Origin of the sequence: Kitasatospora sp. NPDC004669 (assembly GCF_040609455.1) — a bacterium.
GTDB lineage: Bacteria > Actinomycetota > Actinomycetes > Streptomycetales > Streptomycetaceae > Kitasatospora.
This window is the reverse complement of the sequence record NZ_JBEXKB010000046.1, coordinates 1-57,671: the sequence shown is the minus strand read 5'-3', so window position 1 is coordinate 57,671 and position 57,671 is coordinate 1. Positions and strand designations below refer to the sequence as shown.

At 72.7% G+C, this 57,671-nt stretch carries 41 protein-coding genes and 1 pseudogene (1 of these 42 running past the window's edge); 33 read left to right on the top strand and 9 right to left on the bottom strand.

The window, feature by feature from the left end; translation table 11 throughout:
• On the bottom strand, positions 1-1,326 hold the 5' portion of the coding sequence (gene gabT / locus ABZW30_RS31340; protein WP_355674595.1) for a 4-aminobutyrate--2-oxoglutarate transaminase. The gene continues 30 nt to the left of window position 1, outside the view; the window shows 1,326 of its 1,356 coding nt (coding positions 1-1,326); it begins with the start codon at positions 1,324-1,326; its stop codon lies off the left edge, out of view.
• Between the two features lie 240 nt (positions 1,327-1,566).
• Between gabT and ABZW30_RS31335 the strand changes: the two genes are divergently transcribed.
• From ABZW30_RS31335 to ABZW30_RS31325, 3 genes are all read left to right on the top strand, one after another.
• Positions 1,567-3,630 (top strand): ATP-binding protein, encoded by a 2,064-nt coding sequence (locus ABZW30_RS31335; RefSeq protein WP_355674594.1) that lies wholly within the window; start codon positions 1,567-1,569, stop codon positions 3,628-3,630.
• A 165-nt stretch (positions 3,631-3,795) separates the two neighbouring features.
• A complete protein-coding gene (locus tag ABZW30_RS31330; protein WP_355674593.1) occupies positions 3,796-5,361 on the top strand; it encodes a PucR family transcriptional regulator in 1,566 nt (521 codons plus the stop codon).
• A 144-nt stretch (positions 5,362-5,505) separates the two neighbouring features.
• Complete coding sequence (locus ABZW30_RS31325) at positions 5,506-6,948, top strand: aldehyde dehydrogenase family protein (protein ID WP_355674592.1); 1,443 nt, start codon at positions 5,506-5,508, stop codon at positions 6,946-6,948.
• An 84-nt stretch (positions 6,949-7,032) separates the two neighbouring features.
• Here ABZW30_RS31325 and ABZW30_RS31320 read toward each other — a convergent pair whose 3' ends face one another.
• Positions 7,033-7,701, bottom strand: a complete 669-nt coding sequence (locus ABZW30_RS31320) for an NAD(P)-binding oxidoreductase (protein WP_355674591.1) — start codon at positions 7,699-7,701, stop codon at positions 7,033-7,035.
• 69 nt (positions 7,702-7,770) lie between these two features.
• Here ABZW30_RS31320 and dxr point away from each other — a divergent pair, with 69 nt between their 5' ends.
• The 5 genes from dxr (at position 7,771) to ABZW30_RS31295 (ending at position 13,439) form a co-directional block, all read left to right on the top strand.
• Positions 7,771-9,000 (top strand): 1-deoxy-D-xylulose-5-phosphate reductoisomerase, encoded by a 1,230-nt coding sequence (dxr, locus tag ABZW30_RS31315; RefSeq protein WP_355674590.1) that lies wholly within the window; start codon positions 7,771-7,773, stop codon positions 8,998-9,000.
• 93 nt (positions 9,001-9,093) lie between these two features.
• Positions 9,094-10,398, top strand: coding sequence for a site-2 protease family protein (locus tag ABZW30_RS31310; protein WP_355674589.1), 1,305 nt, complete (start codon positions 9,094-9,096; stop codon positions 10,396-10,398).
• A 144-nt stretch (positions 10,399-10,542) separates the two neighbouring features.
• Positions 10,543-11,703, top strand: coding sequence for a flavodoxin-dependent (E)-4-hydroxy-3-methylbut-2-enyl-diphosphate synthase (ispG, locus tag ABZW30_RS31305; RefSeq protein WP_355674588.1), 1,161 nt, complete (start codon positions 10,543-10,545; stop codon positions 11,701-11,703).
• 151 nt (positions 11,704-11,854) lie between these two features.
• A complete protein-coding gene (locus tag ABZW30_RS31300) occupies positions 11,855-12,748 on the top strand; it encodes a GNAT family N-acetyltransferase (RefSeq protein ID WP_355674587.1) in 894 nt (297 codons plus the stop codon).
• Between the two features lie 133 nt (positions 12,749-12,881).
• Positions 12,882-13,439: a GNAT family N-acetyltransferase gene (locus tag ABZW30_RS31295; RefSeq protein ID WP_355674586.1), complete on the top strand. Its 558-nt coding sequence runs from the start codon at positions 12,882-12,884 to the stop codon at positions 13,437-13,439.
• Positions 13,440-13,537: 98 nt separating this feature from the next.
• Here ABZW30_RS31295 and ABZW30_RS31290 read toward each other — a convergent pair whose 3' ends face one another.
• Both ABZW30_RS31290 and ABZW30_RS31285 read right to left on the bottom strand, forming a co-directional pair.
• Positions 13,538-14,464 carry an aminoglycoside phosphotransferase family protein gene (locus ABZW30_RS31290; protein ID WP_355674585.1) on the bottom strand — a complete coding sequence of 309 codons (927 nt, stop codon included), beginning with the start codon at positions 14,462-14,464 and terminating at the stop codon, positions 13,538-13,540.
• A gap of 209 nt (positions 14,465-14,673) precedes the next feature.
• Entirely contained in the window at positions 14,674-15,675 is a 1,002-nt protein-coding gene (locus tag ABZW30_RS31285; RefSeq protein WP_355674609.1) for a ferritin-like domain-containing protein, read from the bottom strand.
• A 303-nt stretch (positions 15,676-15,978) separates the two neighbouring features.
• Here ABZW30_RS31285 and rimP point away from each other — a divergent pair, with 303 nt between their 5' ends.
• From rimP to ABZW30_RS31235, 10 genes are all read left to right on the top strand, one after another.
• On the top strand, positions 15,979-16,518 hold the full coding sequence (gene rimP, locus ABZW30_RS31280) for a ribosome maturation factor RimP (RefSeq protein ID WP_355674584.1): 540 nt from the start codon (positions 15,979-15,981) through the stop codon (positions 16,516-16,518).
• Between the two features lie 53 nt (positions 16,519-16,571).
• Positions 16,572-17,576, top strand: a complete 1,005-nt coding sequence (nusA, locus tag ABZW30_RS31275; RefSeq protein WP_355674583.1) for a transcription termination factor NusA — start codon at positions 16,572-16,574, stop codon at positions 17,574-17,576.
• 101 nt (positions 17,577-17,677) lie between these two features.
• The gene (locus tag ABZW30_RS31270) at positions 17,678-17,989 is read left to right on the top strand and encodes a YlxR family protein (protein WP_355674582.1); all 312 of its coding nucleotides are present in this window, start codon (positions 17,678-17,680) and stop codon (positions 17,987-17,989) included.
• Between the two features lie 213 nt (positions 17,990-18,202).
• Positions 18,203-21,370 (top strand): translation initiation factor IF-2, encoded by a 3,168-nt coding sequence (gene infB / locus ABZW30_RS31265; RefSeq protein ID WP_355674581.1) that lies wholly within the window; start codon positions 18,203-18,205, stop codon positions 21,368-21,370.
• Between the two features lie 153 nt (positions 21,371-21,523).
• The gene (locus ABZW30_RS31260) at positions 21,524-21,820 is read left to right on the top strand and encodes a DUF503 domain-containing protein (protein ID WP_196949803.1); all 297 of its coding nucleotides are present in this window, start codon (positions 21,524-21,526) and stop codon (positions 21,818-21,820) included.
• A gap of 153 nt (positions 21,821-21,973) precedes the next feature.
• Positions 21,974-22,417 carry a 30S ribosome-binding factor RbfA gene (rbfA, locus tag ABZW30_RS31255; protein ID WP_355674580.1) on the top strand — a complete coding sequence of 148 codons (444 nt, stop codon included), beginning with the start codon at positions 21,974-21,976 and terminating at the stop codon, positions 22,415-22,417.
• Positions 22,418-22,503: 86 nt separating this feature from the next.
• Positions 22,504-23,523, top strand: coding sequence for a bifunctional oligoribonuclease/PAP phosphatase NrnA (locus tag ABZW30_RS31250; protein WP_355674579.1), 1,020 nt, complete (start codon positions 22,504-22,506; stop codon positions 23,521-23,523).
• A 77-nt stretch (positions 23,524-23,600) separates the two neighbouring features.
• Positions 23,601-24,530 carry a tRNA pseudouridine(55) synthase TruB gene (gene truB / locus ABZW30_RS31245; RefSeq protein ID WP_355674578.1) on the top strand — a complete coding sequence of 310 codons (930 nt, stop codon included), beginning with the start codon at positions 23,601-23,603 and terminating at the stop codon, positions 24,528-24,530.
• A gap of 217 nt (positions 24,531-24,747) precedes the next feature.
• Entirely contained in the window at positions 24,748-28,323 is a 3,576-nt protein-coding gene (locus ABZW30_RS31240) for a serine protease (protein WP_355674577.1), read from the top strand.
• A gap of 65 nt (positions 28,324-28,388) precedes the next feature.
• On the top strand, positions 28,389-29,333 hold the full coding sequence (locus ABZW30_RS31235) for a bifunctional riboflavin kinase/FAD synthetase (protein ID WP_355674576.1): 945 nt from the start codon (positions 28,389-28,391) through the stop codon (positions 29,331-29,333).
• A 60-nt stretch (positions 29,334-29,393) separates the two neighbouring features.
• Here the strand turns inward: ABZW30_RS31235 and ABZW30_RS31230 are convergent.
• From ABZW30_RS31230 to eccE, 3 genes and pseudogenes are all read right to left on the bottom strand, one after another.
• Positions 29,394-31,433 (bottom strand): annotated as a pseudogene (locus ABZW30_RS31230) (MinD/ParA family protein); the annotation flags it as partial.
• Between the two features lie 286 nt (positions 31,434-31,719).
• Positions 31,720-32,487, bottom strand: a complete 768-nt coding sequence (locus ABZW30_RS31225; protein ID WP_355674575.1) for a hypothetical protein — start codon at positions 32,485-32,487, stop codon at positions 31,720-31,722.
• Positions 32,487-33,746, bottom strand: coding sequence for a type VII secretion protein EccE (gene eccE, locus ABZW30_RS31220; protein ID WP_355674574.1), 1,260 nt, complete (start codon positions 33,744-33,746; stop codon positions 32,487-32,489). The genes ABZW30_RS31225 and eccE overlap by 1 nt, the downstream gene beginning before the upstream one ends.
• A gap of 343 nt (positions 33,747-34,089) precedes the next feature.
• On the opposite strand from eccE, the gene ABZW30_RS31215 reads away from it, so the two are divergent.
• From ABZW30_RS31215 to ABZW30_RS31190, 6 genes are all read left to right on the top strand, one after another.
• Entirely contained in the window at positions 34,090-35,793 is a 1,704-nt protein-coding gene (locus tag ABZW30_RS31215) for a type VII secretion protein EccB (protein WP_355674573.1), read from the top strand.
• Positions 35,794-35,971: 178 nt separating this feature from the next.
• Positions 35,972-36,274, top strand: coding sequence for a WXG100 family type VII secretion target (locus ABZW30_RS31210; RefSeq protein ID WP_355674572.1), 303 nt, complete (start codon positions 35,972-35,974; stop codon positions 36,272-36,274).
• A gap of 102 nt (positions 36,275-36,376) precedes the next feature.
• Positions 36,377-36,673: a WXG100 family type VII secretion target gene (locus ABZW30_RS31205; protein WP_355674571.1), complete on the top strand. Its 297-nt coding sequence runs from the start codon at positions 36,377-36,379 to the stop codon at positions 36,671-36,673.
• Positions 36,674-36,772: 99 nt separating this feature from the next.
• Complete coding sequence (gene mycP, locus ABZW30_RS31200) at positions 36,773-38,026, top strand: type VII secretion-associated serine protease mycosin (protein ID WP_355674570.1); 1,254 nt, start codon at positions 36,773-36,775, stop codon at positions 38,024-38,026.
• 110 nt (positions 38,027-38,136) lie between these two features.
• Complete coding sequence (locus tag ABZW30_RS31195; RefSeq protein ID WP_355674569.1) at positions 38,137-38,679, top strand: SigE family RNA polymerase sigma factor; 543 nt, start codon at positions 38,137-38,139, stop codon at positions 38,677-38,679.
• A 56-nt stretch (positions 38,680-38,735) separates the two neighbouring features.
• The gene (locus ABZW30_RS31190) at positions 38,736-40,034 is read left to right on the top strand and encodes a hypothetical protein (RefSeq protein WP_355674568.1); all 1,299 of its coding nucleotides are present in this window, start codon (positions 38,736-38,738) and stop codon (positions 40,032-40,034) included.
• Between the two features lie 86 nt (positions 40,035-40,120).
• Here the strand turns inward: ABZW30_RS31190 and ABZW30_RS31185 are convergent, their stop codons facing one another.
• Both ABZW30_RS31185 and eccCa read right to left on the bottom strand, forming a co-directional pair.
• A complete protein-coding gene (locus ABZW30_RS31185) occupies positions 40,121-41,524 on the bottom strand; it encodes an APC family permease (protein ID WP_355674567.1) in 1,404 nt (467 codons plus the stop codon).
• Between the two features lie 469 nt (positions 41,525-41,993).
• A complete protein-coding gene (gene eccCa, locus ABZW30_RS31180) occupies positions 41,994-45,935 on the bottom strand; it encodes a type VII secretion protein EccCa (RefSeq protein WP_355674566.1) in 3,942 nt (1,313 codons plus the stop codon).
• 343 nt (positions 45,936-46,278) lie between these two features.
• Here eccCa and eccD point away from each other — a divergent pair, with 343 nt between their 5' ends.
• From eccD to ABZW30_RS31135, 9 genes are all read left to right on the top strand, one after another.
• Positions 46,279-47,739 (top strand): type VII secretion integral membrane protein EccD, encoded by a 1,461-nt coding sequence (gene eccD, locus ABZW30_RS31175; RefSeq protein ID WP_355674565.1) that lies wholly within the window; start codon positions 46,279-46,281, stop codon positions 47,737-47,739.
• Positions 47,740-47,949: 210 nt separating this feature from the next.
• Positions 47,950-48,240, top strand: coding sequence for a 30S ribosomal protein S15 (gene rpsO, locus ABZW30_RS31170; protein ID WP_030062424.1), 291 nt, complete (start codon positions 47,950-47,952; stop codon positions 48,238-48,240).
• A 468-nt stretch (positions 48,241-48,708) separates the two neighbouring features.
• On the top strand, positions 48,709-50,916 hold the full coding sequence (locus tag ABZW30_RS31165) for a polyribonucleotide nucleotidyltransferase (RefSeq protein WP_355674564.1): 2,208 nt from the start codon (positions 48,709-48,711) through the stop codon (positions 50,914-50,916).
• A 119-nt stretch (positions 50,917-51,035) separates the two neighbouring features.
• Complete coding sequence (locus ABZW30_RS31160; RefSeq protein ID WP_355674563.1) at positions 51,036-52,388, top strand: pitrilysin family protein; 1,353 nt, start codon at positions 51,036-51,038, stop codon at positions 52,386-52,388.
• A gap of 40 nt (positions 52,389-52,428) precedes the next feature.
• Positions 52,429-53,175 (top strand): 4-hydroxy-tetrahydrodipicolinate reductase, encoded by a 747-nt coding sequence (gene dapB / locus ABZW30_RS31155; protein ID WP_355674562.1) that lies wholly within the window; start codon positions 52,429-52,431, stop codon positions 53,173-53,175.
• A gap of 7 nt (positions 53,176-53,182) precedes the next feature.
• On the top strand, positions 53,183-53,641 hold the full coding sequence (locus ABZW30_RS31150; RefSeq protein WP_355674561.1) for a tetratricopeptide repeat protein: 459 nt from the start codon (positions 53,183-53,185) through the stop codon (positions 53,639-53,641).
• Positions 53,638-54,369: an FAD-dependent thymidylate synthase gene (gene thyX, locus ABZW30_RS31145; protein ID WP_355674560.1), complete on the top strand. Its 732-nt coding sequence runs from the start codon at positions 53,638-53,640 to the stop codon at positions 54,367-54,369. The genes ABZW30_RS31150 and thyX overlap by 4 nt, the downstream gene beginning before the upstream one ends.
• A 215-nt stretch (positions 54,370-54,584) precedes the next feature.
• Positions 54,585-55,484: a 4-hydroxy-tetrahydrodipicolinate synthase gene (gene dapA / locus ABZW30_RS31140; RefSeq protein ID WP_355674559.1), complete on the top strand. Its 900-nt coding sequence runs from the start codon at positions 54,585-54,587 to the stop codon at positions 55,482-55,484.
• 170 nt (positions 55,485-55,654) lie between these two features.
• Positions 55,655-57,340: a ribonuclease J gene (locus tag ABZW30_RS31135; RefSeq protein ID WP_355674558.1), complete on the top strand. Its 1,686-nt coding sequence runs from the start codon at positions 55,655-55,657 to the stop codon at positions 57,338-57,340.
• Positions 57,341-57,671: the final 331 nt, after the last annotated feature.

Genomic DNA, 57,671 nt, shown 5'->3' with positions numbered 1-57,671 from the left:
CGCGCCCTCGATGATGTCCAGGCCCTCGTTCAGCAGGTGCTCCGGCATCACCAGCGGCGGCAGGAAACGCAGCACGTTGCCGTAGGTGCCGGCGGTCAGCACGACCAGGCCCTCGGCGTGGCAGGCCTTGGCGATGGCCGCGGTGGCCTCCGCGTTCGGCTCCTTGCCGCCCGGCTTCACCAGCTCGACGGCGATCATCGCGCCGCGGCCGCGGACGTCCCCGATGATGTCGAACTTCTCCTGCATCGAGCGCAGGCGGCCCAGCATGACCTCGCCGATCCGCTGCGCCTTGCCGACGAGGTCCTGCTCCTTCATGGTCTCGATGGAGCCCAGCGCGGCGGCGCAGGCCACCGGGTTGCCGCCGTAGGTGCCGCCCAGGCCGCCCGCGTGCGCGGCGTCCATGATCTCGGCGCGGCCGGTCACCGCGGCCAGCGGCAGACCGCCGGCGATGCCCTTGGCGGTGGTGATCAGGTCCGGGACGATGCCCTCGTCCTCGCAGGCGAACCACTGGCCGGTGCGGCAGAAGCCGGTCTGGATCTCGTCGGCGACGAACACGATGCCGTTCGCCTTCGCGTACTCCACGACGGCCGGCAGGAAGCCCTTGGCCGGCTCGATGAAGCCGCCCTCGCCCTGGATCGGCTCGATGATGATCGCCGCGACGTTCTCGGCGCCGATCTGCTTGTCGATGATGTCGATCGCCTGCGCGGCGGCCTCGGCGGCGCAGTTCTCCGCACCGGTCAGCCAGCGGTACGGGTAGGCCACCGGCACCCGGTAGATCTCCGGGGCGAACGGACCGAAGCCCTGCTTGTACGGCATGTTCTTCGCCGTCAGGCCCATGGTCAGGTTGGTGCGGCCGTGGTAGCCGTGGTCGAACACCACGACGGCGGTGCGCTTGGTGTAGGCGCGGGCGATCTTCACCGCGTTCTCGACCGCCTCGGCACCCGAGTTGAACAGCGCCGTGCGCTTCTCGTGGTCGCCCGGGGTCAGCTCGTTCAGCTGCTCGGCGACGGCCACGTAACCCTCGTACGGGGTCACCATGAAGCAGGTGTGGGTGAAGGCGGCCAGCTGCTCGCTCGCCTTGGCCACCACGGCCTCGGCGCTGTTGCCGACGTTGGTCACGGCGATGCCGGAGCCGAAGTCGATCAGCGAGTTGCCGTCCACGTCCTCCAGCACACCGCCGTTGGCACGGGTGACGTACACCGGCAGCGTGGTGCCGACGCCGGCCGCCACCGCACCCAGCTTGCGGGCCTGCAGCTCCTGCGACTTCGGACCGGGGATCGCGGTGACCAGGCGGCGCTCCTGCGGGAGCGGCGTTACGGCGCTCATGGGTATCTCCAGACTTCTCGGCTCGGTGCTTGGCAGGCTACGGCCGCCCTCCCCGACCAGGCATGCGCCACTCGGTAGCACTGCGCCGTCCGACTTGTCCGGCGCGGCCAGCGCGGGTGGCGCGACTACTCGCAGGCCCCGCTCCACTACCCTGAGCGCGGGCGTGTCGCCGGTACGGCGGCATGGGTATGGCGGCACCGACGGCGGTCGGGCCGGGCGGGCGAGGGAGCGGGGCCGTACATGGCACAGGACGGGTCACACCACCACGGCGAGCGCACCACCACCAGACCCCCCACCCCCCTTCCCCACCAGCGGCCCGGCGCGCCCGCCTTCGACCTCGCCGACTGGGCCACCGCCCCGCGCCCCGACGCCGGACCCGGCGTCTACCGGCTCGGCTACCGCCGCATCGACCCGGAGCGCGCCGAGGCGGCCAAGGTCCCGACCTGGCCGCTGCTGCTGCGGGCGGGGCTCAACGCGGTGGTGGGGTGGTTGGCCTTTGTCTACGGCACCCAGCTGGTACTCCGCCTGATCGTGATGACCGTCTGGGTCGAGCACCCCACCGAGACGCAGGTGACCGTCGTCGGGTTGTCGGTGAATCTCGTCGTGGCCGTGGCCGTCATCAAGGTCTTCGGCCGGATGGGCCGCTGGCCCGAGGTGTGGCGCCGCTACGTCGCCCCGCTGCTGTCCCGCACGGTGACCCAGGAGGCGCCCGGCGAGGAGGACGGGGCGGCGGCGGAGGCCACCGGCGGGCAGGACCCCTGGGACGGGCTGCGCCAGGGCGGGGCGACCGAGGCGGCGGCGCGGCTGGACGCCGAGGCGGTCGGCGACGTCGACTACGTGCGGATCCAGCGGGCCTGGGAGTCCGCGCAGGCGGATCCGGTGTTCGTGCCCGCCTTCACCGAGCAGGTGGCCGCCCGCGGTGCGGCGGCGTTCGCCCACCCCTCGGAGTCGCGTGAGCTGCCCGGCCGGGCCCGGCGGCATGATCTGCTGCTCGGTCAGGTCTGCCTCGGCGTCGCCCAGGACGTGCCGAAGAACCCGCTGAGCCACCGGGCGGCCGGCTTCGCGTTGGATCCGGCGGTGCTGGGTACCTCGCTGCTGGCGGTCGGCCCGGCTGGCACCGGGAAGACCGCGCGGCTGGCCCGGCCGGTGGCCGAGGCGCTGTGCCTGCAGGCGCTGGCCGGCACCGCGTGCGCGGTGGTGGTCGGGGCGGCGGACGCCGACCTCGGCCCGGACGCCTGGTACGACGTGGTGATCGCCCCCGGCGACCCGGCCTCCTTGTACGGGCTGGACCTCTACGGTGCGGCGCAGGACCCGGACGAGGCGGCCGCCCGATTGGCCGACGCCCTGCTGCCGGACGAGCTGACGGCCCGCGCCGAGAACGCCAGGACGGCGCTGCAGCAGGTGGTCGGCCCGTTCCACGCCGCGTTCCGCCGCTACCCGGGGGTGCGCGAGCTGCGGGCGCTGCTGAGCGGTGACCCGGACGCGCTGGCGGGGCTGGTGAAGGGGCTCGGTGTGGCCGGTCGGCTGACCGTGTACGAGCGGGACCTGGAGCACCGGGAGCGCCAGCGCGGCCGGGCGGACGACCCCGGGGCGCTGCTCGCGGACCGGCTGGCGCTGCTGGACCGGCCCGCCTTCGAGGGCGCCTTCGCGACCGACGGCGCCGGCCGCCCCCCGTTCGCGATGCGGGTGCTGGACCACCCGCTGCGGGTCCGGGTGAAGCTGCCGGAGCGCAGCCACCCGGAGGCGGCCCGGATGCTGTCCCGGCTGGTGGTGGGTCAGTTCGTGCAGGCGGCCGGTTCCCGCGAGGACCGCTCGCTGTTCGCCGGGCTGGTGGTGGACGACGCCTCCGCCGCGCTGGACGCCGGCTCCGTTCGCGGCCTGCAGCGGATGCGCGGTGCGAACGCGGGCACGGTGCTGTTGCTGCGGACGCTGGTGGAGCTGCCGGAGGCGCTGAGGGCGCCGCTGTTCGGTGCGGTCGGCTGCCGGATGGCCTTCCCGGGCATCGCGCCGTGGGACGGTCGGCTGTTCTCGGAGGCCTGGGGGACGCACCTGGTGCAGGAGACCGCGGTGACCCACACCCCCGACACCTCCGGCGGAGTGATAAGGCGCGCCGGTCGTTTCGGGCGGAGGGCCCTGTCGGGTACGACGGCGCAGACCGAGTCCGTGACGACGCGGGATGTGGAGCGGTTGCGGTGGTCGCCGTCGGATCTGGCGCACGCGTTGCCGGCGGGGCATGCGGTGGTGTCGCTGACGGCGGTGTCGGGGGAGCAGGTGCCGCCGTTGTTGGTGGACTTGCGGGGGTGAGTCGGGGGCCGCGGAGGGGGCGGGAGGGAAGTCGCCTTCGAGGTGGATTCGGCAGTGCTGGTTGTCCGGGGCGTCCATAATGAAGGGGAGAGACCCTCACCAGTCCCGCATCCCTCTCCTCGCCCGGCCGCAACGGCGCGGTCAGGTCGACCCCCCGAAGGTGCCATGCCCCCCACACTCGCCTCCGTCGTCCGCAACAGTTCGCTCCATCTGACGGTGCTCGCCGGCGCGGACCACCTGGAGCGGCCGGTCCGCTGGGTGCACACCAGTGAACTGGACGACCCGACGCCGTTCCTGGAGGGTGGCGAGCTGCTGCTCACCACCGGTATCAAGCTGGGCCGGACGGCGGCGCAGCTGCAGGCGTACGTGCACCGGCTGGCCGACGCCGGGGTGGTCGGGCTGGGGCTGGGGGTGGGGCTGTCGCACACCGAGGTGCCGCAGCCGCTGGTGGATGCGGCGGCGCAGCGGGGGCTGCCGCTGCTGCGGGTGCCGGAGCCGACGCCGTTCATCGCGATCAGCAAGGTGGTGTCGGCGGCGCTGGCCGCGGAGCAGTACGAGGCGGTGACGACGAGCTTCGAGGCGCAGGAGGAGCTGACCCGGGCGGCGCTCGGCAAGGACGGTACGACGGCCGTGGTGCGCCGCTTGGCGGCGCGGCTGGGGGGCTGGGCGGCGCTGTACGACGGGTCGGGGGCGCTGTCGGTGGTGGCGCCGGACTGGGCGGCCCGCCGGGCGGGGCGGCTGGCGGCGGAGGTGGACCGGCTGCGTCGGCGGCCGGCGCCGTCGAGTGCCGCGCTGCAGGGGCGTGCGCCGGGGATAGACACGGCGGACGAGGACTACGTGGTGGTCCAGTCGCTGGGGGCGGACCGGCGGGCCCGGGGTTTCCTGGCGGTCGGGACCGAGGACCGGATCACGCCGACCGAGCGGTACGTGCTGAACGCGGCGGTGGCGCTGCTGACCCTCACCCTGGAGCGCTCGCGCGAGCTGCGGCAGGCGGAGGAGCGGATGGGGGCGGCGCTGCTGCGGATGGTGCTGGCGGGCGAGGTGGCGACGGCCCGTCAGGTGGCGGTGGGGCTGTTCGGCGGCCTGCCGGAGGGGACGATACGGGTCCTGGTGGCCGGGGCCGGGCCGAACGCGGACGCCGCGGAGGCGCTCGCGGAGCTGGGTGACCGGGCCGAGCAGGCGGGGTCCCGGGTGGGCGAGAAGCTGCTGGCGGCGCGGGAGGACGGCGCGCACGGGCCGCGGTTGATGGTGCTGGCGCTGGACAACGGCGCGGTGCACCGGGCGTGCCTGGGCGCGGTGGAGGAGCACGAGGGCCTGTCGCTGGGCGTCTCGGCGCCGGCGTCCCTGGAGGAGGCCGGTACGGCGCACGCGCAGGCGGAGCGGGCGTTGGCGGTGGCGCTGCGCGGTGGTCGGCGGTCGGTGGACCACGAGGAGGTCGGCGCGGGTTCGCTGCTGCCGCTGCTCGGGGAGGACGCGGTGACGGCGTTCGCGGAGGGGCTGCTGCGGCCGCTGCGCGAGCACGACCGGACGGCCCGCGGTGACCTGGTGGCCTCGCTGCGGGCGTGGCTGTCCCGGCACGGTCAGTGGGACGCGGCGGCGGCCGACCTCGGGGTGCACCGGCACACGCTGCGCTACCGGATGCGCCGGGTCGAGGAGCTGCTGGGCCGGTCGCTGGACGACACCGATGTGCGGATGGAACTGTGGCTGGCGCTCCGCTCCGGGGAGGAATAGAACACCGGCCTGGACGTGGTGGAGTGGCCCCGGAGTCGAACGCTCCTAGTCGGCCAATCCGATCGGTGCGCCCTCGCACCTACCCTCGGGTTCGGGTCCCACGCCCGTGGGCCGTACGACGACGAGGAGAGGGCCGGTACCACGGTGACCACCACGTACGATTTCTGGCTCGCCGGCCGCCGGGCGAGCGGTGACGCCGACTTCGAGGTGCACAACAGCTGGGACGGACGTCTGGTCGGCAAGGTCAGCATCCCGACCGAGGCACAGGTCGAGGAGGCGCTGGACGCCGCCGTCGCCGCGCTGCCGGTGTTCGCCGCGACCCCGGCGCACCAGCGGGCCGCCGCCCTGGACCACGTGGCCAAGCGGCTGACCGAGCGCACCGAGGAGCTCGCCCAGCTGATCACCGCCGAGAACGGCAAGCCGATCAAGTGGGCCCGCGGCGAGGTCGGCCGCGCGGTGTCGGTCTTCCGCTGGGCCGCCGAGGAGGCGCGCCGCACCAACGGTGAGACGATGCGGCTGGACACCGACCCGGGCGGCGTGGGCCGTTTCGCGCTGGTGCGCCGCTTCCCACGCGGTGTGGTGCTGGGGATCGCCCCGTTCAACTTCCCGCTGAACCTGGTCGCCCACAAGGTCGCCCCGGCGATCGCGGTCGGTGCCCCGATCATCCTCAAGCCGGCCCCGGCGACCCCGCTGTCGGCGATGGTGCTGGGCGAGATCCTGGCCGAGACCGACCTGCCGGTCGGCTCCTGGTCGATCCTGACCGTGCCGAACGACCGGATGCCGGCCCTGGTGCAGGACAAGCGCCTGCCGGTGATCTCCTTCACCGGTTCGGACAAGGTCGGCTACCAGATCATGGACTCGGTGCCGCGCAAGCACACCACCCTGGAGCTGGGCGGCAACGCCGCGGCCGTGGTGCTCGCCGACTGGTCCTCGGAGGCGGACCTGGACTGGGCGGCCACCCGGATCGCGATGTTCGCCAACTACCAGGGCGGCCAGTCCTGCATCTCGGTGCAGCGGGTGATCGCCGACGCGTCGGTGTACGACGCGCTGGTGGAGAAGGTCGTGGCCAAGGTCAAGGCCCAGGTCACCGGCGACCCCAACGACGACGCGACGGACGTCGGCCCGCTGGTCGACGAGAACGCCGCCAAGCGGGTGGAGTCCTGGGTGGAGGACGCGGTCGCCAAGGGAGCCAAGGTGCTCACCGGCGGCGCCCGCGAGGGCGCGACCTACGCCCCGACCGTGCTGGCCGAGCTGCCCGCCGACGCGATCCTGGCCAAGGCCGAGGTGTTCGGCCCGGTGCTGTCGCTGCACAGGGTGGACGGCGTGGCCGAGGCCTTCGCGGCCGTCAACGACTCGCCGTTCGGCCTGCAGGCGGGCGTGTTCACGCACGACCTGCAGACCGCCTTCCGCGCCCACCGGGAGCTGGAGGTCGGCGGCGTGGTCATCGGCGACGCGCCGTCCTACCGCGCCGACCAGATGCCGTACGGCGGCGTCAAGGACTCCGGCGTCGGCCGTGAGGGCGTCAAGTACGCGATGGACGACTACACCGTCGAGAAGGTCATGGTCCTGACCGGCCTCGACCTCTGACCCGCCTCGGCCTCTGACAGGGCCGACCGACGCAGGGCCCGGTTCGTCTCGGACCGGGCCCCGCGTCGCGTTCAGCCGTGGTGGTCAGCCGTCGTGTCCGGCCGCGGCGGCGACCGCCTCGGCGATCGTGGCGTTCCCGGCGACCAGCTCCAGGGTCTGCCCGGCGGTGCCGGGCTCGCGCAGCAGCGCGGCCAGCACGGCGGCCACGTCGGCCCGGTCGACCGCGCCGCGGGCCACCGAGGGGGCGAGCCGGACCAGCCCGGCGCCGGGGCCGTCGGTGAGCCGCCCGGGGCGCAGCACCGTCCAGTCCAGGGTGGTGCGCGAGCGGACGGCGTCGTCGGCGGCGCCCTTGGCCCGCAGGTAGGTCTCGAAGACCGCGTCGGCGGGGTGGTGGGCGGCCGCGTCGGCGCCCATCGAGGAGACCATCAGGTACCGCCGTACGCCCGCGAGCTCGGCGGCGTCGGCGAGCAGGACGGCCGCGTCGCGGTCGACGGTGTTCTTGCGGGCGGCGCCGCTGCCCGGTCCGGCGCCGGCGGCGAAGACCACCGCGTCGGTGTCGGCGAGCAGGGCGGCGAGTTGCGGGGCGGTCGCGGACTCCAGGTCGAGCAGCAGCGGCTCGGCGCCGGCGTCGACGAGGTCCTGGGCCTGTTCGGGGCGGCGGATGATCCCGGCCGGGCGGTCGCCGCGGTCGGCGAGCAGCCGTTCCAGCTTCAGCGCGATCTGTCCGTGGCCCCCGGCGATGACGGTACGCATGGCCTCGACGGTAGTCCGAAGGATCGGCGGTCGTCCTGGGGAGTGCCGCGAACAGGACACAATGGGCGCATGACTTCGCTCGCCCACCCGCAGCTGCGTTTCACGCCCACCGTGGCGGACCCCTCCGGCCCCAGGGAGCTGGTGATCCTCGGTTCCACCGGTTCGATCGGCACCCAGGCCATCGACGTGGTGCTCCGCAACCCGGACCGCTTCCGGGTGGTCGCCCTGTCGGCGGCCGGCGGCCGGGTGGAGCTGCTCGCCGAGCAGGCGCTGCGGCTGGGCGTGCACACCGTGGCGGTGGCCGATCCGGCGGCCGAGTCGGCGCTGCGCGAGGCGCTGGCCGCGAAGGCGGCGGGCCGTGCGCTGCCGGCCGTGCTGGTGGGGCCGGACGCGGCGACGGAGCTGGCCGGGATGGAGTGCCACTCGGTGCTGAACGGCATCACCGGTTCGATCGGCCTGCGGCCGACGCTGGCCGCGCTGAAGGCGGGCCGGGTGCTGGTGCTGGCGAACAAGGAGTCGCTGATCGTCGGCGGCCCGCTGGTGAAGGCGGTGGCGAAGCCGGGCCAGATCGTGCCGGTGGACTCCGAGCACGCGGCGCTGTTCCAGGCGCTGGCCGGCGGCACCCGGGCCGAGGTCCGCAAGCTGGTGGTGACCGCGAGCGGCGGCCCGTTCCGCACCCGGACCCGGGAGCAGCTGGCCGGGGTGACCCCGCAGGACGCGCTGGCGCACCCGACCTGGGCGATGGGCCCGGTCGTCACGATCAACTCGGCCACCCTGGTCAACAAGGGCCTGGAGGTGATCGAGGCGCACCTGCTGTACGACGTGCCGTTCGACCGGATCGAGGTTGTGGTCCATCCGCAGTCGGTGGTGCACTCGATGGTGGAGTTCACCGACGGTTCGACCCTGGCGCAGGCCAGCCCGCCGGACATGCGGATGCCGATCGCGCTGGGGATCGGCTGGCCGGACCGGGTGCCGGACGCCGCCCCGGCCTGTGACTGGACCAAGGCCGCGACCTGGGAGTTCTTCCCGCTGGACAACGAGGCCTTCCCGGCGGTCGAGCTGGCCCGTGAGGTGGGCACGCTGGGCGGTACGGCGCCGGCGGTGTTCAACGCGGCCAATGAGGAGTGTGTGGAGGCCTTCCTGAAGGGCCGCCTCGCCTTCACCGGGATCGTGGACACTGTTGCCAAGGTCGTGGCGGAGCACGGTGCGCCGGCGGCGGGAACTTCCCTGACGGTGGAGGACGTCCTGCACGCGGAGGACTGGGCGCGCGCCCGGGCCCGCGAGCTGGCGGCGGGCTGACGGACCGGCCCGTGGCACCGGCGGCATTCCCGTCGCGGCACGAAACGCGGTACGACGAGACGATGAGCGGAGCGGCATGACGGAGGGCCAGCGGTGGCAACGGTTTTGACGGTGGTCGGCATCCTGGTCTTCGTGGTCGGGCTGCTCATCTCGATCGCCTGGCACGAGCTCGGCCACCTCTCCACGGCCAAGCTGTTCGGCATCCGGGTGCCGCAGTACATGGTCGGCTTCGGCCCGACCCTCTGGTCCCGCCGGAAGGGCGAGACCGAGTACGGCATCAAGGCGATCCCGTTCGGTGGGTACATCCGGATGATCGGGATGTTCCCGCCGGGCGAGGACGGCCGGATCACCAAACGCAGCAGTTCGCCCTGGCGGACCATGATCGAGGACGCCCGTGAGGCCTCCTACGAGGAGCTCCAGGAGGGTGACGAGAACCGGCTGTTCTACACCCGCAAGCCATGGAAGCGGATCATCGTCATGTTCGCCGGGCCGTTCATGAACCTGATCCTGGCGTTCGGGCTGTTCCTGACCGTCATGATGGGCTTCGGCGTCTCGATGCCGGTGCCGACCATCGGCTCGGTCGCCGCGTGCGTCGTCAAGGCCGGCCAGCCCACCGACGTGTGCCCCGCCGACGCGCCCAAGACCCCGGCCAACGAGGTGGGCCTGCGGCAGGGGGACAAGGTGCTCTCCTTCGACGGCGACCGGATCCGCGACTACGACCAGCTCCAGGCGGACATCCGGAAGTCGGCCGGCAAGAAGGTGGAGATCGTCGTTGAGCGCGGCGGCCAGCAGGTCACCTTCACGCCCACCATCGCCGTCAACGACGTGCAGAAGTACGACGGCAACGGCGTGCCGGTGAAGGGCCAGACCGTCCAGGCGGGGTTCCTCGGGTTCACCCCCAAGAGGGAAACCGTCCAGCAGACCTTCGGGCAGTCCGTGAACCGGATGGCCGACATGGCGGAGAACGGCGTGAAGTCGCTGGCCGCCCTGCCCGGCAAGATCCCCGGCCTGTGGAACGCCGTCGTGGGCGACGCCCCGCGTGACCCGGACTCGCCGATCGGCATGGTCGGCGCGGCCCGGGTCAGCGGTGAGGTCTTCTCCCTCGACGAGTCGGCCACCCAGCGGGTCGCGATCTTCGTGAACCTGCTGGCCGGCATCAACCTGTCGCTCTTCCTGTTCAACATGCTGCCGCTGCTCCCGCTGGACGGCGGCCACATCGCCGGCGCCGCCTGGGAGGCCGTCCGCCGCCGGTTCGCACGGATGTTCCGCCGACCCGACCCGGGCCCCTTCGACGTCGCCAAGCTGATGCCGGTCGCATACGTCGTGGCCAGCATCTTCATCGGCTTCACCCTGCTGGTGATGGTCGCCGACCTGGTGAACCCGGTGAAGATCGGCTAGGGCCTTCGGGTACGGCGGGTGTGCTGGGCGCCCGGACCGTGCCGTACCGTTGAGGCCGGGTGCGCGATCGTCAGCGCGCCCGGCCTCGGCCGTCCCAGCGGCCGGGCGGTCGACCACACCTCAACCCCGGGGAACCCTGCGCACATGACCGCGATCTCGCTCGGTATTCCGTCCCTGCCGCTCAAGCCGCTGGCCAAGCGCCGCTACTCCCGGCAGATCATGGTCGGCAACGTGCCGGTCGGCGGTGACGCCCCCGTCTCCGTGCAGTCGATGACCACCACCGTCACCTCGGACATCAACGCGACGCTGCAGCAGATCGCCCAGCTCACCGCGTCCGGCTGCCAGATCGTCCGGGTCGCCGTCCCCTCCCAGGACGACGCCGACGCGCTGCCGATCATCGCCAAGAAGTCGCAGATCCCGGTCATCGCCGACATCCACTTCCAGCCGAAGTACGTCTTCGCGGCGATCGACGCCGGCTGCGCGGCCGTGCGCGTCAACCCGGGCAACATCAAGGCCTTCGACGACAAGGTCGGCGAGATCGCCAAGGCCGCCAAGGACGCCGGGGTACCGATCCGGATCGGCGTCAACGCCGGCTCGCTCGACAAGCGCCTGCTGGAGAAGTACGGCAAGGCCACCCCGGAGGCGCTGGTCGAGTCCGCGCTGTGGGAGTGCTCGCTGTTCGAGGAGCACGACTTCCGCGACATCAAGATCTCGGTCAAGCACAACGACCCGGTCGTGATGATCCAGGCCTACCGGCAGCTCGCCGCCGCCTGCGACTACCCGCTGCACCTCGGTGTGACCGAGGCCGGGCCGGCCTTCCAGGGCACCATCAAGTCCGCGGTCGCCTTCGGCGCGCTGCTCGCCGAGGGCATCGGCGACACCATCCGGGTCTCGCTGTCGGCCCCGCCGGCCGAGGAGATCAAGGTCGGCACCCAGATCCTGGAGTCCCTCGGGCTGCGCCAGCGCGGGCTGGAGATCGTCTCCTGCCCGTCCTGCGGTCGCGCCCAGGTCGACGTCTACAAGCTCGCGGAGGAGGTCACCGCCGGGCTGGAGGGCATGGAGGTGCCGCTGCGGGTCGCCGTCATGGGCTGCGTCGTGAACGGCCCGGGCGAGGCGCGGGAGGCCGACCTCGGGGTCGCCTCCGGCAACGGCAAGGGCCAGATCTTCGTCAAGGGGCAGGTGATCAAGACCGTTCCCGAGTCGAAGATCGTCGAGACCCTGATCGAGGAGGCGCTCAAGCTCGCCGAGCAGATGCAGGAGGAGGGCGTCGAGGCCGGTTCGCCGACCGTCGTCGCCGCGGAGTGACCGTTCGGGCCGGACACGTCCGGCCCGAACGCAGCTGCAGCGCAGTTTTCCGGAAGCGGGGCCGTCCGTTCGCGGACGGCCCCGCAGCCGTAGCCGGGTGGGGCCACGGAGTAGGGTGCGGCCAGAGTCGTCTCAGTGAGGTGCGGTCTCGATGCTCGATCGAGGTGTGATTCTCCCCAGCTCCTTCCAGGCCGTCCGGGCCCTGGCCACCACCCGCGTGCTGGAGCCGTCGGATCTCGCGGACGCCCTGGAGATCCTCCACCGCGACCCGGTCGGCAACGCCTTCGTCGCCACCCGGGTCGAGGCCGTCGGGCTGGACCCGTGGCGGTTGGGCGGGGAGATGTGGGGCTGGTACGACGGGGGCGGCGTGCTGGACGCCATGTGCTACGCGGGGGCGAACCTCGTCCTGGTCAACGCCGGACCGGAGGCCGTCGCGGCCTTCGCCGAGCGGGCCCGGCGGCAGGGGCGGCGCTGCTCCTCGATCGTGGGGCCGGCCGAGGCGACCGCCGCCTTCTGGGCGCTGCTGGAGCGCAGTTGGGGGCCGGCCCGTGAAGTCCGGGGCCACCAGCCGCTGTTGGCGACCTCCTCGCCGTCGGCGGAGATCGCGCCCGACCCGCTGGTGCGGAGGGTGCGGCGCGACGAGGTCGAGACGCTGATGCCCGCGTGCGTGGCGATGTTCACCGAGGAGGTGGGGGTGTCGCCGCTGGCGGGGGACGGCGGGCTCCTCTACCAGGCCCGGGTGGCCGAACTCGTCTCCACCGGGCGGTCGTTCGCGCGGTTCACGGACGACGGCCAGGTGGTGTTCAAGGCGGAGATCGGGGCCGTGACGGAGGGAGCCTGCCAGATCCAGGGCGTCTGGGTGGCGCCGCAGTACCGGGGGCAGGGGCTGTCCGAGACCGGGATGGCGGCGGTGCTGGACGTCGCGCTGCGGGAGGTGGCGCCGGTGGTCTCGCTGTACGTCAACGACTTCAACCTGCGGGCGCGGGCTGCCTATCGGCGGGTGGGGTTCCAGGAGGTCGGGGCGTTCATGAGCGTGCTGTTCTGAATGCTTCTCCGAGCGCTCTGCGGGTGCTTCTCCGAGCGCTTCCGGTGGGGGGCACTGTTGTGGCGCGGTTCGCCGGGCGTCGGGTTCTGATCTTCGGCCGCGCCACGGGGCCGCTGGTAGTAACGTCCGGAGCATGGATCAGCTGACCGGGGTGACGATCGGGGCCATCGACCTTGCGGACTGGGCGCCGCAGGCGCTGGAGGTCCAGGCGGTGGCGTTCGGCCTCACGCCCGAGGAGGTCGCGGTACGGCTGCACATCGTGGGACGGCACGCCCGGCAGCCCGGGGTGATCGCGTTCGGGGCGATGAGCGGGGGACGGCTGGTCGGGTTCGGGTACGGGATGCCGAACCAGCGGGAGCACTGGTGGAGCACGGTCATCGAGCCCTATCTGACCGCCCGGGGGTACGGGGACTGGCTGGACGGGGTCTTCGCGGTCACCGAGCTGCACGTGCTGCCGGAGTTCCAGGGGCAGGGGGTCGGGACTCGGCTGATCCGGATGCTGTGCGAGGCGTCGGGGCTGGACCGGAGCATCCTGTCGGCGATCGACGCGGAGACGCCCGCCCGGCGGCTGTACCGGGCCTTGGGATACCAGGACTTGGCCCGGGCGGTGCGGTTTCCGGCGACGGACCGGTTGTACGCGGTGATGGGGGCGCGGCTGCCTCTGCGGGCGCTCGGGGACGGGTGGGTTTAGGGCCTGCCCGGCGGATCTTGCCGGGCCCGACAACATCCGCCGGACAGGCCCTGGCCCGGAGGGCTCTTACGGGGGGGGGTCTTCTACGGGGGCGCTTTCTAGAGGTGCCCGGCGAACTCCAGGTAGAGCTCGGCGTCAACGCGCCGGCCTGCGGTGAGGGCGCGGAGGGCCAGGTCGGCGGAGCGGAAGAGGGTCCAGCCGCGGAGGCGGTCCGGGTCGACGTCGAGGGCGTCGGCGAGTTGGTGGAGCCGGCGGCGGACGGCTGCGGGGGCGCCGGGGGAGCCGAGCAGGGTGTCGGCGCGGTCCAGGGCGAGGCGGGCCAGGTCGTAGGCGCGCTCGCCGGCCAGCGGGCGGGGGTCGATGGCCAACCAGGGGGCGCGGTCGGCGGCGAGGACGTTGCCGTGGTGGAAGTCGCCGTGCAGGAGGAAGGTCTCGGTGGCGGAGTCGGCCAGGGCTTCGGCGGTGGCCAGGGCCTCGGTGATCAGGGACTGCGCGGCGGTGGCGACGGGGTCGTCGCGGTGCCGGGTGAGGCGGGTGGCGGTGTCGGTGACCCGGTCGGCGGGGGTGGGGTACGGGGCCGGCCCGTCGGGGAGCTCCACCCAGAGGCGGTGGAGCAGGCTGGTGGCCTCCAGCATGGCCTTGGGCTCGGCGAGGGAGCGCAGCGGGATCTCGCCGTGGAGGCGCTCCAGGAGGAGGACGCCCTCGGCGGGGTCGGCGTCGAGGAGGAGGACGGCGCCTCGGCCGGCCCAGTGGGTGAGGGCGGTGTGCTCGTGGGCGGTCTCGGGGGTGACCAGGCCGGTCTTGAGGACGGCGGGGGAGAGGTCGTCGCGGTGGACGTAGCTGATCAGGCTGAGGCTGCCCCCGGGGTCCAGGGTGCGTTCGAGGGTGAGGTTCCAGCGGACCAGGTAGGTGGCCGCCGTCTCGGGGAGGGTGGCCAGCCAGTGGCGGCCTTCCTCGCCTTGGGCGGCGGTGACGCTGTTGGTCAGCCAGGTGGGGATGGTGATGTGTGGTGCGTTTCCCGACATGCCCGGCCTTCCGGTTGATGCTCCCTTGGGGGTGGCCTGTCCATTGTCGGGGATGGGGGTGAAATCGCAGGTCAGTGGCGCGGGGGTGTTTGCGTGGGGGTGTTTGTGCGGGGGTGGGCTCTCGGGAGGGTGGGTTCGGGGCGGTTCCGGGGGCGGGACGGTTTCGTCGCGGGCGCGCGGGCTTCGCCCTGCGCGCCCGTTCTCCCGTGTCAGCTCTGGCGCGTGACCGTCGGGGTGGGGACGGGTTCCGGGATGCCCGGGAAGGGGGTGTCGGGGGCGCCCCAGTGGTGGGCGCGGAGGGCGCAGTCGCGCAGGGCGGTGGCGGCGGCGGGGCGTTGGGGGGCGGGGAGGGCGGCGACGAGGTCGGCGTAGACGGTGGTGAGGCGGGTTTCCAGGTGGGCGGCGAGTTTGGTGGCCGTGGGGGCGTCGGTGACGGCGAAGGGGAGCTGGTAGCCGCCGGCGGCGGGGGTGGGGGTGGCGCCGAGGGTGATGAGGAGGCGCTGCCAGGCGTCGCGTTGGGACTGGTGGGCGGCGTAGAAGGTGCGGGCGTCGGCGCGCTGCTGGTCTTCGGGGAGGTGGGCGCCGACGACGCCGTAGCCGTAGACGGCGGCGTGTTCCGCGCTGAGGGCGTTCTGGAGGGCGGGGAGGGAGGTGCCGGGGGTGGAGGTGGCAGGGGCGGGGGTGGCGGAGGGGGGTGGGGGAGTGGTCGGGGTGGGCTGGTCGTCGAGGGGGGCGCCGAGGACGGCCGCGTGCAGGGTGTTGGAGGTGGCGACGGAGGCGAGCAGGCGGGCGAGGGGCGGCTGGACGGCGCCGAGGTCGGTGAGGTGGGCCTGGGCGGTCTGGCGTTCCAGGGCGGCCAGGGTGGCGGGGGTGTGGGTGGGGGTTGCCGCCGGGGTGGTGGGGGCCGGGGGGACGGAGGCGGCGGGTATGCCGTAGGCGAGGGCGGCGCGGTGCTGGGCGGTGTCGGCGCGGAGGGGTCGGAGCAGGGCGGTCTGGGCGCCGGCGGTGGCGAGGGCGGTGTCGTACGCGGCCAGCAGGGTGTCGGTGGCGGCGATGGCGCGCAGGCGGGCGGGGTCGTCCGGGTCGGGGCCGGGTCCCTTGTTGCCGGGCATCACGTCGCTGCGGGGGTCGGACTCCGGGGAGCTGGTGCAGGCGGTGGTGAGGGTGATCAGTCCGAGGGCCAGGAAGGTCCGTCGGCTGTGCGGCTGCATCGGGGTCACTCCGGGGCGTGTACGGGAGGACGGCCTCCCCGCCTGCCCTCGTTGGCCTGAATCTTCGCAGAACCCCCACGATTGCGGGTGGGGAACGGGGGTGGGGTGTGGCAGGTGGGGCGGTGTGAGCTTGCTCGCAGTGGGTGGCGTCCGGCTGGTCGGGGGAGGTCCGGAATCGGTGGTTCGCGGCTTCACCGGCTAGGCTTTGGGCCGAGCTGCCGTGACCCGGTGTGCGCCCGTGGGGCGCGGAGGGCGCGGGGCGACCTTCTGACAACAGCAGACGCGGCCGAGGAGTCCACCCGGATGAGCACCACCCACACCGACCGGCTGCGCGCGTTGCTCGAGCCGCTGGCCGTGCAGGCCGGACTGGACCTGGAGGACGTCAAGGTCACCAAGGCGGGCAGTCGTCGGCAGGTGCAGATCGACGTCGACACGGACGGCGGCGTGGACATGGACGCCATCGCCGAGTTCAGTCGGGTGGTCGGTGAGGCCCTGGACGCGTCGGATCTGATGGGCGAGGAGCCCTACCTGCTGGAGGTCGGCTCGCCGGGTGCGGAGCGTCCGCTGGTCCTGCCCCGGCACTGGCAGCGTGCCGAGGGCCGGCTCGCCAAGATCCACCTGGTCGACGGCGGGGAGATCGTCGCCCGGGTGCTGGAGGCGGACGAGGACGGCGCGCTGGTCGAGGTGCAGCCGGTGAAGGGGCGCGGCCGTCCGAAGGAGCGCCGGCTGGAGTACGGCGAGGTGGCCGGGGCGCGGGTCCAGGTGGAGTTCAACCGCAAGGACGACGAGAAGCTCCTGGACGAGGCCGCCGACTTCGACGAGGGGGACGACGGCGCCGAGTGAGCCGGCCGCCGTACGACCATGATGAACGTGACGAAAGACGAGGAGGCGTAGCCGTGGACATCGACATGAGTGCCCTGCGCACGCTGGTCAACGAGAAGAACATCCCCTTCGACCTGCTGGTCGAGTCCATCGAGTCCGCCCTCCTCACCGCGTACCACCGCACTGAGGGCTCGCGCCGCCGGGCCCGGGTGCACCTGGACCGCAAGAGCGGCCACGTGACCGTGTGGGCGATGGAGGACCCGGCGGAGCTGGACGAGGGCGTCGAGCCGAAGGAGTTCGACGACACCCCGAACGGCTTCGGCCGGATCGCGTCCAGCATCGGCATCCAGGTGATGATGCAGCGCCTGCGCGACGCCGCCGACGACCAGACCTTCGGTGAGTACGCGGGCAAGGAGGGCGACATCGTCACCGGTGTCGTCCAGCAGGGCAACGACCCGAAGAACGTGCTGGTCGACATCGGCAAGCTGGAGGCCATCCTGCCGCCGCAGGAGCAGGTCCCGGGCGAGGACTACCGGCACGGCACCCGGCTGAAGTGCTACGTGGTGGCGGTGCGCCGCGGCGTCCGCGGGCCGTCGGTGACGCTGTCGCGCACCCACCCGAGCCTGGTGAAGAAGCTGTTCGCGCTGGAGGTCCCGGAGATCGCGGACGGCAGCGTGGAGATCGCCGCGATCGCCCGTGAGGCCGGCCACCGGACCAAGATCGCGGTCTGGTCGCGCCGCGCCGGGCTGAACGCCAAGGGCGCCTGCATCGGTCCGATGGGTTCCCGGGTGCGCGCCGTGATGGGCGAGCTGCACGGCGAGAAGATCGACATCGTCGACTGGTCCGAGGACCCGCGCGAGATGGTCGCCGCGGCGCTGTCCCCCGCACGGGTGACCAGCGTGGAGATCGTGGACGCCGCCCAGCGCTCCGCACGGGTGATCGTGCCGGACTACCAGCTGTCGCTGGCGATCGGCAAGGAGGGGCAGAACGCCCGCCTGGCCGCGCGCCTCACCGGCTGGCGGATCGACATCCGGCCGGACACCGAGGGCCAGACCGAGGACAGCGGGCGCCCCGAATAGGAAAACGGGTGGCGTACGCCCAGTGGTTGGTGTTGTCGTAGCCGTCCCGTCGGTCCTCCGGGATCTGTGGGGCGGCGCCATGTCGCTTCGGAGGGGTAGACTTGCCTTCGTCTGGCCGGACGCACGTCCGTGCACGCCCGGAACGCACCTGCGTGGGCTGCCGCAAGCGCGCGGCCAAGCACCAGCTGTTGCGTGTCACGGCGGTCGAGGGCGTCTGCGTCCCTGATCCCCGTGGTGCACTGCCGGGCCGGGGCGCACACCTGCATCCCGATTCGGCCTGCCTCGACCTCGCGGTCCGCCGTCGGGCGTTTCCCCGGGCCTTCCGGCTCCAGGGAGCGCTCGACACGGAGCGGCTCCGCGAGTTCATCGAGGAGCGGGCAGGCGGAGCCTCTCAGGCGGGCCACCTTCCGTGACGGCCGCCGCTCACCCGCGGCGGGGAACCACCGCAACAAGCACAGCGTTCGGGCAGCCGCGCGCCGTGCCACCAGTCAGGTACCTCGCGATGTGGAAGTAGGTCGAGATTGCGATGAGCACTCGATGAGTACGCGATGAGTACGCGATGGGTACGCCCATGAAGTAGCGACAGTCCGGCGGACGAGACCCCCGGACTCATAGACAGGAGTGAAGTGGCTAAGGTCCGGGTTTACGAACTTGCCAAGGAGCTTGGCTTGGAGAGCAAGGCCGTCATGGCCAAGCTCACCGAGCTCGGTGAGTTCGTCCGTTCGGCGTCCTCGACGATCGAGGCGCCGGTCGTGCGCAAGCTGACTGACGCGCTTGGTGTGGCCCCCACCGGTGGTGGCGCTGCCAAGCCGGGCCCGCGGAAGCCCGCGGCGCCCCAGCCCGCGGCAGGTGCCGCGGGTGCACCCAAGCCGGGTGCCCCGACCCCGGGTCCGCGCCCTGGCGCGACCCCTGGTCCCCGTCCGACCCCTGCGGCTGCCGCGGCTCCCGCCGCCCCGGCCGCCCCCGCGGCTCCGGCCGCTCCCGCCGCCTCGCGCCCGGGTGCGCCGACTCCGGGCCCGCGCCCGGCCGCGCGTCCCGCCGCCCCGGCGGCTCCGGCCGCGCCCGCGGCCGAGTTCTCCTCGCCGGCTCCGGCCGGTGCCGACGCCCCGCGTCCGGCCGCCCAGGCCCCGCGTCCGAGCAGCCAGGCCGCCGGTGGCGGTGCCCGTCCGGGCCCGCGTCCGGCCGGCCCGCGTCCGGGTAACAACCCCTTCACCTCGGGTAGCGCGACCGGCATGGCCCGCCCCGGCGACCGCCGTGCGGGCGCGCCGGGCGCCCGTCCGGGTGCTCCGGGTGCTCCGGGTGCGCAGGGCGGCGACCGTCCGCGTCCCGGTGGCGACCGTCCGCGTCCGGGTGGTGCGCCGGGTGCCGACCGTGGCGCCCCGCGTCCCGGTGGCGACCGTCCGCGTCCGGGTGGTGCGCCGGGTGCCGACCGTGGCGCCCCGCGTCCCGGTGGCGACCGTCCGCGTCCCGCCGGTGCCCCGGGTGCCGGTGCGCCGCGTCCCGGTGGTGCTCCGCGCCCCGACGGCATGCCGCGTCCGGCCGGTCCGCGCCCCGGCGCCCCGTCCCCGTCCGGCATGCCGCGCCCGAACCCGGGCATGATGCCGCAGCGTCCGGCCGGCCCGCGTCCGGGTCCGGGTGGCCGTGGTCCGGGTGGCCCCGGTGGCCGTCCGGCCGGTCCCGGTGGCGGCGGCGCGCGTCCGGGCTTCCAGGGTCGTCCGGCCGGTCCGGGCTCGCGTCCGGCCGGTGGCGGCGGCTTCGGCGGTCCGCGTCCGGGTGGCGGTGCTCCCGGTGGCGGCGGCGGCTTCGGCGGCCCGCGTCCCGGTGGCTTCGGCGGTCGTCCCGGCGGCCCGGGTGCCCGTGGTGGCACGCAGGGTGCCTTCGGTCGTGGTCCGGGTGGTCGCCCGGCTCGCGGTCGCAAGTCGAAGCGGGCGAAGCGCCAGGAGTACGAGGCCATGCAGGCCCCGTCCGTCGGCGGTGTGATGCTGCCTCGCGGCAACGGCCAGACCGTTCGCCTGTCGAGCGGCGCCTCGCTGATGGACTTCGCGGAGAAGATCAACGCCAACCCGGCCGCGCTCGTCTCCGTCATGTTCAACCTCGGTGAGATGGTCACCGCGACCCAGTCGGTCTCCGACGCGACCCTTGAGCTGCTGGCCGGCGAGATGGGCTTCCAGCTGGAGATCGTCAGCCGGGACGACGAGGACCGCGAGCTGCTGGAGTCGTTCGACATCGACTTCGGTGCGAACGAGGGCGACGAGGACCAGCTGGCCCCGCGCCCGCCGGTCGTCACCGTCATGGGCCACGTCGACCACGGTAAGACCCGCCTGCTGGACGCGATCCGCAAGTCCAACGTGGTGGCCGGCGAGGCCGGTGGCATCACCCAGCACATCGGTGCCTACCAGGTGGCGACGATGGTGAACGGCGAAGAGCGCCCGATCACCTTCCTCGACACCCCGGGTCACGAGGCGTTCTCCGCCATGCGTGCCCGTGGTGCCAAGTCCACCGACATCGCGATCCTGGTGGTCGCGGCCAACGACGGTGTCATGCCGCAGACGGTCGAGGCGCTCAACCACGCCAAGGCCGCCGGTGTGCCGATCGTGGTCGCCGTCAACAAGATCGACGTCGAGGGCGCCGACCCGACCAAGGTCCGCGGTCAGCTGACCGAGTTCGGCCTGGTGGCCGAGGAGTACGGCGGCGACACCATGTTCGTCGACATCTCCGCGCGCCAGGGTCTGCACATCGACCAGCTGCTGGAGGCCGTGGTCCTGACCGCGGACGCCTCGCTGGACCTGCGGGCCAACCCCGAGCAGGACGCGCAGGGTATCGCCATCGAGGCGCACCTGGACAAGGGCCGCGGCGCCATGGCGACCGTGCTGGTGCAGCGCGGTACGCTCCGCGTCGGCGACTCGATCGTCGTGGGCGACGCCTACGGCCGCGTCCGCGCGATGCTGGACGAGAACGGCAACAACCTCACCGAGGCCGGCCCGTCCCGCCCGGTGCTGCTGCTCGGTCTGACCTCGGTGCCCCGCGCCGGCGACAGCTTCATCGTCGTCGACGAGGACCGCACCGCGCGCCAGATCGCCGAGAAGCGCTCGGCCCGCGACCGCAACGCCGCCTTCGCGCAGCGTCGGGTCCGGGTGTCCCTGGAGGACCTGGACAAGGCCATCGCCGCCGGCTCCATCGAGCAGCTCAACCTCATCATCAAGGGTGACGTCTCCGGTTCGGTCGAGGCCCTTGAGGACGCCCTGGTCAAGCTGGACGTGGGCGAGGAGGTCGAGCTCCGGGTCCTGCACCGCGGTGTGGGCGCCATCACCGAGTCCGACGTGGACCTGGCGATGGGCTCGGACGCCATCATCATCGGCTTCAACGTGCGCGCCGAAGGCCGTGCGCGTACCGCGGCCGACAAGGAAGGCGTGGACGTCCGGTACTACTCGGTCATCTACCAGGCGATCGAGGAGATCGAGAACGCCCTCAAGGGCATGCTCAAGCCGGAGTACGAGGAGGTGCGCCTCGGCGCCGCGGAGATCCGCGAGGTCTTCCGTTCCTCCAAGTTCGGCAACATCGCCGGTGTCCTGGTCCGCGACGGCATCATCCGCCGCAACGCCAAGGCCCGCCTGCTGCGCGACGGCAAGGTCGTGGCGGAGAGCCTCACCATCGAGGGTCTGCGCCGCTTCAAGGACGACGCGACCGAGGTCCGCGAGGGCTTCGAGGCCGGTGTGACCCTGGGGTCGTTCAACGACATCAAGGTCGAGGACATCATCGAGACCTACGAGATGCGCGAGAAGCCGCGCGCGTAGTCGCTGGTCACCGGGGCCGGTCGACGGGTGGTATTTCCGTCGACCGGCCCCGGTCTCGCTGTGTAGGGTCCGGGGTAGTCAGATGTCGCGGCGTCAGCCCGGTTCCGGGCCGTACGCCCCCGAGGCCTTCCAGGTCGGCGAGACCTGTCATACATGTTCGTGGGAACACTCACCTTCGACCTGCTCCTGGGCGACGTCCACTCGCTCAAGGAGAAGCGTTCGATCGTGCGGCCCATCGTGGCCGAACTGCAGCGCAAGTACAGCGTGTGCGCTGCCGAGACCGGGAACCAGGATCTGCACCGCCGGGCCGAGATCGGCCTCGCGGTGGTGTCCGGCGACGCCGGATACGTCACCGAGATCCTGGACAGCTGTGAGCGGTTGGTCGCCGGCCGCCCCGAGGTGCAGCTCCTCTCCGCGAGGAGGAGGTACCACAACGACGACGACGAATGACCGCTGTGGAGGCCGTCGACGGAAGTCGCCGTTCTCACACAGATCAGGACCCAGAGCGCCCGCAAGGCCGGGCGCGGGCCGGTACTTTGGGGCGTGGGCCCCGACGGGTGCGCAGCTCACCCGGGTGCCGGGCCCACTGCACGAGGAGGCAACGTGACCGACACCGCAAGGGCGCGCAAGCTCGCCGACCGCATCCAGGTGGTCGTCGCCCAGACCCTGGAGCGGCGGATCAAGGACCCGCGTCTGGGGTTCGTGACCATCACCGACACCCGGGTGACCGGCGACCTGCGCGAGGCCACCGTCTTCTACACCGTCTTCGGTGACGACACCGAGCGCCAGGCCACCGCGGCCGCGCTGGAGAGCGCCAAGGGTGTGCTCCGTTCCGAGGTCGGCAAGCAGACCGGGGTGCGCTTCACCCCGTCGCTGACCTTCGTCGCGGACGCGCTGCCGGAGAACGCTCGGAACATCGACGACCTGCTCGACCGGGCCCGGACCTCCGACGCCGCCGTGCGCACCCAGGCCGCGGGGGCGGCCTACGCCGGCGACGCGGACCCGTACCGGGTGCCGGCGTCCGAGCGTGACGACGAGGACGAGTAGTCATGGCGGGTGAGTCGGCTCAGGCCGCCTCGCGAGCCGGATCGACCACGGGGGCGTCCTCCACCAGCACGGTGGAGGGTGCCCCCGTGGCGCTCCCGGGGCCGCGCGCCGAGGAGAGCGGCTTCGAGCTGCTCTGGCAGCAGGTGGTCGCGGAGATCGGGCGGGCCCGTTCGATCGATCTGATCTGCCACATCTGCCCGGACGGCGACGCGCTGGGCTCCTCGCTGGCGGCGGCGCTGGCGCTGCGAGCGCTCGGCAAGCAGGTGCGGGTCTCCTTCGGCGACGACCCGCAGATCGTGCCCGAGTCGCTGGCGTTCCTGCCCGGCCAGGAGCTGATCGTGCCGGCCGCCGAGGTGCCGGACGTGCCCGAGCTGGTGCTCTGCTTCGACGTGGCCGCGCAGAGCCGACTGGGGCTGCTGCACGACAAGGCCTTCGCCGCGCCCGTCCTGGTGGTGTTCGACCACCACGCCTCCAACCCGGGCTTCGGCACCCACCAGCTGATCGACCCGACGGCGCCGGCCACCGCCGTGCTGGTCGACGAACTGCTGCGCCGGCTGGGCGTCGAGCTCGACCAGGACCTGGCCACCTGCCTGTACACCGGGGTCGCCACCGACACCGGCTCCTTCAAGTACCGGGCCACCACGCCCGCGACCCACGAGCTCGCCGGGCGGCTGCTGGCCACCGGCATCCGGCACGACCTGATCTCCCGGCAGCTGTGGGACACCTCCTCCTTCGGCTACCTCAAGGTGCTCGCGGCCGCGCTGGACCGGGCCGTCTACGAGCCGGACGCGGCCGACGGGCTGGGCCTGGTGTGGACCTGGGTGCCGTACCAGGACCTGGCGCTGTTCAGCGTCACGGTCGAGGAGATCGAGGGGCTGATCGACATCCTGCGTCGACCGGCCGAGGCCGAGGTGGCGCTGGTGCTCAAGCAGGACCCGGACGGCACCCTGCGCGGCTCCTCGCGCTCCAAGGGCGCGGTGGACGTCGCCGCGGCCTGCGCCGAACTGGGCGGCGGGGGGCACGTCTTCGCGGCCGGGTTCAGCGCCCGGGAGGACGTGGCCGCGGTGGTCGAGCGGTTCCGGAGCGCGCTGCGACCCCCTCGTTGATCATCCCGCGTTGATCTTTCTGCGCGTCGCCCACCAGAATCAATCGCCGGCAATCGCTGGTTTAGAGAAAGAACTCGATGAAGCGCAAAGGCACCGGCCCGGACGGCCTGGTGATCGTCGACAAGCCCGAGGGCATCACCTCCCACGGGGTCGTCGCCAAGCTGCGGTGGCTGGCCGGGACCCGGAAGGTCGGGCACGCCGGCACGCTGGACCCGATGGCCACCGGCGTCCTGGTGATCGGTGTCGAGCGGGCCACCCGGCTGCTCGGCCACCTGATGCTGACCGCCAAGACGTACGAGGCGACCATCCGGCTCGGCCAGACCACCATCACGGACGACCGGGAGGGCGAGGTCACCTCCTCGACCCCGGCCGACGCCGTCACCCGGGAGGCGATCGACGCCGGGATCGCGACGCTCACCGGCGAGATCATGCAGGTGCCGTCCAAGGTCAGCGCGATCAAGATCGACGGCAAGCGGTCGTACGCGCGGGTGCGCGAGGGCGAGGACTTCGAGCTGGAGGCCCGGCCGACCACGATCCACTCCTTCACCGTGCACGAGCAGCGTGCGGCGGTCGCCGAGGACGGCACCCCGGTGATCGACCTGGACGTGACCGTGGAGTGCTCCTCCGGCACCTACATCCGGGCGCTGGCCCGTGACCTGGGCGCCGACCTGGGTGTCGGCGGGCACCTCACCGCGCTGCGGCGCACCAGGGTCGGGCCGTACTCGGTGGAGTCGGCGCGCACCCTGGAGCAGCTCGAGGCCGCAGTCACCGGCGACTCCGCCGACGGGCTGGAGGTGCTGCCGATCGCGGCGGCCGCGGCGGCCGCCTTCCCGCGCTGGGACCTGGACGAGGCCTCGGCGGAGAAGCTCTCGCACGGCGCGCGGCTGAAGGCGCCCGGGCTGGGCGTGGACGGGCCTATCGCGGTGTTCGGACCGGACGGGCGCTTCCTCGCCCTGGTCGAGGAGAAGGGCGGGCAGGCGAAGCCGGTGGCGGTGTTCGTCGGCTGAGTCGACTTCAGGCCTCGTGAAACCCCCGTCCTCCCGGCGGGGGTTTCACCTTTGCGGGGGTTTCACCTTTGGGGGCACCTTCACTCGAACAGGGGGGTCACCCCTGCGGGGGAGCGCGCGAGGTGAAAGACCGTGGTGAGCGGCGCGGGAGCGGTCGGGCCGCCGCCTCGGCGGGCAGGCTCCCGGCGGCGAGCGAGCGACGGTCGAGGGGGCATTCATGCCGGGGTTTCTGGAGGGCGATCCGGGGCGGTACCTGCTGCGGATCCGGGACCTCAACGGCCGGCTGCACGGCTTAGGGTTCGTCGCCGACCCGCAGGGCGGCGTGCTGACCGCGCACGAGACCGTGGCGGGCCTGGACCGGGTCGTCCTGCACACCCCCGGCGGGCAGACCCGGGTGCTCGGCCCGGACGCCGTGCTGCCGCTGCCCGAGCACGGGCTCGCCCTGCTGCGCACCGACGCGGTCGGCGGACTGCCGGTGCCGCCGCTGCCGGTGGCCGCCGTGGGGGCCGGGCACGAGGTGCTGGTGCCCGCGCTCACCGGGGAGGAGGAACCGGCGGTCGCGCTGCGCTGCGGGCTGCTGGGAGTCGGCGGTGCGGGGTACGGAGGGCACCTGCCGGCCGGGGTGCTGCTGCTGGACGTGCCGGTGGTCGGCGGGGTCGCGGTGCCGGCCGGCTCGCCGGTGCTGGATGCCCGTAGCGGCGCCGTGGTCGCGGTGGCCGCACCCTGTCTGCGCGGCCCGCAGCACGGCGGGGCGCTGCCGGCCGTCCCCGCCGGGGGCGGGACGGTGGTCGCGGAGGCGCTGGCGGGGCTGCTGGTACGCAACGCGGCGGCGGTGCCCGCGTACGGTCCGGCGCTCAACCTGGCCGGGGTGCTGCGGCTGACCGGCGCCCAGCTGGCCGCCGCCGGGGCCGGGCCGGACCGGGTGGCCGGGCTCGCCGCGGACCGGGTGGACCGGTCGGACGGCCTGGCCGGGGACGAGCCGACGGCGACCGTCACCGCCCTGGTCGGCGCCCCGGGCAGTGGGCGCTCCACCGAACTGGCCGCGCTGGCCGCCCGTCGCCGTGGCGGCGCCCGGCCGCTGCCCACCCTCTGGCTGCGCGGCGCCGACCTGCGCGCCGAGGACCGCTCGCTGGCTGAAGCCGTGGAGCGGGCGCTCGCCGCCGCGGCGGCCGAACTCGGCACCCCGGCGCCCGCGCCCGAGCCGGTCGCGGCGCTCTGCGCGGCGGCCGGACGCCCACTGCTGGTGGTCCTGGACGGCCCCGAGGAGGCCCCGGCCGAGCTGGACCCGCGCTGGCTGCGCGGCGCCGGGCAGTGGCTGACCGGCTGCGGGGCGCGGCTGCTGACCGCCTGCGGCGAGGAACTCTGGGAGCGACTGGCCGCCGAGCCCTGGGGGAACGGCGCCGACGGCCCGCGGCACCTGGCGGAGCCCGGCCCGGACGGCGACCTGGCCAGCGCCCCCACCGTCCGGATGGACGGCGGCGGCCCCGGCGGGCCCAGCCTGGCCGGGCACCGGCTCGGCCCGCTGCCCGCCGAGGCGGCCGAGCGGGTGCGCCGCCGGTACGGGCTGCCGCCGGGCCGTCCGCCCGCCGCCGAGGACGCCCGGCACCCGCTGGCCGTCCGGCTGGCCGGGGAACTGTGGACGCAGGGCCTGCACGACGAACCGGCGCGCCGCAGCGAGCTGTTCGGCGCCTACCTGGACCTGCGCTGCCTGCGGGTGGCCCAGCGGCTGGCCGAGGACGGCCGACCGCGCCGCCCGGGCGCGCACCGCCGGGACGTCGCCCGGCCCGCGGGACCGCGTCAGGCGCGGGTGCGCCGACTCGCGGCGGCGGTGGCCGGGCGGGTGCACGAGGCGGCCCGGCGGATGCTCGGCGAGGAGCCGGGGGGCCTGGCCCGGGAGGCGTTCGAGGAGCTGTTCCCGGTCGACGGCGGCTGGGCCACGGCGGTGCTCGCCGAGGGGCTGTTCGTCCCCGCCGGGCCCGGCTTCCGCTTCGCGCACGGGGAGTTCGCCGACTGGCTGCAGGGCCTGCACCTGGACCTGGACGCGGCGCTGCGGCTGCTGCTCGGCGAGGCCGAGGACACCCCGGCCCCGCCCGCCGTGGTGAACTCCGTCCCCCGGCACCGGAGCGGCCCGGTCGCCGCCGCACTGCGCCGGGTCGCCGAGACCTGGGGCGCGCCCGCCCTGGACCCGTGGCTGCACCGGATCTGGCGCGCGCTGGACCTGCGCCCGTCGGGCAGCGAACCCGCCTGGTGGGCGGCCCGGTTGCTCGCCGCCGGACTGGCCGCCAGTCCCGACCCCGCCGAACACCTGGCGCTGCTGGACCAGTTGGCCGGCCGCATCGCCGAACGGGTCGCGGACGCGGGCGGCTGGGAGGCGCTGGACTGGGGAGCCCGCTTCGGCCCGGCGTTCTGGACCGGCCTCGGCCTGCCCGTCGAGGCCGAACTCGCCCTGCTGCGCCGCCTGGTGGCCGCCGACGGACCGCAGCAGCGCTTCCTCCGCGCGGTGGCCGGGCGGCTGTGCGCCGACCCGGTCGCGGTCTTCCCGCTGCTCTGCGCCTGGTTCGACGACCCGGACGGTCCGCCGGGCCGCCCCGGACGGACCGTCGCCGACCTCGCCCACGACCTGCTGTACGCCCACCGGCGGCTCGCCCTGGACGAGTTGGCCGACTCGCTGGCCGACGCCGCGCACCCGAGGGCGGACGCGCTGCTCACCGTGCTCGCCGCCGAGGAGCCGTCCGCGCTGTGCCGCGCGGTGGACCGCTGGGGCCACGACCGGCGGCCCGAGCGGCACGTCGCGGCCGCGGTGCACGCGCTGCGGACCGCCCCGTACGCGGCCGGTGCCGGGGCCGAACTGCTGCGGTTCACCGCGCTGACCCTGCTCGCCCGCGAGGACGAACCGGGCCTGCACGGCGCCGCCCTGGCCCTGCTGGTCGGGGACCCGTCGACCAGGGCCGCGCACCTGGACGCCGCGCTCGCCCTGCACCGGGCCGGCGGGGACGTCTTCCTCACCCCGCGGGCGCTGGCGCCGGTCCTGGAGAGCGACCCGGAGCCCGTACTGGCCGCGCTCGCCGACCGGCTGGCGGCCCCCGGCGCGGCCCCCGCCGAGACCCTGCGGGTGCTCGCCGACGCCCGTACCCCGGTGGCCGCCCGGCGCGGCGCCGAACTGGCCGCCCGGCTGCTGCGCGGGCACCCGGCGCTGGCCGGGCCGGTCGCCGTCGACTACCTGGGCCGCAAGCTCGCGCAGGCCGCGATCGACGGTCCGGCCGCCCGGCTGGAGCTGCGGGTGCTGCTGGGCGCCGCGCTGGCGGCCCGTACGGCGGTGGTCCGCCGGCCCTTCGCCGAGGTGCTGTCCGTCCCGGTGGTCGATCCGGCGGCGGACGCGCTGCGCTGCGAGCTGCTGGACACCCTGCTCGCCGCCGAGACCGCCCCGGCGGTGCTGACCGCCGCCGTCGAGCACCTGGCCGAGCACTGCGCGGCCGAGAAGCCCGCCCGGGCCCGCGCGGTGCTGGCCCGGGTGACCCCCGGGCTGGCGGACGCGGACGAACTGCTGGTGCGCTGCGCCGGGCGCTCGGCGGCCTTCGCCCGGTTGCTCGCCCAGTGGCCGCGGGACGCCGCGCCGACCGCCCCGGACGGCCCCCGACTGGCCCGGATGCGGGCCCTGGTGACGGCCGGGCGCGACCCGCAGTACGCCGCCGCCGAGGCCGAGCGGACCGTACCCGCACGGGCTCTGTGCGCGCCGGTGCGCTCAACCTCCATTCCGGTGCCTGAGCCGGGGCAGGCGCATGGCACGCTATAGGGGTTCGGGTTTTGAGCGTTTGAGCGTACCGAGGGTACGCACCGTACGGAACAAGGAGCGGTCGGGTGCAGCGCTGGCGTGGCCTGGAGGAGATCCCCGGTGACTGGGGACGCAGCGTCGTCACCATCGGCTCGTTCGACGGGGTGCACCGTGGACATCAGCTGATCATCGGGCGGGCGGTCGAGCGGGCCCGCGAACTCGGCATCCCCGCGGTCGTGGTGACCTTCGACCCGCACCCGCGCGAGGTGATCCGCCCGGGCAGCCACCCGCCGCTGCTCGCGCCGCACCCGCGCCGGGCCGAGCTGATCGCCGAACTCGGCGTGGACGCGGTGCTGGTGCTGCCGTTCACCACCGAGTTCTCCCGGGAGTCCCCGGAGACCTTCGTCCAGCAGGTGCTGGTCGAAGCGCTGCACGCCCGGGTCGTCATCGAGGGCCCCAACTTCCGCTTCGGGCACCGGGCCGCCGGGGACGTCGCGCTGCTCACCGAGCTGGGCCGGGCGGACGACTTCGAGGTCGAGGTGGTGGACCTGCAGGTGTGCGGCACCGCCGGGGACGGTGAGCCGTTCTCCTCCAGCCTGACCCGCCGGCTGGTCGAGACCGGCGACATGGCCGGGGCGAACGAGGTGCTGGGCCGCCCGCACCGGGTCGAGGGCGAGGTGGTGCGCGGCGCGCAGCGCGGCCGCGAGCTGGGCTACCCGACCGCCAACGTGGAGACCGTGCCGCACAGCGCGATCCCGGCCGACGGGGTGTACGCGGGCTGGCTGACCGCCGGGGGCGAGCGGATGCCGGCGGCGATCTCGGTCGGCACCAACCCGACCTTCGACGGCACCGCCCGCACCGTCGAGGCGTACGCCATCGACCGGGTCGGCCTGGACCTGTACGGGCTGCACGTGGCCGTGGACTTCCTGACCTACCTGCGCGGGATGGAGAAGTTCGACTCCATCGACGCGCTGCTGGACCGGATGGCCGACGACGTCAAGCGCGCGCGTGAGCTGACCGACGGGGCCTGATCCCTCCCGGAGCGACGCGAGGGCCCGCCGACACGGAGTCGGCGGGCCCTCGCGGCTTCGTCACTGCTGGGGCGCCTGCGGCGGGTAGCCGTAGCCGGGCGGTGGGGGCTGGTAGCCGTCCGGGGTGGCCGGCGGGGCGGGAGCCGGCGGCTGGCCCTGGGCGGGCGGGTAGCCGTAGCCGGGTGGCGGGGGCTGGTAGCCGTCCGGGGTGGCCGGCGGGGCGGGAGCCGGCGGCTGGCCCTGGGCGGGCGGGTAGCCGTAGCCGGGCGGTGGGGGCTGGTAGCCGTCCGGCGCGGGCACCGGGGGCTGGCCCTGGCCGACCTGGTAGCAGTCGTAGTCGTAGCCCGGCCGTGGAGTGCCCTGCTGCGGCGCCCACGGCGCACCGGGGGCGGGCTGCGGGGCCTGCGCGGCCTGGCCCTGGTAGGGCTGCGGCTGCGGGGCCTGCGGCTGCTGCCAGGCGGCCTGCTGGGCGGCGGCCTGCTGGGCCCGGACGATGTCCTCGCCGACCAGGGTGGCCAGCTCGAAGTACGCCTCGCGGACCTTGGGCCGCATCATGTCGAGGTTGACCTCGGCACCGGCCGCCAGGCTCTCGTCGAAGGGCACCACGATGACGCCGCGGCAGCGGGTCTGGAAGTGCGCGACGATGTCCTCGACCTTGATCATCTTGCTGGTCTCGCGCACCCCGGAGACCACCGTGATGCTGCGCTGGACCAGGTCCGCGTAGCCGTGTGCGGAGAGCCAGTCCAGTGTGGTCGAGGCGCTGGAGGCGCCGTCCACACTGGGGGTGGAGACGATGATCAGCTGGTCGGCGAGGTCCAGCACCCCGCGCATCGCGCTGTACAGCAGGCCGGTGCCGGAGTCGGTCAGGATGATCGGGTACTGGCGGCCCAGCACCTCGATGACCTGGCGGTAGTCCGAGTCGTTGAAGGTGGTCGAGACGGCCGGGTCGACGTCGTTCGCCAGGATCTCCAGGCCCGAGTTCAGGTCCTGCGAGGTGAACTGACGGATGTCCATGTAGCTGCGCAGGTGCGGGATGGCCGTCACCAGGTCGCGGATGGTCGCGCCGGTCTGGCGCTTGACCCGGCGGCCCAGGGTGCCGGCGTCCGGGTTGGCGTCGATCGCGATCACCTTGTCCTGGCGCTCGCTCGCCAGGGTCGCGCCGAGCGCGGTCGTGGTCGTGGTCTTGCCGACGCCGCCCTTGAGGCTGATCACGGCGATCCGGTAGCAGCTCAGCACCGGGGTGCGGATGATCTCCAGCTTGCGGGCCTTCTCGGCTGCCGCGGCCTTGCCGCCGAACTGGAACCGCGGCTGCTGGCGCTGCTGCTTGGGCTGGCTGCGCAGCAGCCGGTCCGAGGACAGCTCGACGGCGGCGGTGTAGCCGAGCGGCGCGCCGTGGGCGGTCTGCTGCGGGGTGGCCGCCTGCTGGAACGCGGCGGGCTGCGGCGCGGCGGCGCCCTGCGGCGGCCAGGGCTGCCCGGGGCCCGGCTGCTGCGGCTGGACCGGCTGACCGGGCTGACCGGGCTGCGGCTGGGCGGCGGCCGGCTGCTGGTAGGCACCGGGCTGCGGCCAGCCGCCCTGGCGCGGGTCCGCCGGGCCGGCCTGGGGCTGGACCGGCTGCGCGGGCTGCGGCTGGACCGGCTGCGGCTGCGCGGCTGCGGGCGGCTGGGCGGCCCAGGCGGCCTGCGGATCCCAGGTGACCTGCGGGTCCTGTGGTGCCTGCGGAGCCTGAGGCGCCTGGGGGTTCTGCGGGACCGCCGGAGGCTGCGGCTGGACCGGCTGAGGCTGCGCGGGCACCGGCTGGGCCGGCGGCTGCGCGAAGTTCTGCGGCGGGGCGGGCGGTCCAGGCTGCGGGCCCGCCGCGGGCATCGGGGCCGGGTACGGCTGCGGCGTGCCCGGCTGGGCCGGCGCCTCCGCCGTCGGCCAGGCCGCGGCGGGTGCCTGCTGCTCGGGCGCCGCGGCCGGGGCCGGCAGCGGGAACGGGACGTGCTGCGCCTCGGCCTGGACGGACGGCGCCGGCGGCACCGGTGCGGTCGCGGGCGCCTGGGCGGCCGCGTCGGTCCCCGGGGCGGGCGCGACAGCCGGTGCGGCAGCCGCCGGAGCGGTGGCGGGAGTGCCGGCCGGGGCACCGCTCGGAGTCGCCGGGGCGTCCGACTGCACGTACCAGGACGGGGGAGTGTAGTCGGGCGCGTCGGACCAGTCGTCGTCGTCCTCCGCCGCGTTGTCGCCGACGTAGACGCCGTCCCGATCGCTGCTCACTAGGGCTCCCTCGTGTTCGCCGCCGCTTGTTCAGCGGTGCCGTTGCCGTAACAAAGACTAGGCCGTGCGGCTACCCCCGTTGAAGGCGGCTTCGTCCCGGACCGGGACCGACCGGTCCGGAACGGTCGGCTCAGTCCATCCGGCGCGGGCCGCCGAGCACCTGCTGTTCGGCCTGTCCGGCCACGGCCCGGACGTACTGGCGCCGCATCCGGGTGGCCCACAGGGTGAGGTCGTCGCCGAGGGTCGGGAGCGAGGCCACGTCCTCCGGCGGGAGGGACAGCACCCGGCCGACCACCTCCGCCTCCTGGGGCATGATCCGCTGCACGCCGACCAGGTCGGCCGCGTTGAGCACCCGGGAGGCGTTCGGGCCCAGGTAGGGCAGCAGGGTCAGGGTGGTCTGCCAGGGTGCGGCGGAGAGCCGGGTGCGCGGCGGGCGGGCGCCGAGGTCGCGCACCACCAGCACCGGCGAGGCCACCGAGGCGCCCTGCGGGCCGAGTCGGCCGACCTGGTGGATCGTCACGCACGGCTGTCCGCCGCCGGCGGCCTGCGCCATCGGGCCCCAGAGCTGCGCGCGGGCGGTCTCCACGGCGACCCGGGCGCCGATCGCGGCCGCGCGCAGCGCGATGATCTGCGCCGTCCACATGCCGCCGACCAGCACCAGGTCGTACGCGGTGGGGCGGAACAGGCCGAGTACCGCGGGCAGTCCCTGCGGGTCGACGCCGATGACCACGCCGTCGTCGCCGACCGGGAAGGCCAGCGCCGAGAGGTCGGCGGCCTCCAGCACGTGCTTCTCCCGGCGCGGGCCGCGCAGTCCGAAGCCGGGCAGGATCCGCGGCCGGACCCGTCGCTGCTCGGCGCCGGGCGTCGGGCCGGGGGCGGGGTAGGTCTGGTACGCCATCAGGACGCTCCTCCCAGCGGCAGGGTGGCGAGCATGCCGGGGGCCTGCTCCAGGTCGAGTCGGACCAGGCCGAGTCCGGTGCTCTGCGCCCGCGCCTCCACCTGGCGGCCGACCTGGCCGACCTCGCTCTCGCTGCGCCCGGTCACCCGCAGGTGTCCGCTGACGGTCACCGAGTCGCCGGTGCCGTGCGCGGCGGTCAGGCTGAAGGTGCTGGCCAGCGCCGGGGATCCGGTGATCAGGTTGACCAGGTCCGGGGCGGCGATCCGGCCGGGGGCGCCGTCGGGGCGGGTCAGCTGCGGCCAGCGGGAGATCCAGTAGGTGCTGTGCCAGCGGTCGTCGATCCGCCAGAAGCGGTTGCCCTCCTGGGTGCGGCGGGTGGTGCCGCCGCCGCTGCCGGTGCCCTGACGCCCGGCCACCGCGATCGGGTTGGCGCAGGTGGCGATGGCCAGGGCGGAGATCAGCTCGCGCTCGTCCAGCACGGTCGCGTTGAACCCGGCGTTGTTGAGCCGCCCGGCCAGCTGGTCGGTGACCCGCTGCAGTGCCTTGCGGGCGCCCTCCTCGCCGCCGCCGCGGGCCCGGACGGCGGTGGCCGCGCGCTCCGGGTCGAGCTTGAGGGCGATCCAGGTGAGTCGCAGACCGGGGGTGGAGGTGCCGTCGGGCAGTTCGCGGTAGGCGCGGGCGGCCAGCGACTGTTCGGGCAGGTGCGGGGCCGGGGCGGGCTGGGTGTGCTGGACCAGCTGCACCGACTCCAGGGTGATGTCGTCCACGGTGAGCGCCGAGCAGATCACGTCCAGCGGCAGCGGCAGCGCGGTGCGCACCGGGCGCAGCGGCTGGTCCTTGGCCTGGACGAGCAGCACGGAGCTGAGGAAGGTGCCGTCGCCGACCATGCCGGTCTCCCGGCGGATCGGGCGGCCGCCGAACTCGGCCTCGGTGGCGTGGGTGCAGGTGCGCAGCCCCGGTTCGAGCTCCAGCGCGGGCGCCAGGGCCGGGTCGGTGCCGGGCGGCGGCAGCAGTGACTTCGCCTGCTTGCGGCGGGACTTGAGGGCGGAGCGGACCCGGAGCAGCTCCGGGATGGTGCGCCCGCGCAGCGGGACGACCGCGAGCACCAGCAGGACCAGCGAGACCGCGCCGAAGCCGGCCGCGACCGGGCGGCTGATCGTCCAGCCCACCGCGACCAGGGCGGCCGCGACCTCGACCAGCACGAGCTGTTGGAGTCTCAGGCGCCCACCGAGCAGCCCGGGGCGGGGGTTGACGCGCACCTGGACGGGGCCGCCGGCCGTGGTGGCTGTCGGCGGGTGGACGGCGGCGGCCGGGGCGGAAGGGCCGCCGCGGGCCCGTCCGGACCGGCGTGACCTCCCGCCGCCTGCGGTGCCGCGGCGTCCTGGAGCGGTCTGGCTTGGCATCCCCCGGTGGCCCTCTCTGATCCGTTGTCGCGGCCCGGCTGGCTGGTTCGCGGACCGTACCCGTACCGTACTCACCGTCTGCTGCCGCATCGTAGAGGGTTCGAGCCGGATCCCGCCCGGCGGGTGCGGACCACGGGGCAGGTCGGGCCGACGGGGACCGACCACGCCTGGCACACGTCTGACAAGGGGGACGACGAGGATGGCATCGCGCCGGGACGAGCTGAACGCGTACACCTTCGCCCGCAAGCGCACGGTGGGGGCGTTCCTGCTGCCCGCCGGCGGCGGCAGTGACGAGGACGCGCCGCGACCGGTGAAGGCGGTGTTGCCGAGTGTGCTGGTCGGAACGTTGGTCGTGGCCGGCTTCGGGCTCTGGGGGGTGTTCAAGCCGGCCGCCCCGCTGCAGTGGGACAACGGCAAGAACATCATCCAGGGCAAGCAGTCGACCACCCGGTACGTGGTGCTGACCGACCCGGACGGCAAGACCAAGCGGCTGCACCAGGTGCTGAACATGTCCTCGGCGCGGCTGGTGCTGCCGGCCGAGGCCAAGGTCGTGGTGGTGGACGACGGGGTGCTCGACCGCTACCCCAACCACGGCCCGACGATCGGCATCCCGTACGCCCCGGACAAGTTGCCGAGCAAGGACAACGCGAGCCAGCCGATGAAGTGGGCGGTCTGCGACCGCCCGGGATCGGACGACAAGCAGGAGACCGTCAACCAGGCGCTGTTCGTGGCGGCGGGCCAGGACGCGGCGACCCTGTCGGCCAAGGACCGGATGCTCGGTCAGGACCAGCTGATGCTGGTGCAGCAGGCGGACGACCAGCAGGTCTCCACCGCTCCGGTGGCGGGGCAGCCGGCCGCGGGCGGCGCGAAGGTGTACCTGGTCGACGCGCAGGGCCGCAAGCACGAGATCGGCTCGCCGCAGTCGGACGACAAGGAGCGCAAGGCGCTGATCACCGCGGTCTTCGGGCCCAACGCGGTGCCGCAGCGGGTCAAGCGGGAGTGGCTGGACACCCTGGTGGCCGCCACCCCGATCACCTTCCCGGAGGTCAAGGGGACGGCCGACTCCCAGGGCCCCAACTCCCAGGTGGAGATGGGGAACCAGGCGGACCGCCGGGTCGGCCGGCTGGTGCACTACCAGGACCGCCGCTACGTGGTCGGCAAGGACAGGCTCTACCTGATCACCCCGTTCCAGGAGGAGTTGATCCGGCAGAACCCCGCCAACCAGATGCTCTACAAGTACGACCAGGACAAGAAGCCGCGCAGCGACGACATGACCCCGGACGAGCAGTCCAAGCTCAACACCGACACCCGGCTGCCGGGCACCGTCGACGACTGGCCGCTGAAGTCCGGTGCGCCGGTGAACAACTGGCAGGACCGCCAGGACGCCCGCCTGGTCGTCTGCAGCACCTTCGACGGCCTGGCCGAGGACGGGCGCACGCCCAAGCGCAGCGTCTGGGCCGGTACGGCGTACCCGGCGCCGTACAACAACGGCGCGGGCGCGGCGTACGTGACGCCCGGTCACGGCCTGTTCTACCGCGCGATGGACAACGCGACCGGCGGCAACAGTGCCAACGCCGCGGCCGGTGGCTCCGGCACGGATTTCCTGATCACCGAGACCGGCCTGCGCTACTCCGTCCCGGCCAACGGCGACGGCGGCCACGGCCCCACCCCGTCGGCCGGCGCCAGCGGCGCCGCGAAGGCGACGACCCCGCCGCCGAGCACCCCGAACCCTGCTTCAGGGGACCAGCCGACCCAGAACCCGGACGACCAACCCGGCGGCAACCAGGCGCGATTGGGCTACCAGAACGTCCAGCCGCTGCCGGTGCCCAAGGAGTGGTCGAACCTGGTTCCGGCCGGTCCGCCGCTGACCGCGAAGAGCGCAGCGCAGCCGCAGAACGCCTGACCGACCAAGCCGGGCAACGGAATTGGCACCAGTGTCATGGTCTGGTAACTGCTCAGTGCGCGATGTTGGGTGAGTTGCGTGTGCCGACTACAGTGCTGCTGGACATCACACGAGTGATGCGGCGGGGGGCCGTGAGGCCCTCCGTACACACAATGTGTCTCATGGGGGACGGTAGAGCATGGCTCAGGGTCAGTTCACGATGACCGCTCAGGAGATGAACGCTTTCGCGAAGCGCATCGAGGACGCGATCGGCAAGATCGAGGCCGAGCGCGTGAAGCTTGAGAGCACGGTCACCAACATCACCAGCGGCTGGAAGGGCCAGGCGGCGAGCGCCTACACGACCCTGCAGACCCAGGTCAACAAGGACATCGCCGATCTCAAGGAGTCGCTGGGCAAGATCCAGCACGCGATCGAGCTGACCACCAAGCACTACGCGAGCACCGAAGAGGAGCAGAAGGCGCTGTTCGGCAACCAGGGCTGATCGCCGTACCCGAGCTGATCGCCACCCTGTTCCGACCTTCCGCCCGATGGGGCGCCCGCGGTTGAGCGCGGGGCGCTCCGCATACTCGTCAAGGGAGACATTGTGTCCGACCACATCCTCGTCAACTTCCAGACCGTTCACAACGCGGCCGAGGAGGTCAAGGCTTCCACCGCCCGCATCGAAGCGCTGCTGAACGACCTGAAGAAGGACGTCACCCGCATCTCGCAGAGCTGGCAGGGTGCGGCCCAGGAGGGCTACAACGCCCAGCAGGCCAAGTGGGACAACGCCGCCTCCAACCTGCACGACACCTGCGGGAAGATCGCCGGCTCGCTGGAGAACGCCGCGCAGAGCTACAAGGCGACCGAGGACCAGAACTCCAAGATGTGGGCCAACCACTGACCGGACGTTCCCGGACGGGAACGACAGGGGCGGGTACCCGGATTCCGGGCACCCGCCCTTCGGCGCGTGGCACGGGTGGAGAACATGAGGGGTGGCAGGGTGTCCGGACGCGGGTTCCGTAGGACGGCCGCGGTGCTGGCCGCGCTCGTGGTGCTGGGCGGCCCGCTGACCGCCCCGGCGTACGCGGACGGCGGGCCCGGGCTGGCCGCCGCGGGCGACTGCCCGAAGCCGGCGCCCGATGTGCCGACCGTGCCGTGGTCGTTGCAGCGGCTGCTGCTCGACGAGCTGTGGCAGGGCGGGAAGAGCACCGGTGCGGGCGTGGTGGTCGCGGTCATCGACACCGGGGTGGACGAGCAGAACCCGCAGCTGGCCGGCAAGGTGCTGCAGGGCTCCAACCTGCTGGTCAACAAGGAGACCAAGCAGCCGGTCGAGGGCACTTCCAAGATCGACCCGGTCGGCCACGGCACCAAGGTGGCGGGCATCATCGCCGCCCGTAAGGGTGACAAGACCGGCTTCGTCGGGCTGGCCCCGGACGCCCAGATCTACTCGATCCGACAGAACGACAGCGAGGGCAACGGCGACGTCTCCAGCCTCGTCGCGGCCATCACGGAGGTCGTCAAGAACAACGGCGACTCGCAAAAACCCCCGATCCGGGTCATCAACATCTCCCAGGACGTGCGCGGCGCGGGCGACGCCCACTTCGGCGGATACCAGGAGCTGAAGACCGCGATCGAGTCCGCCGAGCAGGCCGGCATCGTGGTGGTCGCCTCCACCGGCAACGACGGCAAGGAGGGCGACACCTACCCGGGCGCCTTCCCGACCGTGCTGGCCGTGGGCGCCTCCGACCGCAACAACGAGCGCGCGCCGTTCTCCCAGTACGGCTCCTTCGTGAAGGTCGCCGCGCCCGGTGTCGAGATGCTCTCCACCGTGCCCGGGGGTGGCCAGTGCGTGGACAACGGCACCAGCTTCGCCGCCCCGTACGTCGCCGGGCTGGCCGCGCTGCTGGTCGGCGCCCACCCGAAGTGGACGCCGGCCCAGGTGCGGGCCTGGATCGAGCAGACCGCCCAGCGCACCGAGCGCGACCCGAACCGGTTCACCGGCTGGGGCGTGGTGGACCCGGTCAAGGCCGTCACCACGGCCCCCGAGGCCGCGCCGCTCGCCCCCACCCCGGACGCCCCGGTGCAGCTGGCCGCCGCCCCGATCGTGCCGCAGCCGGTCGGCCTCGGTGAGACCCAGGCCGACCGGGACGGCCGCACCGCGACGTACGTGGTCGCCGTCGGGGCGCTGCTGGTCGCGCTGCTGATCGGCGGCGGTGTCGTGCTGCGCGACCAGCGCCGCAAGTCCGCCGACTGATCCGCGCCCCGCGACTGCTCGGAAAAATCCTGTGAAACGTCTGTAACACCGTCAGTCGCTCACCGCATCCAAGAAGTGTCAGGGAACGCGGACGAGGGGGAGCGGCAGGCATGGGGTGGATCGGGGGCGGCCGGGAGGCCAAGGACGCCGAGTTCCTGGAACTCGTTTCCAGCCGCACCGGACACCTGTACCGCTCGGCCTGCCTGCTCACCAGCGGGGACACCCACTACGCCGAGGATCTCGTCCAGGAGGCCCTCAGCCGGATGTACGTGCTCTGGCGGCGCAGCGCCTTCACCGGCGGCCGGGGCCGGATCGACAACCCCGCGGCCTACACCCACACCGTCATGGTGCGCACCTTCATCGCTCAGCAGCGCCGCCGGTCCAGCGGCGAGCGCCCGACGGAGGCGCTGCCGGAGCCGGAGGGGCGCGACGCGGACAGCAGTCTGCGGCTGACCCTGCTCGACGCGCTCGGGCAGATGCCGGCCAAGGACCGTGCCGTGCTGGTGCTGCGCTACTGGGAGGACCGCAGTGTCGAGGAGACCGCCGAGGTGCTGCGGGTCTCCTCCGGTGCGGTCCGCACCCGGACCACCCGGGCACTGGCCCGGCTGCGCTCCCTGCTCGGCGACTCGCTGGCCGAACTCGCCGCCCACTGAACGCTTTTGCACGGCCATCCGACCAGATTCGTGACGCAAGGAGACGGTGATCAGCCATGCCCGAACCGGACGAGTTCGAGGACGATCTTCTTTATGCCATCACCCGTACCGGTGAGGGGTTCCGCCCGGAGCAGGCCGATCAGGTCGGCCTGGTCGCGGGCGGGTACCAGCGCGGCCGCCGCCGTTGGCGCCGGCGCTCGACCGCCGCGGTGGTGGGCGCCGCCGCCGCGCTGGCCCTGGTCGGCACCGGCGCGGTGTACCTGACCGGGTCCACCTCCGCCTCCTCCGGCTCGGGCACGGTGGCCGCCGCGAGTTCCGGGGCCGCGAGCTCCTCCACCGCCTTGGTGACCCCGGCCTCCGCTGCCTCCGCCACCGCCTCGCCGACGGCCGCGGCGGTCTCCGGCGACGAGGTGCTGGCCACCTTCCAGGCCCTGCTGCCCAAGGGCCAGGTCACCGTCGGTCAGGGCACCGGCACCGAGCAGACGCCCGGCGAGCCCGGCGGTGCCGGCGCCACCCTGGTGTTCGACGACGGCAAGGGCAAGGCCGCGATGGACATCTCGGTCGGCCGCGTGGCGTCGAACGACCCCAACCTGGCGCAGGACGCCTGCCCGGACAAGAAGATGGTCCCGTACGAAGCCTGCACCACCACCAGCCTGCCGGGCGGCGGTTCGGTGACCGTCTTCCAGGGCTACGAGTACCCGGACGGGCGGGCCACCACCAAGCGGTGGAACGCCAGGCTGATCGGCCAGGACGGCCGTCAGATCGAGCTGTCCGAGTGGAACTCCGCGGCCGAGAAGGGCTCGCCGGACAGCCGCCCGACTCCGCCGCTGTCGCCGGAGCAGCTCAAGGCGATCGTCACCGACAAGTCGTGGGACCGGATCGTCGCCGCGATCCCGGAGCCGAAGCCGGCCCCGGTCCGCGACACCTCCAAGGAGTACGGCTCGCAGGAGATCCTGCAGAACGTCGCCAAGCTGCTGCCGAGCGGGCTGACCGAGACGGAGCCCGGCGGCGACGGCTTCGGCTACGCCAACTTCGTGCTCGACGACGGCAAGGGCAAGTCCCTGGTGCAGCTCAACCTGCAGGACTGGACCCACGACGACAAGACCAAGGAGCAGCTGTTCGGCAACGCCCAGACGCTGCCGGACGGCACCAAGGTGGTGGTCAGCAAGGGGAGCGACAAGCCGGGCGTGGGCATGTGGACCGTCGACACCCTGCACCCGGACGGCCTGCGGGTGGTGATCAGCTCGTTCAACAGCGGCACCCAGCAGGCCCCGGCGACCCGCAAGGCCCCGGTGCTGACGAACGACCAGATGCAGGCGATCGCCGCCGCCCCGGTCTGGAAGCTGAAGAAGTAGCGGTAGCGGTACGGACGCGGCGGTGCCCCGGGCTTGGGGAGAGCCCGGGGCACCGCCGTGTGGGGGAGGGATGTGGGGAGCGGGGGTCAGCCCTGCTGGTCCTCGGGGAGGGTGATCACCCAGCGGGTGGCCTGCCGGGGGCGCAGGTAGAACAGCCAGTAGAGGGTGGCGGCGGCGGTGATGCCGCCGGTCCACAGCAGGGGCTCGGCGTCCAGCTGGGTCATGATGTAGACGAGCACGACGATCAGCAGCGCCGGGACGACCGGCCACAGCGGCATCCGCCAGGCGGAGGCGTGCTTGTGGTGGCCGCGCCGGGAGAGCAGCGAGGCGATCGCGACCAGCAGGTACATCGCGGTGACGGCGACACCGGTGATGTTGCTGAGCAGCTCGCCCTTGACGAAGCAGAGCGCGGCGCCGGGCAGGCCGACCGCCAGGGTGGCGATCCACGGGGAGCCGAAGCGGCCGAGGGTGCCGAAGGCCTTGTTGACCGGCTCGGGCCAGGCCTTGTCACGGGCGGAGGCGAACAGCACCCGGGAGTTCTGGATGACCATCACGATGCCGGCGTTGATGATGGCCAGCGCGATGCACAGGCTGATGAAGGTGCCGACCGCGGAGTTGCTCCAGGCGGTGACCATGGCGGAGATGTCGCCGGAGGCCAGGGTCTGCAGGTCGGGGGCGCCCACGGTGATGGCGGCGACCGGGATCAGGATGATGGCGCTGGAGAGGCCGAGCGTCCACAGCACGGTGCGCGAGACGGTGCGGCGCGGGTTCTCCAGCTCCTCGGACAGGTAGACGGCGGTGGAGAAGCCCTGGGTGACGAAGAGGGCGATGCCGAGCGCGCCGATGATGGCGCCGATGCCGACCGGGCTGACGGCGCCGTGGTCACCGGCGACCACGCCGTGCAGCAGGCTGGGGTGGTCGGGGTTGCTGTGGGCGAAGCCGAGCACCGAGACGACACCGGCGGCGACGACCTCCAGGACCAGGAAGATGCCGGTGATCCAGGCGTTGGCCCGCAGGTCGAGCAGGCCGGCCAGGGTGGCGGCCAGCATGACCGCGGCGCCGGCGATCGGCTTGTCGACGTGGAGGACGGGTGCCAGGTAGTCGGCGGTGCCGAGGGCGATGACGGACGGGACGATCATCACCACGATGAGCGACTGGATGAAGACCAGCCAGCCCGCGAGCCGTCCGGCCAGGGTGCCGACCATCGCGTACTCGCCGCCGGCGCTGGGGATCAGGGTGCCCAGCTCGGAGTAGCAGAACGCGACCGCGATGCAGAGCACCGAGCCGATGGCGATGGCCATGGCGGTGGCGCTGCCGATGCTGGAGAACAGCTGCGGCACGATCACGAAGAGAGTCGAGGCCGGGGTGACGCAGGACAGCGTGAGCAGTGTGCCGCCCACGACGCCGATCGAGCGCTTGAGCTGCTGGGGCGCGGCTGCCTCGGCCGCCGTGGCGGCTACGGTCTGTGGCGGGCGAAGCGTGTCGGTCATGTGGCTTCCGATCGACTCTTAGCGGTCCTTGGAATGGGAGCGGTATCGCCTCCGCCGGCTGGTTGCTCGGGTCTGTTCCGGTCGCTCCCGGGCCGCAATGGAACCTTGGGCGTATTGATCGCGTCAACGCCGGAACTGCTTCGGAATCCGTTGCGGTGAAGCGCATAAACATGCGATCTGGTGATCACACAGGGTCATCGCGCAGTTTGTCCGACTTGTTGCCTCGGCCGCATCGAGGATGAATCAAAGGTGAACTTCGCATTGCAGGCCACCATTCGAAGGTTGTGATCCGGTTGGACGGCATGACGCCCAGGCGCCTTCGAGGGGCACGGCAACTCCCGGGCCGGGTACGGGAACCGCAGCCCCGGCCCGGAAAGAACTAGGTAACGTTTCAGCACCTGGGACGGCGAAGGGGTCGGACTCCCGGGAGTCCGACCCCTTCGATCACCGTCCGTAGCGGGCGGCCCGGTCACGCCACCGGCAGCCAGCCCGTCTGGACCATCTGCCCGTTGGTCGCACGGCGTGACACGTAGACGCCCCGGCCCGGCGGCAGCGCCTGCGGCCTGACCGTCCCCAGCAGTGCGCCCTCGTCCCGGTTGCCGGAGAGGATCACGCCCTGCCCGCCCAGCTCGCGCATCCGCTGCAGCACCGGCTCGTACAGCGAGCGCCCGGCGCCGCCCGCGCTGCGGGCCACGATCACCCGCAGGCCGATGTCCCGGGCGAACGGCAGGAACTCGGCCAGCGGCGCCAGCGGGTTGCCGGAGCTGGTCGCGACCAGCTCGTAGTCGTCGACGACGACGAACATGTCCTTGCCGCTGTACCAGCTGCGGTTGCGCAGCTGCTCGGCGGTCACGTCCGGGCCGGGCAGGCGGCGGGCGCAGGCCCCGCGCAGCATGTCCACGACGGCCGACATGGCCGGCTGCGCAGCCGCGTACTCCACCAGGTACTCCGGCGGCACGGTGCCCAGCAGCGCGCGCCGGTAGTCGCCGACCACGATGCCCGCCTGCTCCGGCGTGTAGCGCTCGGTGATCTGCTTGACCAGCATGCGCAGCAGTGCCGACTTCCCCGACTCGGTGTCGCCGAAAACGATGAACAGCGGGTCGGTCTCGAAGTTGACGAACACCGGCGCCAGCTCGGCCTCGTCCACGCCGAAGGAGACGCCGCGCTCGGGGTGTTCGAAGCCCTTCGGCAGCGAGTCGCCGTCCAGCACGGCCGGCAGCATGCGCACCTGCGGGGCGCGCGGGCCGGTCCAGGCGCCGTCGATCGCGCTGACCAGCCCGGCCACGCCCTCCTGCAGGTCCTCGACCGAGGAGGAGCCGTCCAGGCGCGGCAGGCCGGACAGGAAGTGCAGCCGCTCCGCGGTGACTCCGCGACCGGCCAGCGGCGGGACGTTCTGCGCCACCCGGCGGTCCACCTCGGACTCCATCGCGTCACCGAGCTTCAGCTCGATGCGGTTCTGCAGCAGGTCCTTCAGCGCCGGGCGGACCTCCGCGTAGCGGGTCGCGGTGATGACCAGGTGGACGCCGTAGCCGAGGCCGCGCTGGGCGATGTCGCCGATGACCGGCTCCAGCGCCTCGAACTCCTGCTTGAAGGTGTTCCAGCCGTCGATCATCAGGAACACGTCGCCGAAGGCCTCGTCGGGCAGCTGCCCGGCCGCCCGGCGGGCCCGGTACGTTCCGATCGTGTCGATCCCGGCCGTCCGGAACAGCTCCTCGCGCCGGTTCATCACCCCGTGCACCTCGGAGACCATCCGGCGCACCTTGTCCACGTCCAGACGCCCGGCCACCCCGCCGACGTGTGGCAGCCCGGTCAGCGACTGGAAGCTGCCCGCGCCGAAGTCCAGCAGGTAGAACTGCACCTCGCGCGGGGTGTGGGTGACGCCGAAGGAGGCGACCGCGGTGCGCACCACGGTCGACTTGCCCGAGCGCGGGCCGCCCACGATCAGACCGTGGCCGGCCGCCCCCGCGTAGTCGACCTCCAGGATGTCGGTCTTCTGCTCGCGCGGCTTGTCCACGACGCCGATCGGTGTCCGCAGCCGGCCGCCCGGGTAGCCCGGCGCGGTCAGCCCGCGCTCCGGGACGACCTGCAGCGGCGGCAGCAGGTGGTCGATGCTCGGCGCCTCGTCCAGCGGCGGCAGCCACACCTGGTGGGCGGCCGGGCCCTGGCCGGTCATCCGCTGGACGAACACGTCCAGCACGGTGTCCACCAGCGCGTCGTCCTGCTCCGGCGCCTGCGGCGCCTCCTCCTCCACCGGGTCCGGCAGGTCCACGTAGGCCGCGGTGAACTCCACCGGGTGGGCGTTCACCCGCCGTCCGCCGGTCGACCGCTGCTGCCCCGGCGCCCGGTACGGCCCCGAGACGTACGCGGCCTTGAACCGGTCCATCACGTCCTCGCCGAACTTCAGGTAGCCGACACCCGGCACCGGCGGCAGGTGGTACGCGTCCGGCACGCCGATCGCCGCCCGGGACTCGGCCGCCGAGAAGGTGCGCAGACCGATCCGGTACGAGAGGTAGGTGTCCAGGCCGCGCAGCTTGCCCTCCTCCAGACGCTGCGAGGCCAGCAGCAGGTGCACACCCAGCGATCGGCCGATGCGGCCGATCTGGATGAACATCTCGATGAAGTCCGGCTTGGCGGTGAGCAGTTCGGAGAACTCGTCGATGATCAGCACCAGCGAGGGCAGCGGGTCCAGCGCCGCGCCGGCGGCCCGGGCCCGCTCGTACTCGTGGAGGTTGGCGTAGTTGCCGGAGCGGTGCAGCAGCTCCTGGCGGCGCTGCAGCTCGCCCTCGATCGCGTCGCGCATGCGGTCGACCAGGGTGAGCTCGCCCTCCAGGTTGGTGATCACGGCGGAGGTGTGCGGCATGTCCGCCATGCCGGAGAAGGTGGCACCACCCTTGAAGTCCGCGAGCACGAAGTTCAGCGTCTCCGAGGAGTGGGTCATCGCCAGCGCCAGCACCAGCGTGCGCAGCAGCTCCGACTTGCCGGAACCGGTCGCGCCGACGCACAGGCCGTGCGGGCCCATACCCTCCAGCGCGGCCTCCTTGATGTCCAGGTAGACCTGCTCGCCGTTGGCGCCGACGCCGATCGGCACCCGCAGCCGCTCGTGCTGGGGGCGGGTGCGCCAGCTGCGGCTCACGTCGAAGGAGCCCGGGTCGCCCGAGTTCATCAAGTCGGTGAAGTCCAGGTTGGACAGCAGCGGCTCGTCGTCGCCGCCGGCCGAGATCCGGTACGGCGCCAACTGCCGCGCCAGCGCCTCGGACTGCCAGACCGAGAGCAGGTCCGGCTTGCCGGTGTAGGTCGCACCGGAGGCGGAACGCAGCACCAGCTCCTCGGAGTTGACCGTCACCATCAGGTGCCCGCTGGGCTCGTCCACGTCACCCGGGACGACCTCGATGACGGTCACCCCCTGGACGCCCTCGGCGCCGGCCAGCACCGAGTCGTGCGGCACCCCGGCGCCATCCATGATCACCACGATGTGCGGCTGGTCCGCCGCGGGCGCGGCGTCCCGGACGAACCGCTGGCGGCCGGCCAACTCGTCCTGCAGCAGGAACTCCAGGTCGCCCAGGTCGGCGGCGAACAGGCGGCGCGAGCCCGCGCCGTCGGCCTCCTTGCGGTGCTGGTTGTGCGGCAGCCACTTGGTCCAGCCCCACTCCTCGGCCGCGCCGGGCGCCGCCGCGACCGCGACCATCAGGTCGTCCGGCGAGTGCAGGGTGGTCAACTGGGCGATCATCGCGCGCACGTTGCCGTACACCGAGTCCGGGTCGCCGCACACCGTGATGTGGTAGAAGGCCCGCAGCGACACCGCCAGCGGCAGGTCCTGCAGGGTGCCGTGCGCCTTCAGGAAGGAGTGCATCGCGGCCGCCGACAGCGGCTCCAGCTCGTCCATCGGCGCGGTCTGCGGCGCCACCAGCGGGGTGGACAGCTGCACCGGCCCGAGGCCCACCCGGATCTGCGCGAAGTCGCCGTCCGCGGTCCGCCGTTCCCACAGCCGCCGGCCGTCCTCGACGATCGACCACAGCTGGTCCGGCGCCGGGTTCAGGAACAGCAGCGCGCCGCGCTGGCTCTCCGCCGTGCGGCGCACCTGACGGCGCGTCTGCTGCAGGTACTTGAGGTAGTCGCGCCGCTCGTCCGCCATCGCGGTCGAGCCGCCCTTGCGGGCCCGCACGATCTGGGCCAGCACCATGCCGACCGTCGAGGCGATCATCAGACCGCCCATGACCTTCATCGGGGCGGCCGCACCGGGCGAGAAGAAGAACACCGCCGAACCGCCCATGCCGAGCATCGGCAGGATGCTCATCAGCCAGTCCTCGCCGCCCTGCCGGGGCAGTTCGGGCGGGGTCACCAGCTCCACCGGCTCGTCCGGCACCGTCGGCGGGTAGGCCCTGGCCGGTCGCTTGACCGTGATCACACCCATGCGTCATCCACCCCGCGGCGTCGATCGATCACTTCGGCATCAGCCCTCACGCGACTGCGTACGGCCCGTACGGGATGTTGTGGCTGAGGACGCCCCACACAGCGCAGCCCCCGTACTACCTTGCGCAGGCGCCGATCCTACATAGGGGCGAGATCCGGCCCCGGCCGCCCCCGCGCCGTGCACCGCCCCGCAGCGGCGCCGGGCACGAACCGAACGGGTAGGGTAACGCCGCGCCAACTCGCGGCCCGGTCGGGCCGGTTCCACAGTCACACCGCGCGCGGCCGTGCCGCGGCACCGTCAACAAGGGGGAGCGCCCAGTGCGTCGAAGGATCGAGGTGCGGCGATGAGTTCCGCGGCCGCCACCGGTTACTGCCGGGTGACCGTCGTCGCCCCGGACCGCAGGATCGACGTCGCCCTGCCCGAGGACGTCCCGCTCGCGGACGTCTACCCCGAGGTGCTGCGGCTGGCCAAGCAGAGCCAGCCCGAGGGCGCCCCCACCGGCTTCCACCTGGTCCGTCGCGACGGCACCGTGCTCGACAGCAGCCTGCCGCTGGGCGCCCAGCAGGTCCGCGACGGCGACCTGCTCGCGCTGCGCCCCTTCGCCGAGTCCCTCCCGCCGGCCGTCTACGACGACGTCGCGGACGCCATCGCCAGCGCCGTCGAGGCCGACCGCCGGTTCTGGACCGTCGACCTCATGCGCGGCTTCGGCCTGATCGGCGCCGGCGTGCTGCTCACCCTGCTCGGCTTCGCGCTCTGGTTCTCCGACGTCCGCCACGACATGCACGGCCTGCCCGGCATCCTGGCCGGCGTCACCGCCGTCGTGCTCACCGCGCTCGCCGGGGTGCGCGCCCGGGTCTACCAGGACGCCCACTGCGCCCTCGCACTCGGCCTCGGCGCCCTGCCGCACGCCATGATCGGCGGCAGTGGCATCCTCGCCGTCGCCCACAAGTGGGACGGCCCCGGCCGGCTCCAGTTCCTGACCGGCTGCGTCGCCGTGCTGGTGGTCTCCGTGCTGCTGGCCGGACTGCTGCCGGAGAAGGACGCCGCCTTCGTCGCCGCCGCCTTCGTCGCCGTCGCCGGCTCGCTCGCCACCTTCACCGCTGTGCTGATGCCGGACACCGCGGCCGGGAACATCGCCGCCGTCACCGGTGTCGCGGCCGTCGCCGTGGTCGGCTTCCTGCCCAGCCTCTCCGCCCGCTTCGCCCGGCTGCCGGTCGGCTTCAGTGCCCCCGGTCAGACCCGAACCCGCAGTCGGGACTACGACGAGGACGCCGAGCGCGCCGAGGCGGTCCAGTACGAGAAGATCGCCCACCAGGCCCGCCGCGGCCACGAGGTGCTGGTCGGCCTGGTCGGCGGCTGCGCCGCGGTCGTGGTCGGCGCCTGCGCCGTCCTGGCCTTCACCGACCGGAGCTTCCCCGAGCTGCTCGCGCTCGCCCTGGGCATCGCCACCATGCTGCGCGCCCGGCTGTTCCGCTACACCGCGCAGGTCCTCAGCCTCACCGTCGCCGGCCTGCTGGGCCTGTGCCTGCTGATCGTCGGACTGTCCCTGCACACCCCGCAGTTCTTCCTGCGCGCGGCCGGCTCCACCACCGAGCTCGACCTGCGCACCATCTGGCTGGGTGCCTCGATCGCCTTCGGCGCGGCACTGCTCACCGCGATCGCCCTGGTGGTGCCCCGGCTCGGCGTCTCCCCGTTCTGGGGGCGCATCCTGGACCTGATCGACAGCCTCACCCTGATGTCCCTGGTCCCGCTGGCGCTCGCCGTCCTGAACATCTACCGGCTGGTCCGCGGCGCCACCGGCTGAGCCGGGCCCGTACCGCCCGACAGTGCCTCCCATCAGGCCCGCCGACCGGCCGGGTGGGAGGCACTGGTACGCTTGCCCTCCGAGCGCAGCCGTGTGCCCTCCCCCCGGGTAGGGCGCAGACCGTCGGCCGCGCTCCGTCACGACACCGAGTTCTCACAGGGTCCTGTGTTGTCGACCAGGACCGCTCGGTAAGACCTTGAAGGAGTTGCAGTGGCTCTCGCCTCTGACGTCAAGAAGCAGATCATGGCCGAGTTCGGCACCAAGGAGGGCGACACCGGCTCCCCCGAGGTCCAGGTGGCCATGCTGTCCCGTCGCATCTCGGACCTGACCGAGCACCTCAAGACCCACAAGCACGACCACCACTCGCGTCGTGGCCTGCTGATCCTGGTCGGCCAGCGTCGCCGCCTGCTCCAGTACCTGGCCAAGAAGGACATCGAGCGCTTCCGTACGCTCGTCGACCGCCTGGGCATCCGCCGCGGTGCCGCCGGCGGCGCCCGCTGAGAACGCCGCTCGGGGCGGCTCCCCACACCGGGGAGCCGCCCCTCGCGCGTATGCCGCGGCGGCCAGCGACAATTCGCTGCCCGCGGCGCCCGGACATAACAACTCGCGCGCACCTCCCCAGGTGGCCGAGGATTGCACCGTAGGGTTGTGGGCATGCCGGGTGATGGCGCACCAGCGCGCCACCCGGGCAGAGAGACCCGAACCCCCGCGGGACGAAGGCTTCAAACGGAAGCCGCCCGCATCCGAGAGAGCGTCCAGACGCGGACCGCCCGTCCCGGCCCGGCAGCCGTGAGGCGCCGGTCCTCGGTAGTGGCCCCCGGAACCCCCGCAGCCGAGCGGGGCACCCCGGAGGCTTCGATCGAAGACCGGCCCGACTGCCGCCCTCCCTGGCAGGAGGGCCCAGGGGCCAACCCGAGGCAGTGCGCGGGGACGCTCTCCCGGAGACGTACGAAAGAGGAGATCTTCCAGGTGGAAGAGAACGTGTTCTACGCCGAGGCCGTGATCGACAACGGTTCCTTCGGCACCCGTACCATCCGCTTCGAGACCGGCCGTCTGGCCCGTCAGGCCGCCGGCTCCGCCGTGGCCTACCTGGACGACGACACCATGGTGCTGTCGGCCACCAGCGCCTCCAAGCAGCCGAAGGAGCACTTCGACTTCTTCCCGCTGACGGTGGACGTCGAGGAGCGGATGTACGCCGCGGGCCGCATCCCCGGCTCGTTCTTCCGTCGCGAGGGCCGGCCCTCCGAGGACGCGATCCTCACCTGCCGCCTGATCGACCGCCCGCTGCGCCCGTCCTTCGTCAAGGGCCTGCGCAACGAGGTCCAGGTCGTCTGCACCGTGATGGCGCTCAACCCCGACCACCTGTACGACGTGGTCGCCATCAACGCCGCCTCCGCCTCCACCCAGCTGGCGGGCCTGCCGTTCTCCGGCCCGATCGGTGGCGTGCGCGTCGCGCTGATCAAGGGCCAGTGGGTGGCCTTCCCGACCCACTCCGAGCTGGAGTCGGCCGTCTTCGACATGGTCGTCGCCGGTCGCGTCCTGCCGGACGGCGACGTCGCGATCATGATGGTCGAGGCCGAGGCCACCGACAAGACCATCAAGCTGGTCGAGGGCGGCGCCGAGGCGCCGACCGAGGAGGTCGTGGCCGCCGGTCTCGATGCCGCCAAGCCGTTCATCAAGGTGCTGTGCGCCGCGCAGTCGCAGCTGGCCGCCCAGGCCGCCAAGCCGACCGCCGAGTTCCCGGTCTTCCTGGACTACCAGGACGACGTCCTCGCCGCGCTGTCCGCCGCCGTCAAGGACGAGCTGGCCCAGGCCCTCACCATCCCGGGCAAGCAGGAGCGCAACAACGAGCTGGACCGTGTCAAGGCGGTCGCGGCCGAGAAGCTGCTCCCCGAGTTCGAGGGTCGCGAGAAGGAGATCAGCGCCGCCTACAACGCGCTGACCAAGAAGATCGTCCGCGAGCGCGTCATCAAGGACAAGGTCCGCATCGACGGCCGCGGCGTCACCGACATCCGCACCCTGGCCGCCGAGGTCGAGGCCATCCCGCGCGTCCACGGCTCGGCCCTGTTCGAGCGCGGCGAGACCCAGATCCTGGGTGTCACCACGCTGAACATGCTGCGCATGGAGCAGCAGCTGGACACGCTCTCCCCGGAGACGCGTCGCCGCTACATGCACAACTACAACTTCCCGCCGTACTCGGTCGGCGAGACCGGCCGCGTGGGCTCGCCCAAGCGCCGCGAGATCGGCCACGGCGCCCTGGCCGAGCGTGCCATCCTCCCGGTCCTGCCGACCCGCGAGGAGTTCCCGTACGCCATCCGCCAGGTCTCCGAGGCGCTCGGCTCCAACGGCTCCACCTCGATGGGCTCGGTCTGCGCCTCGACCATGTCGCTGCTGAACGCCGGTGTGCCGCTGAAGGCCGCCGTCGCCGGCATCGCCATGGGCCTGATCTCGCAGGAGATCGACGGTGAGACCCACTACGTCGCGCTGACCGACATCCTGGGTGCCGAGGACGCGTACGGCGACATGGACTTCAAGGTCGCCGGTACCCGCAACTTCATCACCGCGCTGCAGCTGGACACCAAGCTCAACGGCATCCCGGCCTCGGTGCTGGCCGCCGCGCTGAAGCAGGCCCGCGACGCCCGCCTGCACATCCTCGACGTGATGAACGAGGCCATCGACTCCCCGGACGAGATGTCCCCGAACGCGCCGCGCATCATCACCATCAAGATCCCGGTGGACAAGATCGGCGAGGTCATCGGCCCCAAGGGCAAGATGATCAACCAGATCCAGGAGGACACCGGCGCCGAGATCACGATCGAGGACGACGGCACCATCTACATCGGTGCCGCCGGCGGCCCGGCCGCCGAGGCCGCCCGCACCACGATCAACCAGATCGCCAACCCGACCATGCCGGAGGTCGGCGAGCGCTACCTGGGCACCGTGGTCAAGACCACGACGTTCGGCGCGTTCGTCTCGCTCATGCCGGGCAAGGACGGCCTGCTGCACATCTCGCAGATCCGCAAGCTGGCCGGCGGCAAGCGCGTGGAGAACGTCGAGGACGTCCTCGGCGTCGGCGCCAAGGTGCAGGTCGAGATCGCCGAGATCGACCCGCGCGGCAAGCTCTCCCTGATCCCGGTCGTCGAGGGCGAGGAAGGCGGCGAGGCCGCTTCCGAGTGAAGCGCCGCTAGCTGACCCTTGCGGCCCGTACGCCTCCCGGCGTGCGGGCCGCACCCTGTTGTCCACGCGTTCGTCCGTACGTGCCTATTCCACGTACGTTTTGTCTGGAGGTACCCACCGTGGCCCAGGCCCCGGCGGTAAAGCAGCGACCCGGCACCACCCGGACCCTGCTCAAGGGCGTCGACGGCGTCGGCACGGTGCGCCGAACCGTCCTGCCCGGCGGCCTGCGGGTCGTCACCGAGACCCTGCCGACGGTGCGCTCCGCGACCTTCGGCATCTGGGTCGGCGTCGGCTCGCGGGACGAGACCCCGCAGCTCAACGGCGCGACCCACTACCTGGAGCACCTGCTCTTCAAGGGCACCGAGCGGCGCAGCGCGCTGGACATCTCGGCCGCCCTGGACGCGGTCGGCGGCGAGATGAACGCCTTCACCGCGAAGGAGAACACCTGCTACTACGCCCGGGTCCTGGACACCGACCTGCCGCTGGCCATCGACGTGGTCTGCGACATGCTCACCGGCTCGCTGATCCGCACCGAGGACGTGGAGGCCGAGCGCGGCGTCATCCTGGAAGAGATGGCGATGGCCGAGGACGACCCGGGCGACGTGGTCCACGACCTGTTCGCCAAGGTGATCTACGGCAGCGGCCCGCTCGGCCGCCCGATCCTCGGCACCCAGGAGACCATCAAGGCGCTCACCCGGGACCAGATCGCCGGCTTCTACCACCGCCGCTACCGCCCGGAGCACCTGGTCGTCGCCGCGGCCGGCAACCTGGACCACCGCAAGGTGGTCAAGCAGGTCGAGCAGGCCTTCGCCCCGGTGCTGGCCCGCTCGGCGGCCGCCCCCGCCGAGGCCCGCCGCGGCGTCAAGGCGCTGCGCACGGCCGGCAAGGTCGAGGTGCTCAACCGCTCCACCGAGCAGGCCCACCTGGTGCTGGGCGTGCCCGGGGTGCCCCGGCACGACGAGCGCCGCTGGGCGATGGGCGTGCTCAACGCGGCCCTGGGCGGCGGGATGAGCTCCCGGCTGTTCCAGGAGATCCGGGAGAAGCGCGGCCTGGCGTACTCGGTCTACTCGTACTCGTCCTCGTACGCGGACAGCGGCCTGTTCGGCATCTACGCCGGCTGCCAGCCCAAGCGGGTCGAGGAGGTGCTCAGGATCTGCCGCGCCGAGCTGGCCAAGGTGGTCGCCGAGGGCATCACCGAGGAGGAGCTGCACCGTGCGATCGGCCAGATCTCCGGCTCCACCGTGCTCGGCATGGAGGACACCGGCTCGCTGATGAACCGGATCGGCAAGGCCGAGCTCAGCTACGGGCACCACCTGTCGGTGGACGACATGCTGGAGCGGATCGCGGCCGTGACCCTGGACGACGTCCACACGGTCGCCCGTGATGTGCTGGGCGCGTACCGGCCGTCGCTGGCGCTGATCGGCCCGGTCAACGACAAGCGGGCCGCCAAGCTCGCCGATCTGCTGGTCTGAGATTGCCCGGCCTGAGTTTGCCGGTGAGAGGACTTTCGCTATGACGCTGCGTGTCGCCGTGATCGGCGCCAAGGGCCGGATCGGCTCCGAGGCGGTCAAGGCCGTCGAGGCCGCGCCGGACCTGGAGCTGGTGGCCACCCTCGGCCGCGATTCCAAGCTGGAGGAGCTGACCGGGGCCGGGGCCCAGGTCGCCGTCGAGCTGACCCACCCGGACTCGGTGATGGGCAACCTGGACTACTGCCTGCACCACGGCATCCACGTGGTCACCGGCACCACCGGCTGGACGGACGAGCGGCTCGCCACCGTCCGCGGCTGGCTGGACCAGGCCCCGGAGCTCGGCCTGCTGATCGCGCCGAACTTCTCCATCGGCGCGATCCTCGGGATGAAGTTCTCGCAGATCGCCGCCCGGTACTTCGAGTCGGTCGAGGTGGTCGAGCTGCACCACGACCGCAAGGCCGACGCCCCCAGCGGCACCGCCACCCGCACCGCCCAGCTGATCGCCGCAGCCCGCGCCGAGGCCGGCCGCCCCCCGCAGCAGGACCCGACCACCCACAGCCTGCCCGGCGCCCGCGGCGCCGACGTGGACGGGGTGCCGGTGCACGCGGTACGGCTGCGCGGCCTGCTCGCCCACCAGCAGGTGATGTTCGGCGACACCGGCGAGACGCTCACCATCCGGCACGACTCGCTGCACCACAGCAGCTTCATGCCGGGCATCCTGCTGGGCGCGCGCAAGGTCGTCGAGACGCCGGGGCTGACCTTCGGCCTCGAACACTTCCTGGACCTGTGAGCCCGCGATGACCTCTCGTACCGGTTTCTTCGTCCTGTCCGGCGTGCTGCTGGTGGTCGCCCTGCTCTGCGTGGGCGAAGGCGTCCAGCTGGTCGCCACCGGCAAGCCGCTCGGCATCGGCATCGGCGTCTGCGCCTTCGTCATCCCGGTGATCGGCGTCTGGTTCCTGCGCCAGACCGTCCGCTTCGGCCGGTCCAGCGAGCAGCTCGCCCGCGAGCTGGAGGCCGAGGGCGGCCTGCCGGTGGACGAGCTGAAGCGCACCACCGGCGGGCGGATCGACCGGGCCTCGGCCGACGCGGTGTTCGCCCGCCGCCAGGCCGAGGCGGAGGCCTCGCCGGGCGACTGGCGGGTCTGGTTCCGCCTCGCCGTGGCCTACGCCGACGCCGGCGACACCCCGCGCGCCCGTAAGACCATGCAGCACGCCATCAAGCTGCACAGCACCGAACCCGCAAGGAGTAACGCGTGAGCGACGAACCGACGGCCCCCAGCTTCCGCAGCGACGTGACGGTGGAGCTGGTCCGCAGCGCCGCCGCCGACTCGGACGTCATCTGGGCGGCCCGGGTCTCGACCGCGGGGGAGCAGTCCCTGGAGGCGCTCCAGCAGGACCCGGAGAAGTCCAAGGGCCTGATCAACTTCCTGATGCGGGACCGGCACGGCACGCCGTTCGAGCACAACTCGATGACCTTCTTCATCAGTGCGCCGATCTTCGTGTTCCGCGAGTTCCACCGGCACCGCAGCGGCTGGTCGTACAACGAGGAGTCCGGTCGCTACCGCGAGCTGCAGCCGGTCTTCTACGTCCCCGGCGAGGACCGCAAGCTGGTCCAGGAGGGCCGCCCGGGCAAGTACGAGTTCACCGAGGGCACCCCGGAGCAGCACAAGACCACCGCCGAGGCGATGGAGGCCGCGTACCGCGAGTCGTACGCCCGCTACCAGGAGATGCTGGCGGCCGGCGTGGCCCGCGAGGTGGCCCGTGCGGTGCTGCCGGTCGGCCTGTTCTCCTCGATGTACGCGACCTGCAACGCTCGCTCGCTGATGCACTTCCTCTCGCTGCGCACCCGGCGGGAGAACTCGGCGGTTCCGTCCTTCCCGCAGCGCGAGATCGAGATGGTCGCCGAGCAGATGGAGGAGCAGTGGGCCCGGCTCATGCCGCTCACCCATGCGGCTTTCGAGAAGCACGGCCGAGTCGCCCCCTGACCTGGGACGACAGGCATATGGGCAGAGTGTCGGGCATGTCTGGATTGCGGCTTTTCTAGCCGCTCCATACATTCGTGACCACGGATTCCGGTGCTACCCGAACCCCCGAGCGGGCAGCACCGGAATCCCATCTCTTTACCCTTGATCTGCTACACCTGTCCGAACCATGGACCGGCATGGGTACCGCCCCACCGCCTACGAGTAGCTTTGGACGCATGGCTCCGACCTCCACCCCCCAGACGCCGTTCGGCCGGGTGCTGACCGCGATGGTCACCCCGTTCACCGCCGACGGCGGACTCGACATCGACGGCGCCCAGCGCCTCGCCACGCACCTCGTCGACTCCGGGAACGACGGCCTCGTCGTCAACGGCACCACCGGTGAGTCCCCGACCACCAGCGACGCCGAGAAGGCCCAGCTCGTCCGCGCTGTGGTGGAGGCGGTCGGGGACCGGGCCCACGTGGTGGCCGGCGTCGGCACCAACGACACCCACCACAGCGTCGAGCTGGCCCGCCAGGCGGAGGCCGCCGGGGCGCACGGCCTGCTGGTGGTCACGCCGTACTACAACAAGCCCCCGCAGGAGGGCCTGTACCGGCACTTCACGCAGGTCGCCGACGCCACCGGCCTGCCGGTCATGGCGTACGACATCCCGGGCCGCAGCGGGGTCGCGCTGAGCCACGAGACGCTGGTCCGGCTCGGGGAGCACCCGCGGATCGTCGCCAACAAGGACGCCAAGGGCGACCTCGGCGCCGCGGCCTGGGCGATCGCCCGCTCCGACCTCGCCTGGTACTCCGGCGACGACATCCTCAACCTGCCGCTGCTGTCGGTCGGAGCCGTCGGCGTGGTCAGCGTGGTCGGGCACGTGGTCGCCGGTGAGCTGAAGGCGATGATCGAGGCCTACCTGGCGGGCGATGTGGCCAAGGCCACCGCGGTCCACCAGAGCCTGCTGCCCGTGTTCACGGGTATGTTCCGCACCCAGGGCGTGATCCTCTCCAAGGCCGCGCTGGAACTCCAGGGCCTGCCGGCCGGCCCGCTGCGGCTGCCGCTGGTCGGCGCGACGCCCGAGGAGATCGACCGATTGAAGCAGGATCTCGCCGCCGGCGGGGTACACCTGTAGCAGACACAGACGTGCGCGCCCCGGCTCGCCGGGCCCTCACGGGTCCGCCGCTGGACCGGACCGAAGGCGCGAGAGCACAGACCCAGTAGGAAAACGACACTGAGTACGCACGCCATATGTCTCCAGGGGGAGGACCCCGGACATATGGCGTGCGTCGTGAGGAGAGTCTTTTGAGCCACCCGCACCCCGAGCTCGGCGCGCCCCCGGCACTGAAGGAGGGCGCCCTCCGCATCACTCCGCTCGGCGGCCTCGGCGAGATCGGCCGCAACATGACGGTCCTCGAGTACGGGGACCGCATCCTGATCGTCGACTGCGGCGTCCTCTTCCCCGAGGACGAGCAGCCCGGCGTGGACCTGATCCTCCCGGACTTCAGCTACATCCGGGACCGCCTCGACAAGGTCGACGGCATCGTCCTCACCCACGGGCACGAGGATCACATCGGCGCCGTCCCCTTCCTCCTGCGGGAGAACCCGGACATCCCGCTGATCGGTTCGAAGCTGACCCTGGCCCTGATCGAGGCCAAGCTCGCCGAGCACCGCATCCGGCCGTACGTGTTGGAGGTCAAGGAGGGCGAGCGCGAGCGCATCGGCCCCTTCGACTGCGAGTTCATCGCGGTCAACCACTCCATCCCGGACGCCCTCGCGGTGGCGGTCCGCACCCCCGCCGGCATGGTCGTGGCCACCGGCGACTTCAAGATGGACCAGCTGCCGCTGGACGGTCGACTGACCGACCTGCCGACCTTCGCCAAGCTGGCGGAGGAGGGCATGGACCTGCTGCTGGTGGACTCCACCAATGCCGAGGTCCCCGGCTTCATCCCGCACGAGCGGGACATCTCGGCCGCGCTGCGAAACGTTTTCGCGAACGCCGAGAAGCGCATCATCGTCGCCTCCTTCGCCAGCCACGTGCACCGCATCCAGCAGGTGCTCGACGCCGCGCACGAGTACAAGCGCAAGGTCGCCTTCGTCGGCCGCTCGATGGTCCGCAACATGGGCATCGCCCGCGACCTCGGGTACCTGAAGGTCCCCGGCAACATGGTCGTCGACGTCCGGCAGCTCGACGACCTGCCGGACAAGGAGGTCGTGCTGATCTGCACCGGTTCGCAGGGCGAGCCGATGGCGGCGCTGTCCCGGATGGCCAACCGCGACCACCAGATCCGCATCGTCGAGGGCGACACCGTCGTCCTGGCGTCCTCGCTCATCCCGGGCAACGAGAACGCCGTCTACCGCGTGATCAACGGCCTGACCCGCTGGGGCGCCAAGGTCGTGCACAAGGGCAACGCCAAGGTGCACGTCTCCGGCCACGCCTCGGCCGGCGAGTTGCTCTACTTCTTCAACATCTGCAAGCCGCGCAACCTGATGCCGGTCCACGGCGAGTGGCGCCACCTGCGGGCCGCCGCCGAGCTGGGCGTCGCCACCGGTGTGCCGCGCAACCGCGTGGTCATCGCCGAGGACGGCGTCTGCGTGGACCTGGAGGGCGGCGTCGCCCGGATCGTCGGCAAGGTGCAGGCCGGCTACGTCTACGTGGACGGCGCCTCGGTCGGCGACATCTCCGAGGCCTCGCTCAAGGACCGCAAGATCCTCGGCGAGGAGGGCTTCATCTCGGTCTTCGTCGCGGTCGACTCGACCAACGGCAAGATCGTCGGTGGACCGACCATCCAGGCCCGCGGCTCCGGCATCGAGGACAGCGCCTTCGTCCCCGTGGCCTCCAAGCTCCAGGAGGCCCTGGATCGCTCGGCCAGCGACGGGGTGCTGGAGCCCCGCCAGGTGCAGCAGCTGGTCCGCCGGACCATCGGCAAGTGGGTCGCGGACAACTACCGCCGCCGGCCGATGATCCTGCCGGTCGTGGTCGAGGTCTGAGCCTTCTCCGGCCCCTGCTGAGGTTGGTTTGACGTGGGGCGGCCCGGTGCGTAATGTTCTCCGGGTTGCCCCACGGGACGAGCCCCAAGGAAGTCCTCGAATCTGAATTCGAGAACGACCGGGAAAACGGACCGAGAAACTCTGATAGAGTTCGGGAGCGCCGAAAGGCGAAAGCCAAATCGGATAAATGAAACTCCGAAAAAACGGAGCGGAAAACGTCTGATAAGCTGGAAACGCGAAAGAACGAAGCGCCCGGAGGGCCCGCTGGAAGGCGGTCCGAAGGAAGTGTCCGTTCCTTGAGAACTCAACAGCGTGCCAAAAGTCAACGCCA

Excerpts from the sequence above, each read along its gene's own strand:
- ABZW30_RS31320 (WP_355674591.1), bottom strand. The coding sequence starts at position 7,701 with ATGCGTACCGTCATCGCCGGGGGCCACGGACAGATCGCGCTGAAGCTG.
- ABZW30_RS31150 (WP_355674561.1), top strand. The coding sequence starts at position 53,183 with ATGACCTCTCGTACCGGTTTCTTCGTCCTGTCCGGCGTGCTGCTGGTG.
- ABZW30_RS31285 (WP_355674609.1), bottom strand. The coding sequence starts at position 15,675 with ATGCAGCCGCACAGCCGACGGACCTTCCTGGCCCTCGGACTGATCACC.
- ABZW30_RS31215 (WP_355674573.1), top strand. The coding sequence starts at position 34,090 with ATGGCATCGCGCCGGGACGAGCTGAACGCGTACACCTTCGCCCGCAAG.
- ABZW30_RS31260 (WP_196949803.1), top strand. The coding sequence starts at position 21,524 with ATGTTCGTGGGAACACTCACCTTCGACCTGCTCCTGGGCGACGTCCAC.
- dapB (WP_355674562.1), top strand. The coding sequence starts at position 52,429 with ATGACGCTGCGTGTCGCCGTGATCGGCGCCAAGGGCCGGATCGGCTCC.
- ABZW30_RS31225 (WP_355674575.1), bottom strand. The coding sequence starts at position 32,487 with ATGGCGTACCAGACCTACCCCGCCCCCGGCCCGACGCCCGGCGCCGAG.
- ABZW30_RS31210 (WP_355674572.1), top strand. The coding sequence starts at position 35,972 with ATGGCTCAGGGTCAGTTCACGATGACCGCTCAGGAGATGAACGCTTTC.
- ABZW30_RS31190 (WP_355674568.1), top strand. The coding sequence starts at position 38,736 with ATGCCCGAACCGGACGAGTTCGAGGACGATCTTCTTTATGCCATCACC.
- ispG (WP_355674588.1), top strand. The coding sequence starts at position 10,543 with ATGACCGCGATCTCGCTCGGTATTCCGTCCCTGCCGCTCAAGCCGCTG.
- ABZW30_RS31195 (WP_355674569.1), top strand. The coding sequence starts at position 38,137 with ATGGGGTGGATCGGGGGCGGCCGGGAGGCCAAGGACGCCGAGTTCCTG.
- eccCa (WP_355674566.1), bottom strand. The coding sequence starts at position 45,935 with ATGGGTGTGATCACGGTCAAGCGACCGGCCAGGGCCTACCCGCCGACG.
- ABZW30_RS31290 (WP_355674585.1), bottom strand. The coding sequence starts at position 14,464 with ATGTCGGGAAACGCACCACACATCACCATCCCCACCTGGCTGACCAAC.
- ABZW30_RS31335 (WP_355674594.1), top strand. The coding sequence starts at position 1,567 with ATGGCACAGGACGGGTCACACCACCACGGCGAGCGCACCACCACCAGA.
- rimP (WP_355674584.1), top strand. The coding sequence starts at position 15,979 with ATGAGCACCACCCACACCGACCGGCTGCGCGCGTTGCTCGAGCCGCTG.
- ABZW30_RS31185 (WP_355674567.1), bottom strand. The coding sequence starts at position 41,524 with ATGACCGACACGCTTCGCCCGCCACAGACCGTAGCCGCCACGGCGGCC.
- ABZW30_RS31330 (WP_355674593.1), top strand. The coding sequence starts at position 3,796 with ATGCCCCCCACACTCGCCTCCGTCGTCCGCAACAGTTCGCTCCATCTG.
- ABZW30_RS31300 (WP_355674587.1), top strand. The coding sequence starts at position 11,855 with ATGCTCGATCGAGGTGTGATTCTCCCCAGCTCCTTCCAGGCCGTCCGG.
- ABZW30_RS31295 (WP_355674586.1), top strand. The coding sequence starts at position 12,882 with ATGGATCAGCTGACCGGGGTGACGATCGGGGCCATCGACCTTGCGGAC.
- ABZW30_RS31240 (WP_355674577.1), top strand. The coding sequence starts at position 24,748 with ATGCCGGGGTTTCTGGAGGGCGATCCGGGGCGGTACCTGCTGCGGATC.
- dxr (WP_355674590.1), top strand. The coding sequence starts at position 7,771 with ATGACTTCGCTCGCCCACCCGCAGCTGCGTTTCACGCCCACCGTGGCG.
- truB (WP_355674578.1), top strand. The coding sequence starts at position 23,601 with ATGAAGCGCAAAGGCACCGGCCCGGACGGCCTGGTGATCGTCGACAAG.
- eccD (WP_355674565.1), top strand. The coding sequence starts at position 46,279 with ATGAGTTCCGCGGCCGCCACCGGTTACTGCCGGGTGACCGTCGTCGCC.
- dapA (WP_355674559.1), top strand. The coding sequence starts at position 54,585 with ATGGCTCCGACCTCCACCCCCCAGACGCCGTTCGGCCGGGTGCTGACC.